At 68.7% G+C, this 54893-nt stretch carries 53 protein-coding genes, 29 tRNA genes and 2 pseudogenes (2 of these 84 only partly in view); 27 read left to right on the forward strand and 57 right to left on the reverse strand.

The window, feature by feature from the left end; translation table 11 throughout:
- The 5 genes from OG470_RS31825 to OG470_RS31845 form a co-directional block, all read right to left on the reverse strand.
- Positions 1–267, reverse strand: the beginning of a protein-coding gene (locus OG470_RS31825) for a sulfite exporter TauE/SafE family protein (protein ID WP_328418295.1). Its footprint begins 510 nt before the window's first position; only the first 267 of its 777 coding nucleotides appear in the window; the start codon lies at positions 265–267; its stop codon lies beyond the left edge, outside the window.
- Entirely contained in the window at positions 264–845 is a 582-nt protein-coding gene (locus OG470_RS31830; protein ID WP_328418297.1) for a rhodanese-like domain-containing protein, read from the reverse strand. The genes OG470_RS31825 and OG470_RS31830 overlap by 4 nt, the downstream gene beginning before the upstream one ends.
- On the reverse strand, positions 842–2248 hold the full coding sequence (locus OG470_RS31835; RefSeq protein WP_442931007.1) for an MBL fold metallo-hydrolase: 1407 nt from the start codon (positions 2246–2248) through the stop codon (positions 842–844). Before OG470_RS31835 ends, OG470_RS31830 begins: the two co-directional genes overlap by 4 nt.
- Positions 2249–2285: 37 nt before the next feature.
- The gene (locus OG470_RS31840; protein ID WP_328418301.1) at positions 2286–2597 is read right to left on the reverse strand and encodes a rhodanese-like domain-containing protein; all 312 of its coding nucleotides are present in this window, start codon (positions 2595–2597) and stop codon (positions 2286–2288) included.
- A 104-nt stretch (positions 2598–2701) separates the two neighbouring features.
- The gene (locus tag OG470_RS31845) at positions 2702–2965 is read right to left on the reverse strand and encodes a metal-sensitive transcriptional regulator (RefSeq protein WP_386984632.1); all 264 of its coding nucleotides are present in this window, start codon (positions 2963–2965) and stop codon (positions 2702–2704) included.
- Positions 2966–3420: 455 nt separating this feature from the next.
- On the opposite strand from OG470_RS31845, the gene OG470_RS31850 reads away from it, so the two are divergent.
- Positions 3421–3825 (forward strand): GNAT family N-acetyltransferase, encoded by a 405-nt coding sequence (locus OG470_RS31850; protein WP_328418305.1) that lies wholly within the window; start codon positions 3421–3423, stop codon positions 3823–3825.
- A 257-nt stretch (positions 3826–4082) separates the two neighbouring features.
- Here the strand turns inward: OG470_RS31850 and OG470_RS31855 are convergent, their stop codons facing one another.
- The gene (locus OG470_RS31855; RefSeq protein ID WP_328418307.1) at positions 4083–4619 is read right to left on the reverse strand and encodes a TetR/AcrR family transcriptional regulator; all 537 of its coding nucleotides are present in this window, start codon (positions 4617–4619) and stop codon (positions 4083–4085) included.
- Positions 4620–4764: 145 nt separating this feature from the next.
- Between OG470_RS31855 and OG470_RS31860 the strand changes: the two genes are divergently transcribed.
- The 4 genes from OG470_RS31860 to OG470_RS31875 all read left to right on the forward strand — a co-directional run bounded on the left by OG470_RS31860 (position 4765) and on the right by OG470_RS31875 (position 13324).
- Complete coding sequence (locus OG470_RS31860; protein ID WP_328418309.1) at positions 4765–6156, forward strand: MFS transporter; 1392 nt, start codon at positions 4765–4767, stop codon at positions 6154–6156.
- A 240-nt stretch (positions 6157–6396) separates the two neighbouring features.
- Positions 6397–9573: an efflux RND transporter permease subunit gene (locus OG470_RS31865; RefSeq protein ID WP_328418311.1), complete on the forward strand. Its 3177-nt coding sequence runs from the start codon at positions 6397–6399 to the stop codon at positions 9571–9573.
- Positions 9574–9616: 43 nt separating this feature from the next.
- On the forward strand, positions 9617–10096 hold the full coding sequence (locus OG470_RS31870) for a hypothetical protein (RefSeq protein WP_328418313.1): 480 nt from the start codon (positions 9617–9619) through the stop codon (positions 10094–10096).
- A gap of 39 nt (positions 10097–10135) precedes the next feature.
- Entirely contained in the window at positions 10136–13324 is a 3189-nt protein-coding gene (locus tag OG470_RS31875) for an efflux RND transporter permease subunit (RefSeq protein WP_328426712.1), read from the forward strand.
- Positions 13325–13328: 4 nt separating this feature from the next.
- On the opposite strand, the gene OG470_RS31880 is transcribed toward OG470_RS31875, so the two are convergent.
- The gene (locus OG470_RS31880; protein WP_328418315.1) at positions 13329–14084 is read right to left on the reverse strand and encodes an AfsR/SARP family transcriptional regulator; all 756 of its coding nucleotides are present in this window, start codon (positions 14082–14084) and stop codon (positions 13329–13331) included.
- Positions 14085–14313: 229 nt separating this feature from the next.
- On the opposite strand from OG470_RS31880, the gene OG470_RS31885 reads away from it, so the two are divergent.
- A complete protein-coding gene (locus tag OG470_RS31885) occupies positions 14314–15093 on the forward strand; it encodes a transposase family protein (RefSeq protein ID WP_328415194.1) in 780 nt (259 codons plus the stop codon).
- Positions 15094–15338: 245 nt separating this feature from the next.
- On the opposite strand, the gene OG470_RS31890 is transcribed toward OG470_RS31885, so the two are convergent.
- Together OG470_RS31890 and OG470_RS31895 are read right to left on the reverse strand one after the other, a co-directional pair.
- On the reverse strand, positions 15339–16433 hold the full coding sequence (locus OG470_RS31890) for a sensor histidine kinase (protein ID WP_328418317.1): 1095 nt from the start codon (positions 16431–16433) through the stop codon (positions 15339–15341).
- A gap of 265 nt (positions 16434–16698) precedes the next feature.
- Positions 16699–17376, reverse strand: a complete 678-nt coding sequence (locus OG470_RS31895) for a response regulator transcription factor (protein ID WP_328418319.1) — start codon at positions 17374–17376, stop codon at positions 16699–16701.
- Between the two features lie 176 nt (positions 17377–17552).
- Here OG470_RS31895 and OG470_RS31900 point away from each other — a divergent pair, with 176 nt between their 5' ends.
- From OG470_RS31900 to OG470_RS31915, 4 genes are all read left to right on the forward strand, one after another.
- Positions 17553–18524, forward strand: coding sequence for an ABC transporter ATP-binding protein (locus OG470_RS31900; RefSeq protein ID WP_328418321.1), 972 nt, complete (start codon positions 17553–17555; stop codon positions 18522–18524).
- The gene (locus tag OG470_RS31905; protein WP_328418323.1) at positions 18521–19363 is read left to right on the forward strand and encodes an ABC transporter permease; all 843 of its coding nucleotides are present in this window, start codon (positions 18521–18523) and stop codon (positions 19361–19363) included. The genes OG470_RS31900 and OG470_RS31905 overlap by 4 nt, the downstream gene beginning before the upstream one ends.
- Positions 19360–19917: a hypothetical protein gene (locus OG470_RS31910; RefSeq protein WP_328418325.1), complete on the forward strand. Its 558-nt coding sequence runs from the start codon at positions 19360–19362 to the stop codon at positions 19915–19917. Before OG470_RS31905 ends, OG470_RS31910 begins: the two co-directional genes overlap by 4 nt.
- Before the next feature lie 286 nt (positions 19918–20203).
- Positions 20204–21259: a CapA family protein gene (locus tag OG470_RS31915; protein ID WP_328418327.1), complete on the forward strand. Its 1056-nt coding sequence runs from the start codon at positions 20204–20206 to the stop codon at positions 21257–21259.
- A 207-nt stretch (positions 21260–21466) separates the two neighbouring features.
- Here OG470_RS31915 and OG470_RS31920 read toward each other — a convergent pair whose 3' ends face one another.
- From OG470_RS31920 to OG470_RS31935, 4 genes are all read right to left on the reverse strand, one after another.
- Positions 21467–22885 carry an FAD-dependent oxidoreductase gene (locus OG470_RS31920; RefSeq protein WP_328418329.1) on the reverse strand — a complete coding sequence of 473 codons (1419 nt, stop codon included), beginning with the start codon at positions 22883–22885 and terminating at the stop codon, positions 21467–21469.
- A 77-nt stretch (positions 22886–22962) separates the two neighbouring features.
- The gene (locus OG470_RS31925) at positions 22963–23457 is read right to left on the reverse strand and encodes a GNAT family N-acetyltransferase (RefSeq protein WP_328418331.1); all 495 of its coding nucleotides are present in this window, start codon (positions 23455–23457) and stop codon (positions 22963–22965) included.
- A complete protein-coding gene (locus OG470_RS31930; protein WP_328426714.1) occupies positions 23457–23774 on the reverse strand; it encodes an ArsR/SmtB family transcription factor in 318 nt (105 codons plus the stop codon). The genes OG470_RS31925 and OG470_RS31930 overlap by 1 nt, the downstream gene beginning before the upstream one ends.
- 22 nt (positions 23775–23796) lie before the next feature.
- A complete protein-coding gene (locus OG470_RS31935) occupies positions 23797–25047 on the reverse strand; it encodes a M28 family metallopeptidase (protein WP_328418333.1) in 1251 nt (416 codons plus the stop codon).
- Between the two features lie 326 nt (positions 25048–25373).
- Here OG470_RS31935 and OG470_RS31940 point away from each other — a divergent pair, with 326 nt between their 5' ends.
- The 7 genes and pseudogenes from OG470_RS31940 to OG470_RS31965 all read left to right on the forward strand — a co-directional run bounded on the left by OG470_RS31940 (position 25374) and on the right by OG470_RS31965 (position 29333).
- Positions 25374–25751 carry an ArsR/SmtB family transcription factor gene (locus tag OG470_RS31940; protein ID WP_328418335.1) on the forward strand — a complete coding sequence of 126 codons (378 nt, stop codon included), beginning with the start codon at positions 25374–25376 and terminating at the stop codon, positions 25749–25751.
- Between the two features lie 126 nt (positions 25752–25877).
- Positions 25878–26579, forward strand: coding sequence for an arsenate reductase/protein-tyrosine-phosphatase family protein (locus OG470_RS31945; protein ID WP_328418337.1), 702 nt, complete (start codon positions 25878–25880; stop codon positions 26577–26579).
- A gap of 106 nt (positions 26580–26685) precedes the next feature.
- A complete protein-coding gene (locus tag OG470_RS31950) occupies positions 26686–26820 on the forward strand; it encodes a hypothetical protein (protein WP_328418339.1) in 135 nt (44 codons plus the stop codon).
- Complete coding sequence (locus tag OG470_RS31955) at positions 26820–27227, forward strand: arsenate reductase ArsC (protein WP_328418341.1); 408 nt, start codon at positions 26820–26822, stop codon at positions 27225–27227. Before OG470_RS31950 ends, OG470_RS31955 begins: the two co-directional genes overlap by 1 nt.
- Positions 27228–27401: 174 nt before the next feature.
- Positions 27402–28478 carry an ACR3 family arsenite efflux transporter gene (arsB, locus tag OG470_RS31960; RefSeq protein ID WP_328418343.1) on the forward strand — a complete coding sequence of 359 codons (1077 nt, stop codon included), beginning with the start codon at positions 27402–27404 and terminating at the stop codon, positions 28476–28478.
- Positions 28479–28563: 85 nt separating this feature from the next.
- Positions 28564–28623 (forward strand): annotated as a pseudogene (locus OG470_RS37410) (hypothetical protein); the annotation flags it as partial.
- Between the two features lie 173 nt (positions 28624–28796).
- A complete protein-coding gene (locus OG470_RS31965) occupies positions 28797–29333 on the forward strand; it encodes a GNAT family N-acetyltransferase (RefSeq protein WP_328418345.1) in 537 nt (178 codons plus the stop codon).
- A 579-nt stretch (positions 29334–29912) separates the two neighbouring features.
- Here the strand turns inward: OG470_RS31965 and OG470_RS31970 are convergent.
- The 25 genes from OG470_RS31970 to OG470_RS32090 form a co-directional block, all read right to left on the reverse strand.
- Positions 29913–29983, reverse strand: a tRNA-Cys gene (locus OG470_RS31970).
- A 5-nt stretch (positions 29984–29988) separates the two neighbouring features.
- Positions 29989–30061, reverse strand: a tRNA-Arg gene (locus tag OG470_RS31975).
- A gap of 87 nt (positions 30062–30148) precedes the next feature.
- A tRNA-His gene (locus OG470_RS31980) sits at positions 30149–30224 on the reverse strand.
- A 7-nt stretch (positions 30225–30231) separates the two neighbouring features.
- The gene (locus tag OG470_RS31985) at positions 30232–30852 is read right to left on the reverse strand and encodes a group I intron-associated PD-(D/E)XK endonuclease (RefSeq protein ID WP_328418347.1); all 621 of its coding nucleotides are present in this window, start codon (positions 30850–30852) and stop codon (positions 30232–30234) included.
- A 68-nt stretch (positions 30853–30920) separates the two neighbouring features.
- Positions 30921–30993, reverse strand: a tRNA-Val gene (locus tag OG470_RS31990).
- Position 30994: 1 nt separating this feature from the next.
- A tRNA-Asn gene (locus tag OG470_RS31995) sits at positions 30995–31068 on the reverse strand.
- Between the two features lies 1 nt (position 31069).
- Positions 31070–31146, reverse strand: a tRNA-Glu gene (locus OG470_RS32000).
- Positions 31147–31157: 11 nt separating this feature from the next.
- A tRNA-Val gene (locus OG470_RS32005) sits at positions 31158–31229 on the reverse strand.
- A 2-nt stretch (positions 31230–31231) separates the two neighbouring features.
- Positions 31232–31307 (reverse strand) — tRNA-Met (locus OG470_RS32010).
- Positions 31308–31309: 2 nt separating this feature from the next.
- Positions 31310–31380 (reverse strand) — tRNA-Lys (locus OG470_RS32015).
- Between the two features lie 11 nt (positions 31381–31391).
- Positions 31392–31465 (reverse strand) — tRNA-Arg (locus tag OG470_RS32020).
- 3 nt (positions 31466–31468) lie between these two features.
- A tRNA-Lys gene (locus OG470_RS32025) sits at positions 31469–31544 on the reverse strand.
- A 1-nt stretch (position 31545) separates the two neighbouring features.
- Positions 31546–31633: transfer RNA gene (locus tag OG470_RS32030), tRNA-OTHER, on the reverse strand.
- A 5-nt stretch (positions 31634–31638) separates the two neighbouring features.
- Positions 31639–31712: transfer RNA gene (locus OG470_RS32035), tRNA-Pro, on the reverse strand.
- A 5-nt stretch (positions 31713–31717) separates the two neighbouring features.
- A tRNA-Pro gene (locus OG470_RS32040) sits at positions 31718–31792 on the reverse strand.
- 4 nt (positions 31793–31796) lie between these two features.
- Positions 31797–31869: transfer RNA gene (locus tag OG470_RS32045), tRNA-Arg, on the reverse strand.
- 61 nt (positions 31870–31930) lie between these two features.
- Positions 31931–32005: transfer RNA gene (locus OG470_RS32050), tRNA-Ile, on the reverse strand.
- A gap of 1 nt (position 32006) precedes the next feature.
- Positions 32007–32097 (reverse strand) — tRNA-Ser (locus tag OG470_RS32055).
- 14 nt (positions 32098–32111) lie between these two features.
- Positions 32112–32185, reverse strand: a tRNA-Asp gene (locus OG470_RS32060).
- Positions 32186–32369: 184 nt separating this feature from the next.
- Positions 32370–32442: transfer RNA gene (locus OG470_RS32065), tRNA-Leu, on the reverse strand.
- A 10-nt stretch (positions 32443–32452) separates the two neighbouring features.
- Positions 32453–32525: transfer RNA gene (locus tag OG470_RS32070), tRNA-Thr, on the reverse strand.
- Between the two features lies 1 nt (position 32526).
- Positions 32527–32602, reverse strand: a tRNA-OTHER gene (locus OG470_RS32075).
- Between the two features lies 1 nt (position 32603).
- A tRNA-Leu gene (locus OG470_RS32080) sits at positions 32604–32680 on the reverse strand.
- 6 nt (positions 32681–32686) lie between these two features.
- Positions 32687–32760: transfer RNA gene (locus tag OG470_RS32085), tRNA-Gln, on the reverse strand.
- A 127-nt stretch (positions 32761–32887) separates the two neighbouring features.
- Positions 32888–33022 carry an HNH endonuclease gene (locus tag OG470_RS32090; protein ID WP_328418349.1) on the reverse strand — a complete coding sequence of 45 codons (135 nt, stop codon included), beginning with the start codon at positions 33020–33022 and terminating at the stop codon, positions 32888–32890.
- A gap of 224 nt (positions 33023–33246) precedes the next feature.
- On the opposite strand from OG470_RS32090, the gene OG470_RS32095 reads away from it, so the two are divergent.
- Positions 33247–33462 (forward strand): Lsr2 family DNA-binding protein, encoded by a 216-nt coding sequence (locus OG470_RS32095; RefSeq protein WP_442931008.1) that lies wholly within the window; start codon positions 33247–33249, stop codon positions 33460–33462.
- A 1-nt stretch (position 33463) separates the two neighbouring features.
- On the opposite strand, the gene OG470_RS32100 is transcribed toward OG470_RS32095, so the two are convergent.
- The 9 genes from OG470_RS32100 to OG470_RS32140 all read right to left on the reverse strand — a co-directional run bounded on the left by OG470_RS32100 (position 33464) and on the right by OG470_RS32140 (position 36905).
- A tRNA-Gln gene (locus OG470_RS32100) sits at positions 33464–33540 on the reverse strand.
- 7 nt (positions 33541–33547) lie between these two features.
- Positions 33548–33620 (reverse strand) — tRNA-Gly (locus OG470_RS32105).
- A 16-nt stretch (positions 33621–33636) separates the two neighbouring features.
- Positions 33637–33709 (reverse strand) — tRNA-Glu (locus OG470_RS32110).
- A gap of 131 nt (positions 33710–33840) precedes the next feature.
- Positions 33841–33913 (reverse strand) — tRNA-Ala (locus OG470_RS32115).
- 1 nt (position 33914) lies between these two features.
- Positions 33915–33989, reverse strand: a tRNA-Pro gene (locus OG470_RS32120).
- A gap of 109 nt (positions 33990–34098) precedes the next feature.
- A tRNA-Trp gene (locus tag OG470_RS32125) sits at positions 34099–34171 on the reverse strand.
- Between the two features lie 73 nt (positions 34172–34244).
- The gene (locus tag OG470_RS32130; RefSeq protein WP_328418350.1) at positions 34245–34376 is read right to left on the reverse strand and encodes a hypothetical protein; all 132 of its coding nucleotides are present in this window, start codon (positions 34374–34376) and stop codon (positions 34245–34247) included.
- A gap of 431 nt (positions 34377–34807) precedes the next feature.
- Positions 34808–35980, reverse strand: coding sequence for a MalY/PatB family protein (locus tag OG470_RS32135; protein WP_328418351.1), 1173 nt, complete (start codon positions 35978–35980; stop codon positions 34808–34810).
- A gap of 178 nt (positions 35981–36158) precedes the next feature.
- Positions 36159–36905, reverse strand: coding sequence for an ABC transporter permease (locus OG470_RS32140; RefSeq protein WP_328418352.1), 747 nt, complete (start codon positions 36903–36905; stop codon positions 36159–36161).
- Between the two features lie 118 nt (positions 36906–37023).
- Between OG470_RS32140 and OG470_RS32145 the strand changes: the two genes are divergently transcribed.
- Positions 37024–37902 (forward strand): IS5 family transposase, encoded by an 879-nt coding sequence (locus tag OG470_RS32145; RefSeq protein WP_442930932.1) that lies wholly within the window; start codon positions 37024–37026, stop codon positions 37900–37902.
- 65 nt (positions 37903–37967) lie between these two features.
- On the opposite strand, the gene OG470_RS32150 is transcribed toward OG470_RS32145, so the two are convergent.
- From OG470_RS32150 to OG470_RS32180, 7 genes are all read right to left on the reverse strand, one after another.
- A protein-coding gene (locus OG470_RS32150; RefSeq protein WP_328426520.1) for an IS5 family transposase occupies positions 37968–38833 on the reverse strand; the annotation gives its coding sequence in 2 pieces (ribosomal slippage) (positions 37968–38500 and positions 38500–38833; 867 coding nt in all).
- An 86-nt stretch (positions 38834–38919) separates the two neighbouring features.
- Positions 38920–39858 carry an ABC transporter ATP-binding protein gene (locus OG470_RS32155; protein WP_328418353.1) on the reverse strand — a complete coding sequence of 313 codons (939 nt, stop codon included), beginning with the start codon at positions 39856–39858 and terminating at the stop codon, positions 38920–38922.
- Positions 39855–40223: a hypothetical protein gene (locus tag OG470_RS32160; protein WP_328418354.1), complete on the reverse strand. Its 369-nt coding sequence runs from the start codon at positions 40221–40223 to the stop codon at positions 39855–39857. Before OG470_RS32160 ends, OG470_RS32155 begins: the two co-directional genes overlap by 4 nt.
- Positions 40223–40828: a helix-turn-helix domain-containing protein gene (locus OG470_RS32165; RefSeq protein ID WP_328426716.1), complete on the reverse strand. Its 606-nt coding sequence runs from the start codon at positions 40826–40828 to the stop codon at positions 40223–40225. Before OG470_RS32165 ends, OG470_RS32160 begins: the two co-directional genes overlap by 1 nt.
- Before the next feature lie 232 nt (positions 40829–41060).
- Positions 41061–41327, reverse strand: coding sequence for a hypothetical protein (locus tag OG470_RS32170; RefSeq protein WP_328418355.1), 267 nt, complete (start codon positions 41325–41327; stop codon positions 41061–41063).
- 544 nt (positions 41328–41871) lie between these two features.
- Positions 41872–42510, reverse strand: coding sequence for a hypothetical protein (locus tag OG470_RS32175; protein WP_328418356.1), 639 nt, complete (start codon positions 42508–42510; stop codon positions 41872–41874).
- A 206-nt stretch (positions 42511–42716) separates the two neighbouring features.
- Positions 42717–43532 (reverse strand): helix-turn-helix domain-containing protein, encoded by an 816-nt coding sequence (locus OG470_RS32180; RefSeq protein WP_328418357.1) that lies wholly within the window; start codon positions 43530–43532, stop codon positions 42717–42719.
- A 112-nt stretch (positions 43533–43644) separates the two neighbouring features.
- Here OG470_RS32180 and OG470_RS32185 point away from each other — a divergent pair, with 112 nt between their 5' ends.
- The 4 genes from OG470_RS32185 to OG470_RS32200 all read left to right on the forward strand — a co-directional run bounded on the left by OG470_RS32185 (position 43645) and on the right by OG470_RS32200 (position 46285).
- On the forward strand, positions 43645–44007 hold the full coding sequence (locus OG470_RS32185; protein ID WP_328418358.1) for a VOC family protein: 363 nt from the start codon (positions 43645–43647) through the stop codon (positions 44005–44007).
- Positions 44008–44054: 47 nt separating this feature from the next.
- The gene (locus OG470_RS32190) at positions 44055–44468 is read left to right on the forward strand and encodes an SRPBCC family protein (protein WP_328418359.1); all 414 of its coding nucleotides are present in this window, start codon (positions 44055–44057) and stop codon (positions 44466–44468) included.
- 77 nt (positions 44469–44545) lie between these two features.
- Positions 44546–45463, forward strand: a complete 918-nt coding sequence (locus tag OG470_RS32195) for a transposase family protein (RefSeq protein ID WP_328415196.1) — start codon at positions 44546–44548, stop codon at positions 45461–45463.
- A 75-nt stretch (positions 45464–45538) separates the two neighbouring features.
- Entirely contained in the window at positions 45539–46285 is a 747-nt protein-coding gene (locus OG470_RS32200; RefSeq protein WP_328426717.1) for a low temperature requirement protein A, read from the forward strand.
- A gap of 213 nt (positions 46286–46498) precedes the next feature.
- On the opposite strand, the gene OG470_RS32205 is transcribed toward OG470_RS32200, so the two are convergent.
- Together OG470_RS32205 and OG470_RS32210 are read right to left on the reverse strand one after the other, a co-directional pair.
- The gene (locus tag OG470_RS32205; protein ID WP_328418360.1) at positions 46499–48382 is read right to left on the reverse strand and encodes a glycoside hydrolase family 15 protein; all 1884 of its coding nucleotides are present in this window, start codon (positions 48380–48382) and stop codon (positions 46499–46501) included.
- Positions 48383–48675: 293 nt separating this feature from the next.
- A complete protein-coding gene (locus tag OG470_RS32210) occupies positions 48676–50184 on the reverse strand; it encodes an ISL3 family transposase (protein WP_442931223.1) in 1509 nt (502 codons plus the stop codon).
- Between the two features lie 120 nt (positions 50185–50304).
- Between OG470_RS32210 and OG470_RS32215 the strand changes: the two are divergent.
- A pseudogene (locus OG470_RS32215) lies at positions 50305–50541 on the forward strand (IS256 family transposase); the annotation flags it as partial.
- A gap of 246 nt (positions 50542–50787) precedes the next feature.
- Here the strand turns inward: OG470_RS32215 and OG470_RS32220 are convergent.
- Entirely contained in the window at positions 50788–51339 is a 552-nt protein-coding gene (locus tag OG470_RS32220) for a hypothetical protein (protein ID WP_328418362.1), read from the reverse strand.
- 142 nt (positions 51340–51481) lie between these two features.
- Here OG470_RS32220 and OG470_RS32225 point away from each other — a divergent pair, with 142 nt between their 5' ends.
- From OG470_RS32225 to OG470_RS32235, 3 genes are all read left to right on the forward strand, one after another.
- Entirely contained in the window at positions 51482–52516 is a 1035-nt protein-coding gene (locus OG470_RS32225; RefSeq protein WP_328418363.1) for a patatin-like phospholipase family protein, read from the forward strand.
- Between the two features lie 67 nt (positions 52517–52583).
- Positions 52584–53660 (forward strand): AI-2E family transporter, encoded by a 1077-nt coding sequence (locus OG470_RS32230; protein ID WP_328418364.1) that lies wholly within the window; start codon positions 52584–52586, stop codon positions 53658–53660.
- 557 nt (positions 53661–54217) lie between these two features.
- Positions 54218–54893: the 5' portion of a low temperature requirement protein A gene (locus OG470_RS32235; RefSeq protein WP_328418365.1), read on the forward strand. 509 nt of this gene lie beyond the right edge of the window; 676 of the gene's 1185 nt are visible here — the first part of the coding sequence; it begins with the start codon at positions 54218–54220; the stop codon falls past the right edge of the window.

Raw genomic sequence — 54893 nt, forward strand, 5'->3', positions numbered from 1 at the left:
GTTGACCGCAGCGCCGGCGAACGCCGCTGCGGCACCGGCGGCACCGACAATCCCAGCGATCCGCCAGCGGATCTGCCCAGCACGGAGCCGGGGCAGCAGTGCGGTGGCCGAGGAGATGCCGACGACCAGCAGCGACGTCGGTACGGCGGCGCTCAGCGGCAGCCCTGCGCCGTAGACCAGAGCGGGGACGGCGAGGATGGAACCGCCGCCCCCGAGCAGGCCGAGCAGAATGCCGATGACCGTGCCGAGCCCGAGGGCAGCGGTCACGACCGCGGGCCGGCCAGGGCCGCGACGACGCCTTCGAGGTCGGTGCGCGGGCCGCGGTTGTAGGGCAGCTTGGACAACAGCATCCCCATCGCGCAGGTGTTGGTCACCGCGGCGACGGTCAGGCCGGCGCCGATGAACGCGGCGACCCATTTTGCCGGGGGGAACACCATGCTGACCAGCACGGCGACGAGCACGATGGACCCGGCGGTCAGGCGTACCTGGCGTTCGAGATCCCAGCGGGCTCTGCCCGTGCGGATCGGCGCGCCGGCGGCCTGCCAAGCGGTGATGCCGCCGTGCAGCACGCGCACGTTCGGCAGGCCGGCGGCGGCGAGCGCTGCTTCGGCGGTGGCGGCGCGTTGCCCGGAGCGGCAGACGAGCACGACCTGTTCGTCGAGGTGCGCGCGCAATTCGTCGCGGTGTTCGCGCAGCAGGTCGAGTGGCACGTTGTAGGAGCCGGGGATGTGCCCGGTCTCGAACTCGCCCGGGGTGCGCACGTCGATCAGGCGTGGGGCGTTGCCGGTGCTGATCTGATGGTGCAGGTCGGTGGCTTGGACGGTGGCGGGGGTGCCGGTGGTCACGCAGTCTCCTTGCTGGTGATGATGGTCAGGCCGGTGTTGGCGGCCTTGGCGTAGGCGTCGTCGATGTGCACCGCAGTGCGGCCGGCGCGTTGCAGCAGGCTGGTCGCGGCGGCGGCACGGTAGCCGGAGCCGCAGTGCACCCACACTGTGCCGGCTGGCAAGTCAGCGAGGCGGTGCGGCAGGTCGGGCAGCGGGATGTGCACGGCGCCGTCGATATGCCCGGTGCGCCACTCGTTGGTCATCCGCACGTCCAGCACCACCTCGGGTGCGGGCAGGCTGTGCGGGACGGCTCCGTCGCGGGCGGCTGCCAGGTCGTCGAACGTGGCGGTGGTGAGTTCGGCCAGGCGAGTGTCGTCGCCGTCCGCCCAGTCGTCGGGGTGGCCGGCGGCTGCGGCGGCCGGCCGGTCGATGCCAATGCGGGCGAGTTCGCGCTGGGCGTCGGCGACCTGCTGCTCGCTCTCGCCGAGCAGGGTGATGGGCGCGCCCCAGGGTGCCATCCAGCCGAGCCAGGTCGACATCGGCCCGTCCAGGCCGAAGCTGAGGGTCCCGGTCAGGTGCCGGTGCGCGAACGCCTTGCGTGAGCGTAGGTCGACCACCCACTCGCCGGCGGCGATGCGATCGGCGAGTTCGGCCGGGTCGGCGCGGCGGGCCGGCGTCAGGTCGATCAGGTCGGCACCGTCGGTGTTACGGGCGCCCATATGCGCGTAGTACGAAGGGTAGGCGTCCAGCCCGGCGAGGGTCTCGGCGACGAACGCCTCGTTTTCCAGGCGCAGCGCCGGGTTCACCTGCCGCTCCCGGCCGATGGTCGAGTCCGGGGCGTCGGACTGGGTGGCGGAGCAGAAGCTGCCGAAGCCGTGTGTCGGCCAGACGTGAGCGCCGTCGGGCAGCAGATCGGCGAGCCGACGCACCGAATCGTGCTGATGCCCGGCCAGCGTGTGTGCGTGCTGCTCACCGAGCAGGTCGGTGCGCCCAGTCGTGCCGAACAGCAGCGAGCCACCGGTGAACACCCCCTGCGGCCCGTTAGGGCCGTGCAGGACGTAGGACACGTGGTGGAACGTGTGCCCGGGGGTGGCGACCACGCCGATCCGCATCTCGTCGGACACGGTGATCTCGTCGCCGTCGGCGACCGGCAACCGCTCGAAACCCACCGTGTCGGCGCCGGCCACCAGGTAGGTGGCACCAGTCAGCCGGGCCAGTGCCAGGCCGCCGGAGACGTAGTCGTTGTGCAGGTGCGTCTCGGCCACGTGTGTGATCTGGACCCCGAGCCGGCCCGCGAGGGCCAGCACCCGGTCGATGTCGCGCTGCGGGTCCACCACGACCGCGACCCGCCCGTCGTGCGCCAGGTAACTGCGGTCACCCAGTGACGAGGTGTCCACGACCTCCACCTCAATGCCAGTCATCATCGTCTCCGATCTTGGATTGTGGTCCTGCTGCGGCCGCTCATCGGGTCGCGCCTTGCTCGATCGGGTGACCGGCGCGCACCCAGGCCTGCGTGCCGCCGGTCAGCGACCACGCGCGGGCACCGGCGGCGTCGAGGACCTGCGCGGCCATCGCGCTGCGCCCACCGGATGCGCACACCGCCACCACGTCCTGCCCGGCGAACCGCCGAGCAGCCCCGGGCAGCTCGTCCAAGGGCAGATTCACCGCGCCCGGCAGGTGGCCTGCCGCGAACTCGGCCGGGCTGCGCACATCCAGCACCACAGCGCCCTCACGTCGGCGCAACTCGTCCAGGTCGATCTCCCGAACCGTCACAGGTTCACTCCTCGCGGTGAATACCCCGGGGGGTATGTGTTGAAGAGAATTGTGTGAAGTGGGCAGGCGACATGACCCCGCCGAAGCGGGGCAGCCCACTCAGGTCAGGACAACGCCATGAACAGCTTCTCCAGCTGCTCCTCGGTCATCGGCGGCTGCTCGCCACGCTCGCGTGCCTGCTGACATTGCCGCATCCCCGTCGAAATGATCTTGAAGCCGGCCTTGTCCAGGGCACGCGACACAGCGGCAAGCTGAGTCAACACCCGCTCACAGTCGTCACCGTTCTCGATCATGGCGATCACCGCGCCCAGCTGTCCGTTAGCGCGCTTCAACCGCGTCACCGCGTCCGACAGCACCTTGGCGTCCATCTCCACGTCGCCCCACCTCCGCGATCCAACATACCCCCTGGGGTATCCATCGGGCTGTGGAACACCTCACGCACCGTTGCCCTCAGCCCACAGATGGGATCGTCACGGCGGAGTCTGGGCGGGTCCAGCCGCAGGAATGGACACGGGTGTGCTCCCCGACGTGTGCCGCAGGGGCGGAAGCGGTCGCCGAGCGGCACCGGCGCAGCTGGATTTTGCGCTCGAACTCGAACCATTCGTCGGGCGAGACGGCGCGGTACTCGCTGGAATCGCGGGCTGATCCGCCGACCCGACACAGGTTCAACACGTCCGCCGGTCCCCCAACGCAACACGCCCCGCACCGAGTCCCAAGCCGGCTGTCACCCGATCTCCCGCATGAACCAGGGCGCCGACTGATACCCGCCGGGGGTATGCTGGCGGCGCTCATGTAGTACGGCTCTGTCAAATGCGAGGAACCCGTGACCTACCTCCTACGAGTAGAAACACCTTCCGTTGAGGTCTATCGACATCTGCGGGTCGCCGCCGGGCTAAGTCCTAAATCCGTTGACGCCGCGGCGAACGGCCTGGCGGGAACCTGGCACGCTGTCGTCGTCTATGACGATGACCATCCAGTGGGCATGGGCCGGATCATCGGCGACGGTGGCACCGCGTTCCAGATCGTTGACATGTGCGTTCTGCCCGAGCATCAGGGGCTCGGAGTCGGCAAGAGGATCATGGCTGCACTGATGGAGCGGCTCGTGGATCGGGCACCTCGCACCGCCTACGTCTCACTCATCGCAGACGGCAAGGCGCGCTACCTCTATGCGCAGTACGGCTTCGCGGAGACCGCGCCGGAGTCGGTGGGCATGGCTCGCCAACTCTGACGACGTTGCGCTGCGGGACGGTCGTCCGCGTCGATCTTCGGGTATTCAGCGGCACGAGAGTGTGTCCGCCAGCAGGACCAGCATCGAGCAAGACCGTCGCGCTCGGCGCGGCACCGGTGGGAAGGCCATCTCACCTACCGGAACGCGCCGCCAAGCCCTCTATTTCCGATGCACCTCGATGCCGAGGCCTCGCTCAGGATGGCGCCACGGACACTTCAGGTGGGTGAAGCAGGGACACCGCCACTGGCGCAGCCCCGCTACGCGTTGGCCCGCGTGTAGGCGGCCAGGACGGTCTCGGAGATGAGGCGTGGTGCGTCCGCCTGCTCTACGAGCCCGTTGGCCACGTCCACCGCCGCACCCTTCAGCAGGTGGTGCAGGACGCTGGTCAGCCAGGTCGCCGGGAGGTCGTCTCGAAAGGCTCCTTCGGCTTGGCCGCGACGGATCAGCTCGTCGACGCGCTGGGCAGGTTCGGCGTGCAGTTGCTGTACCCGTCCGGGAGGGAGCGCCGCCTGCGCCGCTGCAAGGACGGCACTCGCCCGGGCGATCAGTAGCCAGCTCGACTCGATCAGGACGCGCAATGCCCGTCGAGGGTCGCCCGAGAGATCCAGACTCGCCAGGACCGTCTCCCCCTCGGATATGACTCGTACCAGCGCGGCCTCGATGAGGGCGTCCCGAGTCGGGAAGTGCCCGTAGAGGGTGACTCGACCCACTCCCGCGGCCTGGGCGATCTCGCTCACGCTCGCGTCAGCGTTTCGACTGAGGCTGGCGATCGCTGCATCCAGGATCTTCTCCACGTTCTGCCGAGCGTCGGCTCTGCGGGCCTGACTGGTTCCCGAGCGGGACATGCAACTCCCTCAAGTCGAACAGTGCTGTATGAGTTATGGTAGCCGCTACAACTCGAACATCACTGTTCAACTTACCTGAAGGAGGCGGATAGTCATGGCCGAAACCATGGCCCCGACGAGTCCGACCCGTGGTCCCAACCCGCACCGCTGGAAGATCCTGGGACTCGTCGGCGTCGCCCAATTGATGTTGATCCTGGATGTCACAGTCGTCGCGATCGCCCTTCCCCACGTGGGTGCGGACCTCGGCCTCGAGCGGGAGACCCTCACCTGGGTGGTGAGCGGTTACACCCTCGCCTTCGGTGGCCTGCTACTACTCGGGGGCCGCGCCGCCGACCTGTTCGGAGCCCGACGCCTTGTCATCGTGGGGCTCCTGTTGTTCACCGCCGCGTCCCTGCTCGCAGGACTGGCAACCAATGGCCCCATGCTGCTGGGCGGTCGCATCGCCCAGGGCGTTGCTGCGGCGATCCTGTCCCCCGCCGCGCTCTCACTGGTCGTCACGATCTTCGAGGGCGACGAACGCAACAAGGCCCTCGGGATCTGGTCTGCGTTGGGCGGTAGCGGGGCCGCCCTGGGGGTCCTCCTCGGTGGCCTGCTGACCGCTGGACCGGGCTGGCCGTGGGTGTTCTTCATCAACGTCCCGGTAGGACTCGTCCTGCTGCTCATCCTGCGGGTGCAACTCCCGCCGCAGCAGAGCACCGGCGCGCCGGGTCGGCTGGACGTACCGGGAGCGGCGCTGGTGACCGCTGCCACAGGGACCCTGATCTACGCCCTGATTAGGGCTGGAGACCAGGGCTGGGGTACTCCGACGACTGCGGCACTCCTCGCGACGGCTGTGGTTCTCTACGGTGGTTTCGTCGTCCGTCAGCGCCTCGCGGCGAGCCCGCTCATGGATTTGCGACTGCTGTTGCGCCGACCGGTGGCGACCGGGACTCTGCTGATCCTGGTGGCCACCGCCCTGATGATCACTGTCTTCTTCCTCGGGTCGTTCTACCTTCAGGACCACCGCGGGTACGGCGCCCTCCAGACCGGGTTGCTCTTTCTCCCGGTAGCGCTCGCGACCATGCTCGGGGCCAACGCAGCGGGCCGCGTCATTGGTCGTACAGGCCCGCGCACCCTTGCCGTGCTGGGACTTCTCCTCGCCGCAGCAGGCTTCGTGATCCCCGCGCTATGGTGCGGGACCGTGGCGATGGTTTCCGGCGTCAGCCTTGCCGCCGCCGGCACCGGGGCCGTCTTCGTCGTCGCATCCGCGACCGCTCTAGCGCAGATCGATCCACGAGAGGCCGGGCTGGCGTCTGGAATCGTCAGCACGTTCCACGAGTTCGGGGCATCGCTCGGCGCCGCTGTGGTGTCGAGCGTGGCCGCGGCGAGTATCGCCGGGAACAGCACTGACGGGTTCTCCCGTGGTTTCACCACCGGCGCCATCATCGCGGCCGCCGCCGCCGGCCTGGCCTTCATCATCACGCCCAGGCCACGCTCCAGTAACTGATCCCCGAACATGTCGCCGGTGGAGTGGGACTCCACCGGCGACACGTTCGGCCAAGGGCAGGCGTTGGATCGCGCTGACCGACAGCAGCTTCCGGTACGCCTGCTGTGAGCCCGCTGTGAGCAAAGCGTGAGCGGGCGGCCTCAATCTTGGCCCTGGTCGGCAGACCGATGAACTCCAACTGAGAGGTCTCGGGCCATGATGCGGTGGATCGTCGGGTCAAGCGTCAAATATCAACGGCTGGTGCTCGCCATCGCCGTGGCCCTGATGGCCGTCGGCTTCGTTCAGCTTCGCAACACGTCGGTCGAAGCCCTGCCGGAGTTCGGGCCGGTGCGGGTGGACGTGCAGGTCGAGGCCCTCGGGCTCTCCGCCGAGGAGGTGGAGAATCTGATCACCAACCCGATGGAGAACGAATTCTTCAACGGAATCCCGTGGCTGGCCAAGCTCGAGTCCCGCACGCTACCGGGATTGTCGTCGATGGAGATGACGTTCGAGCCCGGCACGGACCCTATCCGGGCCAGGCAGGTCGTGCAGGAGCGCCTGACCATGGTCGCCATGCTGCCGGCCGCCTCGTCCAGGCCGCCGCTGGTGGTGCAGCCCCTCTCGTCGACCGGCCGGCTCATGATGATCGGTCTGTCGTCCCAGGATCGCTCACTGATCGACATGTCGTTGCTGTCGCGCTGGACGATCGTGCCCCGCCTGCTGAGCATCCCCGGCGTGGCCAACGTGGCCATCTGGGGGTTCCGCGACCGGCAGCTGCAGGTGCAGGTCGATCCCTCCAAGCTGATGCAGAGCGGCATCACGCTGGACCAGGTCCTGCGCACGTCGGCGAACGCGCTGTGGGTCTCGCCGCTCACCTTTGTGGAGGCGTCGACACCCGGGCTGGGCGGGTTCATCGACACCCCCAACCAGCGGATCGAAATCCAGCACAACCAGCCGATCAAGACTGCTGCGGATCTCGGCAAGGTCACCGTTCAGGGCGCCGAGGACCGCGGAGTGCTGCTGGGTGATGTCACCCAGATCGTCGAGGACCACCAGCTCCTCATCGGCGATGCGGTCGTCAAGGACACTCCGAGCCTCATGCTCGTGGTGGAGAGGTTCCCGGGCGCCAACGTGGCGGCCGTGACCCGGGACGTGGAGGCTGCACTCGACGAGCTGAGGCCCGCCATGCCGAGCGTCGAGATCGACACGACGGTGTACCGGCCGGCCACCTTCATCGAAAAGATGGTCGACCACCTCACCACGACGCTGATCCTCGGCGCGATCCTCCTGCTGCTGGTGCTCTGCGCCTTCCTGTTCAACTGGCGCACCGCGCTGGTCAGCCTGCTGACCATCGCGTCCTCCGTGGCGGTGACGGTGCTCGTCCTGTCCTGGTTCGGCGTGACCCTCAACATGATGTCCCTGGCAGGGCTGGTGATGGCCCTCGCCATCGTCGTGGACGACGCCGTGGTCTGCGTCGACAACATCCGGCGACGGCTGCGGCAGCACCGCGAGGAGGCGTCCGACGAGCCGGTCTCCGACACCATCCGTACGGCCATCCTCGAGATGCGCGGCCCGCTCTTCGTCGCAGCCCTGATCGCCGCGGTCTCGGTGGTGCCCCTCTTCATCCTCGACGGGGTGCGCGGGGCGTTCCTCACCCCGGTTGCCCAGGGCTTCCTGGCCGCCACGGTGGTCTCACTGGTGGTCGCGCTGACGCTGGCCCCCGTGCTGGCCACGCTCCTGCTCTCCCGGTCGTCGCTGCAGCACGGCCAGTCGCCGCTCGCCCGAGCTTTGGAGCGGGCGTACGGTGCGCTGCTGCCCCGGCTGCTCCGCCGGCCCGTCTGGTCTTATGCCCTGGTCGGACTCCTCGTGGTGGCGGGCCTGGCCGCTCTGCCGTTCCTCGGCTCGCGGCCGCTGTCCCCGACGCTTCAGGAGCGCGACCTGCTGATCACCTGGGAGGCGCCGCCCGGCACGTCCCGGCCGGAGATGAACCGGATCACGGGTGCGCTCAGTGCCGAACTGCGGGCCATCCAGGGAGTACGCAACGTCGGCGCCCACACCGGGCGGGCACTGGCGTCGGACCAGGTCGTCAACATGAACTCGGGCGAGGTGTGGCTCAGTGTCGACCCGGAGGCCGACTACGGCCGGGCCCTGACCGCCGTGCAGCAGGTGGTGGATGGCTATCCCGGGGTGCAGAGCGACGTGATCACCTACTCGGACAAGCGGATCCGGGAGGTGGTGACCCGCGGTGCCACGGAGGACCTCATCGTGCGCATCTACGGCAACGACTACACGGTGCTCAACGAGAAGGCCCAGGAGGTCCTCGGCGTCATCGCCGCCATCGACGGCGTCACCGAGCCACGGGTACGGTCCGCAGAGGTCGCGCCGACGGTGGAGATCGAGGTTTCCGTCGTCAAGGCCGCGAAGTACGGGCTCAAGCCGGGCGACGTGCGCCGGTCGGCCGCCACCCTCGTCTCGTCCACCGTCGCGGGCAACCTCTTCGACGACCAGAAGGTGTTCGAGGTCGTCGTGTGGGGCGTCCCCACGGTGCGCCAGAACCTGTCCACGATCCAGAACCTTCTGATCGACGCGCCGGTCGGAGGCCCGCGTGGCGGCCCGACCCAGGTGCGGCTGGCTGACGTTGCCGACGTCAGAGTCGTGGCGAAGCCGGAGGTCATCACACACGACCAGGTCTCCCGCAGCATGGACGTCGTCGCGACCGTGCGCGGGCGTGGTCTGGGTGCCGTCACCAGCGAGGTCAAGGACCGGCTCGCGCAGGTGACCTTCCCCCGTGAGCACCACCTGGAGGTGCTCGGAGAGGCCCAGGCAAAGGCGAGTTCCGACTTCCGCGTCTGGACCTTCGTGATCGGCGCCGTGATCCTGATCTTCTTCCTGCTGCAGGCCGGCTTCGGTAGCTGGCGGGTGGCGTCGCTGTACTTCCTGCTCCTGCCGACGGCACTGGCGGGCGGGCTGCTGCTGGCGGCCATCGACCGGTCGGCCGTCTCGGTGGTCGCGCTGCTGGGGCTGCTCAGCGTGCTGGCCATGGCCGTTCGGGGCGGCACGCTGCAGATCATGCGGTACCAGCGGCTGGAAGCGGAGGGCCACACGCCAGGTGCCGAACTGGTCGAGCTCGGGTCACGGCAGCAGTTCATCCCGGCCGTGACGGGCATCCTGGCGGCGGGGATGGCTCTGCTTCCCATGGTGATCTACGGCGGCGTCTCCGGCCTCGAGATCGTGAGCCCGCTCGCCCTGATCATCCTCGGTGGCCTGGTCACGACCGCGCTGCTGAACCTGCTCGTCCTGCCCGTGCTGTATCTGCGGTTCGCCGTCCGGTCTCCATCGGTAGCCGGGTCGGAGCCTCGGACCGGATCGATACCCGCGCCCAGGCCAGAACCCGGTGCGGCGGGCAAGGAAACCCCTTCAAGCCCGGCTCCGGCCTGATCGGAACCAGGAGAGTCCCATGCACAGACAAGGAGGCGACCACATGCGACACCGTGGTCGGTGGATGGCAGCGATCCTGATCACGCTGGGCTTGGCGGCCTGCACGACGCCCGCCTCGAACACCTCGGGTGGCCACAAGGAGAGCCCGGCCAGTGTCGAGGCGATGCCGGGCAAGGACGTCAAGAAGGTGACGCTGACCGAGCAGGCGGCGCGCCGCGTGGGCATCGCGACGGTCACGATCGGCGCGGCGCAGACCGCGCCGCCGGTCGGGCCGACCCCGTCGCCGGGCACGCCGACGACCGTGGTGCCGTACTCGGCAGTGCTCTACGACCCGACCGGCCTGGCCTGGGTCTATACGGTTCCCCAGCCGTTGACCTACGTCCGGGAGAAGGTCGTGGTGGCGACCGTGGGCGGGGCGCACGGGACCGACGCGTTCCTTGCGCAGGCACCACCGGCGGGGACCTCGATCGTGACGACAGGCGTGATCGAACTCTGGGGAGCCGAGCTCGGGGTCGGCAAGTAGTCCATCCAGTCGCTACGAGGGTAGGGACCCCACACCATGATGCGTTGGATCATTGGAACGAGTCTGAAGCTCCGGTTCCTCGTGGTTGTCGGGGCCTCCATGTTGATGTTCTTCGGCGTCCTGCAGATTCGCGACATGCCCGTTGACGCGTTCCCCGAGTTCGCGCCGCCCCGGGTGGAGATCCAGACGATCTGCATCGGACTGTCCGCACAGGACGTCGAGGAGCTTGTCTCCGTCCCGCTGGAGCAGGGGCTCACCGGGATCGAGGGCCTGGACGTGATGCGCTCCAAGTCGGTCTCCCAGCTCTCCTCGATTGTCCTGATCTTCAAGCCCGGGACTGACCTGATGGCGGCCCGCCTGCTGATCCAGGAGCGCCTCACCTCCATCACTCCCAGACTGCCGCGCTGGGCCAACGCCCCCTTCATGATCCAACCGCTGTCGTCGACCAGCCGGGTGATGAAGATCGGAATATCCCAGGCGGACAAGTCGGATGCGGCTCACGTCGAGATGGCACTGCAGGCCTATTGGACGGTCCGGCCCCGCCTGATGCGGGTACCCGGGGTGGCGAATGTGGCCATCTGGGGCGATCGGTGGCACGTCAAGCAGGCCCTCGTCGATCCCGAGCTCATGAAGCAGCACAACGTCACCCTGGCCCAGGTCATGGAGGCCGCCGGAGACGCGGTGGACGTGGGTCAGCTGAAGTTCAACGGCGGGTTCGAGATCGGCACCGGCGGGTGGGTCGACACCGCCAACCAACGGCTCCAGGTGCAGCACCAACTGCCCGCCCTGACCGGGCAGCAACTGGCCGAGATCCCCATCGAGGTGCCGAAGGGCGCCAAGCCCGTCTACCTGAAGGACGTCGCCTACATCACCGACGACATCATGCCGCCGTCCCTGCTCACGGGGGACGCGGTCATCAACGGCGGCCCCGGCCTCATGCTCATCGTCGAGAAGCTGCCCTGGGGCAACACCCTTGAGGTGACCCGCGGGGTCGAGGCCGCACTGACGGAGATGGCGCCCGGCATGCAGGGCCTCGACGTCGATACCGAGATCTTCCGGCCGGCGACCTTCATCGAGACCTCGGTCGAGAATCTCGGTCGGGCGATGGCCATCGGATTCATTCTGGTGGTCCTGATCCTGGTGCTCTTCCTCTTCGAGTGGCGGGTCGCGCTGATCAGCGCCATTTCGATCCCGCTCTCCCTCGTCGCGGCGGGACTCGTCCTGCATTGGACCGGGGCCACGATAAATACCATGATCCTGGCCGGGCTCGTGATCGCCCTCGGCGTGCTCGTCGACGACGCCATCATCGACGTTGAGAACATCGTCCGCCGCATCCGCCAGCATCGACGAGCGGGCAGCACGAAGTCGACCGCCGCCATCGTCCTCGACGCGTCGGTGGAGGTCCGTGGTCCCATCGTCCAGGCCACGATGATCATCCTGGTCAGCACGGTCCCGATCTTCCTGCTCACCGGGCTCACCGGCTCGTTCTTCCGGCCCATGGCGTTCGCCTACGGGCTGGCCATCCTGGCCTCGCTGCTGGTGGCCCTGACGGTGATCCCGGCGCTCGCCCTGATGCTGCTGGCCCGGTCACCGATCGAGCGGCGGGAATCGCCGCTGGTGCGCTGGCTCCAACGCGGCTACACCGCGTTGCTGGCACGCATCATCCCGCGTCCCGCCGTCGCCTACGCGACCGTCGTACTCGTCCTGGCGGGAGGCGTCATGGTGGTACCGATGCTGGGACAGAACCTGTTCCCCGCGTTCAAGGAGCGGGACTTCCTGATGCACTGGGTGACCCAGCCCGGCACCTCGCGTGAGGAGAGTGTCCGCATCACGGAACAGGTCAGCAGGGAACTGCGGGCGATCCCCGGGGTCCGGAACTTCGGCGCCCACATCGGGCAGGGCACGTTGGCCGACGAGGTCGTCGGCATGAACTTCACCGAGAACTGGATCAGCATCGACCCGAAGGTCGACTACGACAAGACTCATGACGCCGTGCAGAAGGTGGTCGACGGCTATCCCGGCCTGCAGCGCGATGTGCAGACCTATCTGAAGGAGCGCACGAAGGAGGTGCTCACCGGCTCCAGCGACGCCATCATCGTCCGCATCGTCGGCGACGACCTCGACGTGCTCCGCGACAAGGCCAACGAGGTCAAGGACCTCGTCGCCGGGATCGACGGCATCATCGACGAACACGTGACGCTGCAGACCACAGTTCCCCAGGTCGACGTCCAGGTCGACCTGGCCAAGGCTGCCCAATACGGGATCAAGCCCGGTGACGTACGCCGAACGGCGGCCACGTTCATCGCCAGCGAGGAGGCGGGCGACATCTGGCGAAACGGCAAGAACACCGAGGTGCACGTGTGGAGCGTGCCGAGTGCCCGGTACAGCATCGAGAGCGTCCGCAACCTCCTGATGGACGCGGCGGACGGGAGCAAGGTCCCCGTGGGTGAGCTGGCCGAGGTCAAGATGGTGCCCACGCCCAACCAGATCCTGCGAGAGAATGGATCGCGGTATATCAATGTGGGCGCCAATGTGGCCGCGGGGAAGGCCCTGAGTGACGTCGCGGCCGAGGTTGAGCGCCGCCTGGCGAGGGTGGACTTCCCGCCCGGCTACCACCCACAACTGCTCGGTGAGTACAAGGAGGCGACGAGCGCCCAGGACCGGCTGCGGCTCTTCGCCGGCGTCGCGGTGATCGGGATCCTCTTCCTGCTGACCACCGCCTTCAACAGCTGGCGGCTGTCGTTCCTCGTCCTCCTCACGCTGCCCATGGCTCTGGTGGGCGGGATCCTCGCGGCATACGTCGGTGGCGGCATCCTTTCGCTCGGCTCGCTGGTGGGATTCTTCACCGTGCTGGGCATCGCCGCGCGCAACGGCATTCTCATGATCAACCATTTCCAGCATCTCGAACGGGAGGAAGGGGAAAGCTTCGGCCGAAACCTCGTCCTCCGTGGCGCGAAGGAGCGACTCTCGCCGATCCTCATGACCTCGTTGGCGACCGGGCTCGCCCTGGTTCCCCTGGCCATCGAGGGCAGCCTGCCCGGTCACGAGATAGAACACCCGATGGCGGTGGTGATTCTGGGTGGCCTGTTCACCTCGACTCTGCTGAACCTGCTTGTCCTCCCGTCGCTCTATCTGCGTTTCGGCCGACCCAAGGATTCGTCCACGCGCCGGCCGCTTGCAGGACGGGTGTGGCCCACAGCCCTGCGGTCCGGAAGGTCCCAAGCCTGAGCGGTCACGGCAGGTCAAGTGCAGGATCGCCGCGAAGGATCGCCCTCTCCAGCTTCTGTAGCTGTGGCGAGGTGTCGAGTCCGAGCTCGTCGACCAGCCGACTCCGCGCGAGCCGGTACGCGACCAGCGCGTCGGCGGCGCGGCCAGCGCGGTACAGGGCGAGCATGAGCTGCGCGAGCAGTCGTTGCCGGTACGGATACTGCCCGACGTACTCGGCGAGCTCGTCGAGGACGGCCTCGTGCCCGCCGAGCCGCAACTGCGCGTCCAACCATTCCTCCACAGCCGTCAACCGCGCTTCCTCCAGTCCCCGGCACAGATCTTCGACTCGCGGGGTCGCCACGTCGGCCAGCGGGGGTCCGTGCCACAGATCGAGCGCGCGCCGCAACATCGCCGCCTTCTCCAGGTCGTCCGTCTCAAGACGAGCCCCGGCGAGGAGGGCGCGGAAACGGTGGGCGTCCACGCTCATCGGGTCGGCCCGCAGGACATAGGTCCGGCCGCGCGTGGTGATCCTTACGCCTTCACGGTCCGCACCGGCCATGGCCAGTACGTTGCGCAGTTGCGAGACGCGGACGTGGATGGCATGACGTGCGGTCGGGGGCGGCCATTCAGGCCATGTCAGGTCAACGAGGCGGTCGAGCGGCACGAGCTGATTCACGTTCAGCGCGAGGATCGCCAGCACAAGCCGCTGTTGGCGTGGCCCGAGATCGACTTGTTGATCCCCCGTCCATGCCTCCACCGCACCCAAGAGCCGGAACTCCACGACCCCCTCCCCCCGTGATGCGTCTACACCTCCTCCGCCTCGCTGCGCAGGGCCTCGGATCCAGGCCGTCGATGCTTGTGATGAATGGTGGGCCACGTTCTCTGTATTCCGCCGACACCAACTCACAAGTGGTATGCGCCTGCCGAGGTCTAAATATAATTTGTGACACTAAGGGACGTCTCGTAACCCCGGTGTCTGTCCGTTGAGGACGGTCGGTCAGGATGCCTGGGTGCAGGTGATCACCGCGGCCCGCCCGGAGTGGATCTTTCCGTTCACGGGGCTGCAGCCCGCCCAGTTCCGCAAGCTGGTCCGCGTGGTCGCCGAGCGTGGCGGTGACGGCATCGCCGATGGCCGGCCGGGCCGGCAGTGGGCCTTGGACCTTCCCGATCGGGTGTTGCTGGTGGCCACCTACTGGCGCACGAACCTGACGATGCGCCAGATCGGGCCGCTGTTCGGGGTGTCGCACTCGGCCGCGCACCGGGTCATCGACACTCTCGGCCCGTTGCTGGCCCTCGCGCCGGTGCTGCGGCGGCCGGTCGAGCAGATCGCCATCGTCGACGGCACCCTGATTCCCACCCGCGATCACCGGCTGGCCGCCCGCAGCAAGAACTACCGGTACTCGACGAACCTGCAGGTCGCCATCGACGCCAGCACCCGCCTGGTCATCGCCGTCGGCGACCCACAGCCGGGCAACCGCAACGACACGATCGTCTACCGCACCAGCGGCATCGAGGAGAAACTCGCCGGGCGGCCGGTGATGGCCGACGGCGGCTACCGCGGCAACCCCGAGGTGATCATCCCGTACCGCAAGCCCGCCGACGGCGGTGACCTGCCGGCCTGGAAAGAAGCCCTCAACGTCGAACACCGGAGGGTCCGTGCAGGGGTCGAACACGCCCTGGCCAGGATGAAGTGCTTCAAGATCCTGCGTGACTACCGCCGCGCCGCTCACACATTGGCCGACGCCGCTTCCGGCATCGCCAACCTCCACAACATCATCCTCGCCGGCTGATCGCCGGTCTGGCGCCGGGCAACACCTTCACCCAGTTACGAGACGTCCCTTAGAGGCCGATTCAGTCCGTGTTCACGGGCAAAAGCGAGTAATCGTCAGAAATCCGGGTCACCAGTACCTTTCATTGCCTACCAAGACGCGCATTTCCGCAACAGGCAAGTGCACGTGCCCCGCCTTGCCCTCCTCACAACATGCGTTTGCCCATAAAGGTGGATTCACCGGGCCTTTCCCAGCAAGGCGGTCAATTAGCGCGCAGGTAGGCGGATGACGAACCGTGCACCGCGAGGCGCGTCCTCGACGTCTATCGAGCCTTCGTGTGCATCGATGATCTCTCTCGCGATGGCAAGACCGAGACCGGTGCCGCCCGTGCGCCGGCTCCGATCGTCGTCGAGGCGCGTGAATCGCTCGAAGACGCGCTTCCGGTCCGCGGGCGGAATCCCCGGCCCGTCGTCGTGGACGATCAACGTGACCCGGCGGTCGTCGCTGTCGAGCTCGACGCTGACCGATGACGAGGCATGGTGCTCGGCGTTGTCGAACAGGTTGCGTACAGCCCGGGTCAGGTCGTCGCGACGGCCGTCGACGGCAGCCGCCGAGACCGCGCCGGTGTCGACCCGCAGGTGGCCGCTGCCACGAATCCGGGCCGCCTCGGCCAGGACGATGTCGTCGAGGTCGACGGGACGGGCTGGGGGGCGGGGAACGCCGGCGTCCGCCCGTGCGAGGAACAGCAGATCCCGGACCAGCCGCTCCATGCGACGGTTCGCCACGAGCAGATCAGCGGCGGTTTCGTTCCATTTGGTGCGGTCAGGGTGGGCGAGCGCGACCTCCAGATCGGTACGCGCCGCGGCGAGCGGGGTCTGCAACTCGTGCGAGGCGTCCGCGACGAAGCGGCGTTGACGCTCGGCGGCGGCATCCAACCGGTCGAGCATCATGTTCATCGTGCCCGCGAGCCGACTGATCTCGTCGTCCGTGCTCGGCACGGACACGCGCCGGTCGAGGGAGCGTTCGGAGATGTCGGCGACCTCGGCCCGGATAGCGTCCACCGGCCGCAGGGTGCGACCCGCGACCGTCCAGGTCGTGACGGCGACGAGTGCCAGCAGCAGTGGAGCACCGGTGGCAAGGGCGCCCTGGAGAACGTCGACGACGTCATCGACCGGGGAGAGACTCGCCGCAACGTAGACGGTCACCGGTCCTTCGGGCGTATCCGTGGGCAGTGCGATGACCCGGTAGCCGCCGGCCTCGCCGAACGGAAGGCCGTCCACTGTGCGCACCTCGGACCCCGCCCCCGGAAGGAACCGGGCGAGAGACTGATCGCGCCGAAGTCCGGCGGTGGCGGCCACCACCCGGCCGGCGCCGTCCACGACCTGGGCGATGCTTCCGTCGTCACCCTCGACGGCCAGCTCCGTGGGGAGCGTGCCCTGGCGGGCCAGGGTCGCGATGTCGTGCGCACGTACCCTCGCAATGTCGTCGACGCGTTCGACCAGCGAATGACGCAGAAACATCACCAGGCTCACGGCGGTGACCACGAGGGCGACACCGACGACGATCGTGGCGGCCACGGTGGTGCGGGCACGCACCGTCGTGAGGCGTGCCCGAGGCCGAGGGTTTTCAGCCGCCATCGGGGTCCAGTCGGTAGCCGACGAGACGGACGGTCTGGATCGCGGATCGACCGAACGGCTCGTCGATCTTCCTGCGGAGGTGCCGGACGTAGACCTCGACGATGTTGGGGTCGCCGTCGAACGCGAAGTCCCAGACGTGGTCGAGGATGGTGCCCTTGGAAAGCACTTCGCCCGGACGCCGCATGAGGAACTCGAGAAGGGCGAACTGGCGCGGAGTGAGTGAGACCTCCGTTTCCCCACGCCAGACCCTGTGGGCGGCGGGGTCGAGCCGTAGGTCGCCGACACTCAGCGTGGCCGGGCGCTCCCGCGAACCCCGGCGCAGCAGCGCCCGAATTCTGGCGACCAGGACGACATAGGAGAACGGCTTGGACAGGTAGTCATCGGCTCCGGTATCGAGAGCTTCCGCCTCGTCGAGCTCGCCGTCCTTGGCCGTGAGCATGAGAATCGGGGTCCAGTTGCCGGCCTCACGCAACTCGGCGCACACCTGGAAGCCGTTCTTGCCGGGAAGCATGATGTCGAGAACGATGACATCGAAGTCGCCGTCCGTGGCCCGCCAGAGGCCGTCGATGCCGTCGAGTGCGACTTCAGCAGCGAACCCCTCGGCCTCCAGTCCACGCTTGATTGACCGGGCGAGGTGCTTGTCGTCCTCGACCACGAGGATGCGCACTTCCCAAGTGTGCCACTCGCCGGCTTACTGCCCGCTGAAGCCGCCGACGCAGACCTCCGGCTTCGTCCGGTTCAGCCGGCCTTCAGCGAACCCTCCGTACTGTCGCCATGACGTCCTGGTCGAACGGACCGCGGGTGGCGCGCCGCCACCTCGCACACGGCGAGAGGGGGACGCTCATGGCCAGCGCGCAGCTCGATGCGGTGCGGCTCACCAAGCGGTTCGGGGACCGTACGGCGGTTGACGGGTTGAGCTTCACCGCACGACAAGGCGAGGTCGTGGGACTTCTCGGGCCCAACGGGTCGGGCAAGACGACCACCATCCGATTGCTCACCACGGTGCTCGCGCCGACGAGCGGGGAGTTCTCGGTGGCTGGTGTTCCCTGCACCCGGCCGGGCGAGATTCGACGGCGGATCGGCGTGTTGCCGGAAAGCAGCGGCTATCCCGGACACCAGACGGGCGAGGAGTACCTGCGCTACCACGCGCGGCTGTTCGGCAACGCCCGTCCAGACGCCGCGCGAGTCGCCGAGCGGCTACTGGCGGAGGTAGGCCTGGCCGAGCGTGGCTCGTCGCGGATCTCCACGTACAGCCGCGGCATGCGGCAGCGGCTGGGTATCGCACGGGCGCTGGTCAACGATCCCGCTGTCGTGTTCCTCGACGAGCCGACGCTCGGGCTCGACCCGGCCGGGCAACGTCAGATGCTGGCGATCGTCCGCGAGATCGCGGTGGTCAGGGGAGCGACGGTCATTCTCAGCACCCATACCCTTCCGGACGTCGAGGAGATCTGCACGAGCGTGCTGATCCTTCACAAGGGAAAGGTCCTCGTCTCCGGCACCTCCGGCGAGGTCACCCGCGCTGTCCCCACCCAGCGGTACGCGCAGATGCGCGTACCGATCGAGTTGGTCGGTCGGGCCCGGGACGCCCTCGCGGGGGTTGCCGGCCTGACGTTGGAGCCGGCCGATGAACGTCCCGACATCCTCAAGTTCTCCGTGAACGACCGGTCGGTCGCCACGCAGGCCGGCGCGGATCCGGGGATGAATGGACCGCTACGGGCGGTGCTGAGCGCCGACGTGCCGGTTCTGTCCTTCGAGGTCGAAGGCGCGCGGCTCAGCGACGCGTTTCTAGCAATGACCGGGGAGGGTGTCCGATGACGACGGGTCTGCGGGGGCTGGTCCGGAACGCCGAACCCAGCGCGGGCGGGGTTCGCGGCGATGGCCCGGGTTGGCGGGTCATCGCCGAACAGGAGTGCCGCGATCTGTGGGTGAGCGGGCGCGGCCCGGTGTTGGTCTTCGCGTTCAGCGTCGTCCTGAGCGTCATGACCTACCTTGCCGGTACCAGTCAGGTGCTCAACTTCCTCGAGCAGCGGGAGGCGGTGAACCTCACCCTGCAGGTTGCGGTGGCGGTCGGCGTCCTCGTCACGCTGGTGGTCAGCGCCGACGCGATCAGCGGGGAGCGGGAACGGGGCACGTTGGAGAGCCTGCTGCTCGCACCCGTCTCCCGCCGGGCGATCGTGCTGGGGAAGTTCGCCGCCGCCTTGTCGCTTTGGCTCGCGGCCTTCGTCGTGAGTGTGCCGTATCTGTGGGCGCTCGGACGCGGAGTGTCCATCGTCGGGCAGGCGCTGGTGCTGGGCCTGCTCGTCGGCACGCTGCTGGCCGTCGCGCTCGCCGCGCTCGGTCTGCTGATCAGCGCCGTGTCGAGCTCCAACAAAGTCAGCCTCGCGGTGAGCCTGTTCCTGCTGTTGGCGCTCTTCGCACCGACCCAGTTGCCCGGCGGCGCGCCGAAGGGCTGGTTCGGTGATCTTCTCGTCCGGCTCAATCCGGTCGGCGCGTCGCTGCACTACCTGACGGCTGTGCTCGTCAACGGGCACAGCTGGACGCGGGACCTGTCGTACCTGATCTCTCCGCTACTCATCGCGGTACTGACCGGGGGCGTCCTGATTGCCGCCGGCACCCGGATCGTCAGGCTGTATGGAGGGGTGAGCGGAGCATGAAGACAGGGCTGGCCCTCGCCGGGCTGTTGTTGGCGCTGACGGCTCCCGTCGGCTTGACCGCTTCGGCGGGAGCCGCTCCGCCGCCACTGCCGGGCGTCGTTGAGGTCGTATTGGAGCAGAGCCGACTCATCACGGTCGTTGGTGAGCGGTTGACGCTTGAGTCCCGTGTGGTCAACTCGGGTGAGGCGCCGACCGACCGGCTGGTGGCCCACCTCAACGTCGCGAGCCTGGACGGCGTCTACGTCGACCTCGAGGACTGGTCGGCGGACGTGACCCGGGAGGTTTCGCCGGTGGCGCCGGGCAGCAGCACGTCACTGTCCTGGCAGTACCAGGCCGTCAACACCGGCAGTTTCGACGTCTACGTCGTGCTCATGCCCGGCGGCGACTCCACGGCGGGTACGGGCCCGCTGGTGGTGAGCCAGCCGCTACACGTGAGCGTGGCCGGAAAGCGGACCCTGACCGCAGCGGGCTCGCTGCCGGTTGCCATCGTCGTTCCGGTCGTGCTCGCTCTGCTGGCCGCAGCTGCCAGATATCGCATTCGGCGTATGAGTTGACCGGGAGGAACTCACCCTCGGATTCCGGGTTGCCGAGCCGCAGTTGTCCCGGCGCGAAGTCGACGCCGGTGGGGCGTCCGGCCGCATCCAGGACCCAGCCCAGCCTGCCGGTGCCCGACGCGGGAATCTCCGGTCCGACGCTCGGCAAGCTCACTGCGGTGGGCGGCAGCCTCGTCGTGGTCGGCCTCGTACTGCTTCTCGCGCAACGGCGTCGTCGCTGGGTCAGGCCGAGGGCAATCTGGCTAAGTAGGCCCAGGGTCGGGCGGGTTTCCGTACGCTGCGCTGAGTGAAATGGGCACGTTCCTTCGTCGCGCTGGCGGCGACCCTGACTGTTACGGCGTGCGATGCCGTCCGGACCCCGCCGGCCGCTGCGCCCACCCGCTCCGCCCCTGCGGGCTCCCCGTCGCACCCCGCCGAGATCACCTTGGCCTTCGCGGGCGACGTGCACTTCGCTGACCGTACGGCCGATCTGCTGGGCGACCCGGCGACCGCGTTCGGGTCGATCTCGTCGACGCTGTCGGCCGCAGACCTGGCGATGGTCAACCTGGAGACGGCAGTCACCACACGCGGGACTCCCGAGCCGAAGGAGTTCCATTTCCGGGCGCCGGCAAGCGCGTATGACGCGGTGAAGGCCGCCGGCATCGACGTCGTGTCGATCGCCAACAACCACGCGTTGGACTACGGGCGGACGGGGCTGGCCGACACCGTGGACGCAGCCAGGGCCGTCGGGTTGCCGGCCGTCGGGGCGGGCGCCGACGCGGCGGCGGCGTACGCGCCGTGGATCACCGAGATACGCGGTACCAAAATCGCTGTCCTCGGCTTCAGCCAGGTCTCCGAGCTGTGGTCGGAGTGGAGGGCCACAGACACCCGGGCCGGTATCGCGATGACCCGCGACTTACCGCGCGCCGTCGCGGCGGTGCGCGCCGCCCGGCGCCAGGCCAGCGTGGTCGTCGTCTACGTCCACTGGGGCACGGAGGGCGACGCGTGTCCACCCGCCGAGGCTCGCGAGTTCGCTGGCGAGATGGCCGAGGCCGGTGCCACGATCGTCGTCGGCACCCACGCCCACCTACTGCTCGGCGACGGGTGGCTCGGCAAGACCTTCGTCCAGTACGGACTCGGCAACTTCCTGTGGTGGCGTGACGACGCGTACAGCAACGACACGGGGGTGCTGCGGGTGACCCTCGACGCTTCGGCGATCTCGAAAACGGAACTGGTGCCCGCGACGATCTCCCGCCGCACCGGTCGACCCGAACTCGCCGGCCGCGAGGACACGGCCCGGATCGGCCAGGAGTACGCGGGCCTGCGCGCCTGCACCGGACTCGCCGCGAGCCCCGCCCCGTAGTCGGGCGAAACACGGCCCCGCAACGTGGAACCCAGGGGTGAAATTCAGCCGACTTCGACACGCGCAGCTAAAACGGCCGGAACCACAACTCCGTGCGCGCCACCGAGTGCAGCTACTGCGGCCCCCGGCCGCATGCCCACCTGCCCCAGCCGTGGGCGTGGTGCCCGCCGATTGTGGGGTCGGCGGGCACCGTCGTGGTGGTGGGCATCAGCTGCCGCAGCAGCCGCCGGCCTGACCGCCAGCGGGGGCGGCGTCAAGGGTGACCAGGTTCAACGGTGCGGACAGCAGGCCCCCGGAGATGCCAGTGGCCAGTCCGCGCGCTGCCGGCTCGGCGGTCGGCGCCGGCCCGCAGCAACTGTCGCCGGTGGCGGAGTCCGTGGGGTTGCTGTTGCACACGCCGGTTTCGGGCAGGTCGAGCTGGACGTCGCGGGCGGCGTCCCAGTCGCCGGCGAGGGCGGCGACGACGGAGCGGACCTGCTCGTAGCCGGTGGCCATGAGGAACGTCGGCGCCCGGCCGTAGGACTTCATGCCGACGGCGTAGTAGCCGGCCTCCGGATGGACGAGTTCGTCGACGCCGTGTGCGGGCACGGTGCCGCAGGAGTGCTCGTTCGGGTCGATGAGCGGCGCGAGCGCGCGGGTGGCGCCCATGATCGGGTCCAGGTCCAGGCGCAGCTCGGCGGCGATCGAGTGGTCCGGTCGGAAGCCGGTGGCCGCGACGATCCGGTCCACCGTGACCGACTCCTCGCCGCCGTCGCCGTGCCGCACCACCACACTCACCCGGCCGTCTGTCGGGGTGAGCGCGTGCACGGAGAAGCCGGTGAGCAGCCGGATCCGGCCGGCGTCGACGTGCGCGCGCAGCCGCGAGCCCAGGGCACCGCGGGCGGGCAGCGCGTCGGCGTCCCCGCCGCCGTAGGTCCGCGTCGGCGAGGCGGTCCGGATCGCCCAGGTCACCTCGGTGCCCGGCGTGGATTCGGCCAGCTCGGCCAGGGACAGCAGCGTGTTCGCGGCGGAGTGGCCGGCCCCGACGACGAGGGTGTGCCGGCCGGCGAAGCGGTCCCGGGCCGCGCCTAGAACGTCGGGCAGCGCGTGCTCCAGGAACGGAGCGACAGTGGTCTCGCCCCGGGCGGGCAAGCCGGAGGCGCCCAGGACGTTCGGCGTGCCCCAGGTGCCGGACGCGTCGATGACGGCGCGGGCGAGTAGCTCTTCGCCGTCGGCGAGGCGGATCAGGAACGGCGTGGACTCACGGCCGGCGGTGCGCAGTCGGTCCAGGCCCAGACGGCTGATCGCTTCGACCCGGGCACCGTAGCGCAGGTACGGCTTGAGCTGCGGCAGCTCCGCGAGGGGCTGCAGGTAGTCGCCGGCCAGCTCCGCTCCGGTGGGCAGGGCCTCAAGGTCAGGGGCGGCCCAGCCCGCCTCGTCGAGAATCCGGCGGGCGGCCGGGTCGATGTTGTAGCGCCACGGGGAGAACACCCGCACGTGGCCCCACTGCCGCACGGCGGCACCCGGGGTGTCGCCGGCTTCGAGGACGGTGAAGGCGATGCCCCGCTCGTTCAGGTGCGCGGCGGCGGCCAGGCCTACTGGTCCGGCGCCGATGACCACGACAGGCAGCTCGTTCAGGGTGCTCACCGGTCAAACTCCTCTGTGTTGAGAACTATCGAATCAAGTAGGTGGACGAGGCCCTGCTTGTGAGGGGCCAGGGTTGGTCAGGTGACGACGGGACTGCGCCGCTCGAGCAGGACGACGTCGCGCCAGCGGCCGTGGTGGCGACCAACCCGCTCGCGCACGCCGATGACCCGGAAGCCGGCCCGCTCGTGCAGGGTGAGGCTGGCGGCGTTTTCGGGGAAGACTCCGGACTGGATGGTCCAGATGCCGGCGGCTTCGGTGGAGGTGATCAGCGTGTCCAGCAGCAGCCGGGCGACGCCGCGGCCCTGCGCGACGGGGTCGACGTAGACGGAGTGCTCGACCACGCCGGCGTAGACCGTGCGCCCCGAGGTGGGCACGACAGCGATCCAACCGACCACCGTGTTCCCGTCGATCGCCACGAAGCGGTGTTCGGGCAGCTTTGCCGCGTCGAACGCCGCCCAGGTGGGTGCGATCGTCTCGAAGCTGGCGTTGCCGGCGTCGAGTCCGGCCTGATAGATCGCCAGAACCCGCTCGGCGTCGTCGTCCCGCAGGGGGCGCACCGTGATGTCGGCCATCAGCAGGCTCCATTCGGGTGGGGGGCGGGTCGGCCCATGACCACGTCCGCGGCGGACGGGAAGCAGTCGACGCAGGCGTCGTTGATCCGGTAGTGGCGGGCGGTGCCGACCGGCTCGACGAAGACGAACCGCACCTCGGTGAGGATCTTCAGGTGCTGCGAGACGGTGGACTGCGCCAGGCCGACGGCGTCGACGATTTCTCCCACGCTCATTGGTCGGGCGTGCCGGGCGAGGTATTCGACGATCTGCACTCGGGTCGGGTCGGCCAGGGCCCGGAACCAGGATGCGTACGCCTGCGCGGTGGTCCGGTCGAGCATCTCGGCCGCCACATCTCCCCCTTCATCGTTTATCGCCGATCGGCGATGAAAGTGTAGCGGGTGCGGGCGCAGCGAGGGACACGGTCGCGACAACCAGGCGGGCGATGGCCGTCAGGGTGTGCGGGTCGACGCGATCCGGGGTGTCGGCGGGACTGTGGTAGCCGGCCATTCCCGCACCGATGCCCACAGCCGCAAGCCCGGCGGCGCCGTAACGGCGGTTGTCCGACGCCACGGGCCCGGCAGTTAGCGGAAGGCCGGTGTGTCGGCCGGCTTGGTCGAGCAGGGCGAGCAGCCGGTGGGCGGGGCCCCCGGCCTCTACCGCGGCGGCCTGGTCGAGGCGGCCGGCGCCGTCGACGTTGATGACCAGCGGGTTGCCGCCGCTGGCACGCAGTCGAGAACTGTGGTGGGCGGAGCCCAACGCCCCGATTTCCTCGGCGTCGAGCAGCGCGACGGACAGTCCGAGGTCGTCGGGGAGCACGGCGGACAGGACCCGGGCGGCCTCCAGGACCACGGCGACGCCGCTGGCGTTGTCGGACGCGCCGGGCTGGCGCACGCCGGGGTGGTCGCCCACCCCGTCGTAGTGGGCGGTCAACAGCAGCTCTACCGCACGGGGCGAGGGTCGGTCGAAGGTGGCGTAGATGTTCGTACCGGTGGCGTCGGCGCGACGTAGTGGGGTGTTCGCGCTCATCCAGCCCTCACCGGCGGCGCTCAAGACGACAGAGTGCGTGCGCGGGTCCAGCGTCAGGACCGGCAGGGGGCCCGGGTCCGGGCCCGCGAGGGTTGTGTACTGCCATCCGTCGGCGTCGACCGCGCGGCTCAGGAGCAGACCGGCAGCGCCTCGGGTGTCACGGTAGGCGTCGAACAGAATCATCCCCGCTCGCACCACCAGCCAGCGGCCGGTCGGGTCATCGCTACCGGCCACACCCAGCAGGCCACGCCTGACCTCGATGGTGTCGGTGGAAGCCGGGTGGATCGACACCTCACGACCGAAGGTCAGATCCGCCGACACGTCGCCGACACCCCATGTGACGGTCGGTGCGGCGTAGATGTCCGGCACGGCCCGGACCGGGAAGTCGTCGATTTCGACCCTCGCGCCGAGCGCGGTGAGGTGGTCGGCGAGCCAGGCGCGGGCGGCAGCCCCGCCCGGCGTGCCGACCCGCCGACCGGCGAAGTCGTCCGCAGCCAGGGCGGCGACGGTCGTGGTCATCCGCTCGGCGGACACGGCCACGAGCCGCGCCGCCATGCTGGCGGGCGGGCCGGCTGCCGGCGTCATCCGCAGCACCCCTGTCCGGTGCGCATCGCGTCGGCCTTCGCCGTGGTGCCGCAGCAGGAGTCGGCCGCCTCGGCGGTCTGTTGGGTGCCGCAGCACGGGCCGCCGGTCGTCGCTGTCTCGCCAGCGGGCGGGAGGATCGAGCCGACCCCCTGCACGGGGCTTCCGCAACAGGAACCCGACCCGGTCACGACCAGGGCGGCGCCCGGGTCCCCGGTGAATCCGCCTGCCCTCTGGGTGTCCTCGCTCATCGTGTTCCCTTCCGCCTGTCTTGACGTTTGTCTAAGCAGAGAGTTGCACGTTGATTAGAAGGATGTCAACCTAGAGACATGTCGAAGCAAGGCGCGCCTCTCGCCCTCGTGGATCTGACCGCTGATACGCCGTGCTGCCCTCCACTGGCTCAGCGCCGGGTGCCGGCCGAAACCGCCGCAGTGCTCGCTCCGACGTTCAAGGCCCTGGGCGATCCGGTGCGGCTGCAGCTGATGTCGATGATCGCCTCGGCGGAGGGCGGGGAGGCGTGCGTCTGCGACCTCACTCCCGCCTTCGACCTCACCGGGCCGACCATCTCGCATCACCTCAAGACGCTGCGCGAGGCCGGCCTCGTCGATGCCGAGCGACGCGGGACGTGGGTCTACTACCGCGCTCGCCCGGCCATCCTGCGCCAGCTCGCCGCGCTGCTCACGGTCGAACCGACCCCCACGGCGTAGGCCGCGGCCGGCGCCGCAGCCCCCGGGTGAACATCCACCCAGCCGGGTGCACTCAGCGCGCCCCACACCGACCACCGACTCGTCGCCATTTGACAGTGTCGCAGTTGCTCAGCAATAGTTGACTCAATGAGTATTGAGCTTGCTTCCCTGCAGGGGCGCGCCCGCATCCACGCCGCGCTCGGGGATCCGGCGCGCCTGGCGGTCGTCGACGCGCTCACCCTGGGCGATGCGTCCCCTGGTGAGATCGCCCAGGACCTGGGGATGCCGACGAACCTGGTCGCCCACCACGTCAAGGTCCTCACCGAAGCCGGGCTCGTCGTCCGCAGCCGGTCCGAGGGAGACCGCCGTCGCACCTACCTACGGCTGCGGCCCGAGGCCCTGGCCATGCTGATGCCGGCGCCGTTGACCGAGGTGGGTCGGGTGGTGTTCGTCTGCACCCACAACTCCGCCCGCTCGCAACTCGCCGCCGCCCTCTGGTCCGACCGCACCCACACCTCGGCGGCGTCCGCGGGAACGCAGCCCGCAGAGCGGGTTCATCCGCGGGCTGTCGCCGTGGCCCACCGGCACGGACTGCGGCTGAACCCGACCGGCACCGCGCACGTCGCGGACATCGTGCGCGACGGCGACCTCGTCATTGCCGTCTGCGACAACGCCCACGAGGAACTCACCGGCCCAGCCGCGCCCCGACTTCACTGGTCGGTGCCCGACCCGGTCCGCGTCGACACCGACGCCGCGTTCGAGGCCGCGTTCGCCGACCTCGCCGCCCGCGTCGACCGCGTCGCCCCCAACGTCGCCGCCGCCACGAGTTCGGCCGGCCGCCATGACTGACACCAACCCCTACGTGCGCGATGAACGAGGGCAACCCGGCGCCCAACTGCACCCCGTAAGCACCAAGCCGCAGCAGAGTAGGGCGGACGAGACGTACCGAGGCCTGGTGAATCCGTCGCGTCCCGCCGGCCGTTACCAGCGTCTCGACCGCAACAGCGACCCCGCCCGCGCCCTGCCGGCGATGCCCGACCAGGCACCGGTCAACTGGCCCCGCGATCCACACTGCAAGGAGGGCTTCTGATGTCCGACAAGCCGAGCGTCCTGTTCGTCTGCGTCCACAACGCCGGCCGCTCACAGATGGCCGCCGGCTGGCTGCGCCACCTCGCCGGCGACGCCGTCGAGGTCCGCTCTGCCGGCTCCGCCCCGGCCGAGACGGTCAATCCCGCCGCGGTGCAGGCCATGCGGGAGGTCGGCATCGACATCACCGACCAGACGCCGAAGCTCCTCGAGTACGCCACGGCGCAGTCCTCGGACGTCATCGTGACCATGGGCTGCGGCGACGCCTGCCCGGTCTTTCCCGGTAAGCGCTACGAGGACTGGAAGCTCGACGACCCCGCCGGCAAGGGCGTCGAGGCCGTCCGCCCCATCCGCGACGAGATCCGCACTCGGGTGGAGAAACTCCTCACCGAGTTGCGCCCTGTCGCCTGACCCCGAGACCGCCCCGCGCGCCCGCTACTGGACCCACTACCGACTCCGGCCCGAATCGCTCCGCGCGCTCGGTCAGTGCGCCGCCTTCGCCGACCAGGCGCCCACCGGCGCCGAGGGCAGACGGCCCTGCGGGCCCGAAACACCCGCCCAGGAACCAACAGAGGAACGAACCCCATGACGGCACTGGCCACACCGGCGCGCACCACACCACGGCTCTCCACGCTGGACCGGCTCCTGCCGGTATGGATCGGCGCCGCCATGGCCGCCGGGCTGCTCCTCGGCCGACTGATCCCCGGACTCGACGACGCCCTCGACCGGGTCAAGATCGGCGGGATCTCCGTACCCATCGCCCTCGGCCTGCTGATCATGATGTACCCGGTCCTGGCCAAGGTCCGCTACGACCGCCTCGACACCGTCACCTCCGACCGGCGCCTGCTGATCTCCTCCCTGGTCATCAACTGGCTCATCGGCCCCGCCGTCATGTTCGCCCTGGCCTGGCTGCTCCTACCCGACCAGCCCGCGTACCGCACCGGCCTCATCATCGTCGGCCTCGCCCGCTGCATCGCCATGGTCATCATCTGGAACGACCTCGCCTGCGGCGACCGGGAAGCCGCCGCCGTCCTGGTCGCGCTCAACTCCGTCTTCCAGGTCCTCGCCTTCGGCCTGCTCGGCTGGTTCTACCTCACGGTCCTGCCCGGCTGGCTCGGCCTGGAGCAGGCCGGACTGTCAGTCTCCGGATGGGACATCGCCGGCAGCGTCCTGGTCTTCCTCGGCATCCCCCTGACCGCGGGCTACCTCACCCGCAAACTCGGCGAACGCGCCAAGGGCCGCGACTGGTACGAGGCGAAGTTCCTGCCCCGGATCGGGCCGGTCGCCCTGTACGGGCTGCTGTTCACCATCGTGCTGCTCTTCGCTCTGCAGGGCGACGCGATCACCGCCCAGCCCTGGGACGTCGCCCGCATCGCGCTCCCCCTCCTCGCGTACTTCGCGATCATGTGGTTCGGCTCGTTCGCCATCGGTCGGGCGATCGGCCTGAACTACGAACGCACCACCACGCTCGCCTTCACCGCGGCCGGCAACAACTTCGAACTTGCCATCGCCGTGGCGATCGGCGTGTTCGGCGTCACCAGCGGCCAGGCCCTCGCCGGAGTCGTCGGACCACTGATCGAGGTACCGGTCCTGGTTGCCCTCGTCTACGTCAGCCTCGCCGCCCGCCGCCGGTTCTTCCCCACCGGAGTCACCATCGCCTAGCCGGGCACAAGCAACGGCTCCGGCAGCCAGCGGCGCGAGGCCGACCGTCGGCAGCCGTTCGGGGCCACATACTCCGTTCACCGGCGTGTTCGGCCCGGAAACCGTCGAACGGTACGCCTTCGAGTCCTACAGGTATCTGCACCGCACCGTCCGCTGCCGATCGTCGGAGATCGGGTGCCCGCGCTCAGACTCGCTCACGGGAGCGAATCTCGCTTCAGGCAGGTCACGACGTCCGCACATCAAGCGTCCACGATTCGGCACGATCGACCGCGCGTCCCGCAGCATGACAACGCGTTCGCCCGTGAGAAAGTTGGTGTCATGGCAGCTGAAGCGACTCCGGGCCGCGAAGTTGTCCTCGAGACGGATCGCCTGCTGCTCAGACCTTGGCGGGAAGCCGAGGCTGTCGTCCAGCGCGAGCTGTGGACCGAACGTGACCCACGAGTGCCGCCGCACCGCCGAATCGACGCGGATGGACACCCCACGATCGCGGAACTCGAGGATTCGATCCGCACCAACCAGCCATCGTCGACCGGGTTACTGGCGATCGAGCGGAAGGCCGCTCGTGACGTCATCGGCTACTGCGGGCTGATCGACGGCGGACGAGGATCGGAAGGGGAACCGGAACTGGCGTTCGAGCTGCTACGCCGATTCTGGGGTCAGGGATACGCGACCGAGGCCTCGTTGGCGGTTCTGGACTGGGCGGGATCGTCCGGGTACGAACGTCTGTGGGCCACGGTCTGGGAGTGGAACACCGCTTCTCGCCGTGTACTGGCTAAGGTCGGGTTCACCGAGACCGAGCGGAAGGAAGTGGACGCGGTCTACGGGACCACCCTGTTCACCACGAGACGGCTCTGACACACCCGGCGTTTCGCCTTGAGGGCGGCTCCGAGCAGCGGCGGCAGGCGTCAGCTCCCCATTCCGAGTTCGTGCTGCGGTGTGCCACAAGCGGATCGATCACCGGACATGGTTGCACGCTGCCGAAGTGCCCGGTGATAACGCCATAAGGTCCCCTGCTCGGGCAGATCAACAGTACGGACGATTCGTGCGGGCTGACGGGAGCTTCCAGGCCGGCTCCTGCCCTGCAACGCCTGCCCCTTCTGACCTCACCTAGTAAATCCTCCTCCCAATCGACGGGTGGTCGGTGTGCGGCGCTGCCCCGCGACGGGTTTTGCTGCGACCCCCATGGAAGGGGCGAGTTCGCCACCGCAGTTGTGTACGAGGACCGGTGTGTTGCCGGCGAGCACATAGGACGTGTGGAGGCCAGCGACAGCGCGGTCACGCATCGTCTTGTGACCGGTAACGGCCGGCGATCTTGCTTCGACGCATGTGCCGGACTGGTCGCAAGCCTCGGAGTCGAACCGAGCAGGCCGCCGTTATGAGCAGCAGCTGGACCCACGTCCGCCTGCGCCTTACTCCGCAGTGGATGGCATCTAGAGGCCGTAGCCGGACTCGAACCGGCGTGCGCGGTTTTGCAGACCGCTCCCTCACCCCTCGGGCATACGACCGTGCGCGCCCCCGGACCGATTCGAACGGCCGGCCTGCGGTCCCGGAAACCGCTGCTCTATCCGCTGAGCTACGGGGGCATGGTGCGCGTCCCTGGTGCCGACCCAGGTCTGCTCGAAAGCGCCGGCTTTACAGGCCGGGGGGCGTGCCGCCGCCCACGACGCGCTTGGGGTGACTGGCGGGACTCGAACCCGCGACAACCCGGGACCACAACCCGGTGCTCTACCACTGAGCTACAACCACCATGCTTCTAAATCTCCGTCGACCCAGGAATCAAAAAGTCATCGGCCATCCGAACGAGCGACCGTTGGCCGTTGACCGGTGGGGCGATCCGCAGGTACGCCGACGATTTCCCGACCTCGCTGACCGGCACAAGGTAGACGCCAGGCCGTCCCGGGACTGCGACACCGAAGTAGTCGACCAGCCCGACGTAGGTCGTTCGTTGTTGAGCGTAGTTCTTGGAGGTAGTGGCGAACTCGATGACCGAGCCGTTCCGGACCAGCCGGGCGGTCTTGCACTGGACCGACTTCATCCCGTCGCCGGTCTCGATCACCAGGTCTGCTTTGCCCACCCCGAATGGAACGTAGCAGGGGTAGCCAGCATTAGTGAGGGCGGCCAGCACGCGACTCTCCACGATGGCTGCGACGGCGTTGGAGTCGTTCGCCGTAAGCGCAGTCGGGCGAGACGGGAACGCGATTGGCGGTCTAACAGACGTGGCCGTCTTCGTCGCAGCAGCGACGCGACGACGGGATTGCAGCCCATGCTTCTTGAGCCAGTAACGAACGTTGACCTGAGAGCAGCCGTGGCAGTCGGCGATTTGGCGCTGGCTCAGCCCTTTAGCCAGCGCGGATTCCAATAGCTCTTTGTCCACACGGGCAGTGTAGCTCAACCCGGTGCGCTGCTGTTGCGCTACGGCCACACTCGCGGCCCGAAGGCCAGTACCCGCAGAGGGATTTGAACCCCCGACCTGCGCCGTGTGAAGGCGCTGCTCTGCGCGCTGAGCTATGCGGGCTTGGCTCCCCTGCCTGGACTCGAACCAAGATCAGCCGGTTAACAGCCGGCCGCTCTACCCTTGAACCACAGGGGAATGGCAGCGCGGACGGGACTCGAACCCGCACATGTCCCGGGTGAAAGCCGGGCGACTCTTCCATTCGTCCACCGCGCCAGGTGGGTACGTGCCGCGAGCTGGGATCGAACCAGCGACCTACGCCTTGTCGAGACGTTGCTCTCCCGCTGAGCTACCGCGACGGGAGCGGGACCGGGATTCGAACCCGGGTACCTCTGGGTTATGAGCCCAGCGCGCTTCCATAACTGCGCCATCCCGCAAGTGGGCCGCCAGAGGATCGAACTCTGGACACTCCGATTAAAAGTCGGCAGCTCTACCACTGAGCTAGCGGCCTGCAATTGACGTCCCCCGGGCAGGACTCGAACCTGCGACGACCCGGTTTAGGAAACCAGCGCTCTATCCGCTGAGCTACCGGGGGATTTGGTACGCCGTACTGGGATCGAACCAGTGACATTCCGATTAAGAGTCGGAAGCTCTACCAACTGAGCTAACGGCGCATGGCGGAAGGTAAAGGAGTTGAACCCTCGGGCTTTCACCCGGTGCCGGTTTTCGAGACCGGTCGCGGACCTGTTCCGCACTACCCTCCATGCGTCGGGTTGACAGGATTCGAACCTGCGTCCTCGCGGTCCCGAACCGCGCGCTCCACCAAACTGAGCTACAACCCGTTGAGTCGGGATAGCCGGATTCGAACCGGCGACTTCCGGTCCCCCCAGACCGGAGCGCTACCTGACTGCGCCGTATCCCGAAAGAGCCCCCGACTGGAATCGAACCAGCGACACCGAGAACCGTAATCTCGTGCTCTTTCCACTGAGCTACGGGGGCATGTGTTGCAAACGAGGGAAGCCGGCCGGTACGCCGGGTTCTGCCCCGCCCCGGCGGCCCGTGCCGTCGGCTGGAGTCGAACCAGCGCATCTCCTCGTTATCAGCGAGGTGCCTTAACCAGCTTGGCCACGACGGCTTGGCGGAGGGACCGGGATTCGAACCCGGGCCGGGGTTGCCCCCGGTCTTCCTTAGCAGGGAAGCGCCATAGACCGCTCATGCCACCCCTCCATAATCTTGCTGCGCGGCGCCGACGGGACTCGAACCCGCAACCCCCGCCTCGACAGGGCGGTGCTCTGGCCAATTGAGCTACGACACCTTGGCGCGCGACTTCCAGCCGGCTCGGCTTTCCCACAGGGGAGATCGCATACACGGTCCACCTATCGCGCTTCGGCGGACCTGCGGTCACGAACTGGCCGGCATGGACAGTGGATCGACCCGGTTTCGAACCGGGCACACGAGGCTTGCAAAGCGACACTGGGCACCAGCCCTCGACCCATGCGTACCCGACCGGGGAATCGAACCCCGCACCTCTCGGACCTGAACCGAGCGCCTCTTCCTCTGGGCCAGTCGGGCATGTACTGCGAGCCGCCGGTTGGCCTCGAACCAACCACCTGCGCCTTACGAGGACGCTGCTCTGCCTGATGAGCTACGGCGGCGTGGACCCGGCGGCCGGGCTCGAACCGGCGGCCCTCCGCTACAAGGCGGACGCTCGGTCCATCTGAGCTACGCCGGCGTGGTGCCCTCGGCGCGATTCGAACGCGCACTGTCGGCCTCCTCAAGACCGCGCCTCCTGCCGTTGGGCTACGAGGGCATTGCGCTCCGAGAGGAGGGCTCGAACCTCCAGCCTTCCGATGCAGAATCGGACGTGCTGCCAGATTGCACCATCTCGGAATGGGCCGGCGAGCCGCGGTCTCGCCGGCGGGGAGGGTCGACGCTGCACGGTGCTCGACCAGGTGGAGACCTGCGGCCGGAGCAGCAGGTCCATGCCGGCCTCGGCGAGGGTGAGGTCCGCCTTGCGCTAGTTGCACGAGTAGCACGCGCTGACGGTGTTCTTCCAGGTGTTACGCCCGCCGCGGGAGCGGGGCTGGATGTGGTCGACGGTCGTGGCCGGGGCCAGGCGGTAGCCGCAATGGTGGCCGTCGCGCCGGAGCACGCCGGACTTGGACCAGCTGGGCCGCTCGTCCTCGTGGATCTCGGCGACCTGGCGTATGAGCCTCCTGCCTTTGGGCTACCGAGGCGAGAACCGCAGGTTGCGGCGTCGAGTACCGGATCGACCTGACCGAGAAGAGCCGGAGCAGCTTCGAGGAGCATCTCGCCCCGTTCGTTGATGCCGCCCGCAGGGCCTGGCAGGGGGCAGGCCCTGCGGCCCCTGGGGCGATGAAGTCCCAGAACGCCGAGCGGGACCGTCGACGGATCATCCGGGAGTGGTGGACGAAGAACGAGAAGCTCGTCGGCCAGAAGGCCACCGAGCGCGGACGCATCCCCGCCACCGTGATCGACGCGTACCGGCAGCACGAGACGCTGGTCAGTCCTGCCACGAGCAGGTCATCCGGCGTGATTCCAGCGGCGACGGGCTCCGCGCCTGGGGTGTGAGCTCCGGGAGCAGGAATCGAACCTACGTTTGTACCGGGATTCAAAGTCCCGTCGCCCCTGCCAGCAGAGCAGCCCGGAATGGTTGAGCGGTCGGCGGGCACCGACCCCGCTTCTTCGGTTTGGAAGACCGACGTGTCCGCCGAGTTCACCACGACCGCATGGCATTTTCCTGCGTAGGCCGTACGGGATTCGAACCCGCAACCTTCTGGCTGAGAACCAGGTGAGCTGCCAATTGCTCCAACGGCCCATGGAGCCGACGGGGGCTGGGTTGTGCGCCCGGGCACTTCCCCCGCCAACGTGCTCTCCCCCGACTTGAACGGAGCCCTCGGGGACTTCACTCCTGTGCGCTACCAGTTACGCGAAGAGGGCATTGGTACGTGGAGAAGAGGGGACTCGAACCCCTGGCCTCCGCCCTGCCGAGGCGGCGCTCTCCCATCTGAGCTACCTCCCCATGGTCCGGGACCGGGGTGTCGAACCCCGTGTCTCCTGCTCCCAAAGCAGGCGGGTTGCCGTCTCCCTCGTCCCGGAGGGTCTTGCCCCCGGCCGGCCCGTGTGGGCGCCGGCCGGGGTCTTGCTATGCCATCCACTGTGGAGTTGAGAATTTGCAACGTCGCCGGCCGCGGCCAGGACGAAAAGCAGGGGCGACAGGACTTGAACCTGCAACCTTCGGTTTTGGAGACCGGTGCTCTACCAGTTGAGCTGCGCCCCTTGGAACTTGTACGAGTAACGAAAAAGCCGCCCTATCCCTGTCGGGGTGGGCGGCTTCGCAGCTTGCGCTGACGCTATTCGCGCCGCCACCCCGGCTTCCAGTTCTGCTCGCTCGCGCACAGATCGTGGGCTCGCCCGATCGACGGCAGCACGACACCGCCGCGCGGCATGAACCGCGTGGTTTCGGTGGAGGCGTACTGCAACACGGGGAACTCCTTGGGTTGGTCCGGTTGACCTTGCTCATTAAAGGTAGGCGCGGGGTCCGACATTGGCAATGGATATTTCGAGGCACATTCATGTCCTTCGCCAGTGGCCGCCGTCAGTCGAGGTAGGCGTCCTGCGCCTGCGGCAGCCTTCAGGTCAGGATCGCGGGCGCTGCTCACGACGGCGGCGATGGCTTCGGCCACTAGGCGGCGGAGTCGGGCGCGCGGAGCACGGCTACCTGCTCAACTGCAGCCGCACGACCTGGCCATGTCTCGGGTTTCTCTGCCGCTGCGGAGCAGGCAGAGTTCGGTTCAGGAAGAGCTGATCGGCAGTCTCGATGAGGCCCCGGAGTTCGCGAGCCCGCGCTGCGCTGATCCACCCTGGGCAAGGGTTCTTCCGGGCAATGGCGGTCGGCAGCGACCGAAGTGGCTTCTCAGGCGACTGCGGTGGCCATCCGCCGTACCGCCTCGGTGATCAGCTCCGGTGCGGTGGCCAGATTCAGCCGGACGTGGCCGGCGCCGCCGGTGCCGAAGGCCGAACCGGAGTTGAGCGCCACCCGGCCACGGTCGAGGAACACGGCGGCGGGGTCGTCGCCGAGGCCCAGGGCGCGGCAGTCGAGCCAGGCGAGATAGGTGGCCTGACCGGGGTGGTAACGGATGGCCGGCAGGTGCTCGGCAAGCAGCGCGGCGAGGAGCCGACGGTTGTCGTCCAGGCCGGTCAACAAGGCGTCGAGCCACTCGCCGCCGTCGCGGAAGGCGGCGGTGTGGGCGATCACGCCGAGGTGGCTGGTGCTGACGCTGACCTCGAACGGAACGCGGGCGAGGTCTGCGGCCGCGTCCGGGCCGGCGATGAGGAGCGCACCGCGCAGGCCGGCCAGGTTCCACCCCTTGGAGGCGGACATCAGCGACAGGCCGTTCTCCGCGCCGGGCACCGAGAGGTAGGGCACAAAGCGCACTCCCCCGGCCACCACCGGAGCGTGGATCTCGTCGGCGACCACCCGCACCCCGTGCTGCTCGGCCAGACTGGCGACGGCGGCCAACTCGTCGGCGGTGTGCAGGACGCCGGTCGGGTTGTGCGGGCTGCACAGCAGGTACGCCGCTGGCCGCCCACCGGCCCGAGCCTGCCGGAACGCGTCCTCCAGTGTGCCGAGGTCGATCCGCAGGTCCTCGCCGAGCGGCGCCTCCACGATCCGGCGGTCGGCGTGCGTTACGAACTCGTAGAACGGCGGGTAGACCGGGCAGTTGACGATCACCGCGTCGCCCGGCTCGGTGACCAGCCGCAGCGCCTCGACCACGCCGTGCATCACGTCGGGTATCAGCGCGGTGCGCTCCACGGCCAGCCCGTCCCATCCCCACCGCCGCCGGGCGAACTCCGCCAGCGCCTGCGGGTACGCCGTGCCGGCGGTGTAGCCGGTGTCGCCGCGCGCGACGGCGTCGGTGATCGCCTGCGCGACCGGCTCGGCCAGCGGCACGTCCATCTCCGCCACCCAGAGCGGCAGCACGTCATCCGGGTACTCCCGCCACTTGAGGCTCGTCCGTTGCCGGAGCTGGTCGATCGTGAGCTGGCGAAGGGGATTCACTGCGGCACCACGAAGCACAGCGCTCATCGATGAACCCTAGTCCACTCCCTGCCACCTCGCGATCACGGCCGAGGGACGGTCGGCATGTGAGTCAGGTGCGCAGCCGCGTACAAGTGATCCTGCGCAGCGGTGAGGATTTGGCGGTGCCGTTCGGGATGACGCTCGACAGCGGGGCTGTGCGGTGGCGCGGTCGCGGCCGTGTTGGTCAGGTGATGTCTCGGCGCATGGGGATGAGGACGGCGATGGCGCAGGCACCTATGGCGTACGCGGTGAGGAGGAGTGCGCCGGCTGCTGGCGGTAGGAGTTGGACAGTGGTGTTGCCGAGTTGTGCAGACATGGCGTCGGCGAGGTAGGTGAAGTCGGTGAGGGCGGCGGTGGCGCCGCCGGGCAGGATCGGATAGAGCGTGTTGACGCCGGGAATCAGCATGAGCAGTGTTTCGCCCATGTAGAGGTAGCCGATCACGACGCACAGGGCTGCGACCTGGTTGCGGATAAGGGCGCCTATGCCGACGCCGATGATCAGATACACCACCATGGCGGCGGCGATGCGGGCGAGCAGCGCGAGCAGGGTGTGGGCGGGCAGGCCGAGTGGGACTTGGCGGGCGGCGGCGACGGTGAACACGGCTGCGGCGGCAGTGCCGGAGAGGATGAGGCCGTAGGCGAGCCCGGCGACCGTGTAGGTGGCGAGTTTGGCGGCGAGTACCTGCCAGCGGCGCGGTGCGACCAGGAATGTGACGGCGGCGGTGCGGTGCCGGTATTCGGAGGTGACCGCGAGGGTTCCGGCGGCAGCCGGGACGAATGCGGTGTAGCCGAGGATGCCGAGGATGGAGCGGACGCCGGTTTCGGTGTCCAGTCCGGGCATGGGTGGGTCGAAGTTTTCCGGGCCGATCAGCGCCATGCCGCCGAGCATGCCGCCACCGATCAGGGCGGCGACGACTAAGGCGTGTTTCAAAAGTGGAGTCTGATCGAAGTCACCGCGTGGCGGTGATCGACAGCTGAAGAGGTCTCCGGTAACTGGTTCTGCGACCAAGCAAGAACTTCATACCGGAGACCTCGTGCCCAGCGTAGCGGTGACGAGGCGGCATGACCTGACCGACGGGCAGTGGGCTGTTCTGGCTCCGTTGCTGCCTGCCGCGCCGAGGACGGGTCGTCCGCCGAAGTGGAAGAAACGACAGCTCATTGACGGGATCCGGTGGCGGATCCGGATCGGTGCCCCGTGGCGTGACGTCCCGTCCGAGTACGCGCCCTGGCCCACCGTCTACGGCCTGTTCCGCCGCTGGCAGCGTGACGGAACCTGGGACAAGATCCTGTCCGCGCTGCAAGCCGCTGGCGACGCGACCGGCCGGATCGGTTGGACGGTGAGCGTGGACTCGATGACCAGCCGCGCCCACCAGCACGCCGCCGGAGCCCGCACCGACGGGCATCTGCAGAAGGAGCCGCCCGGCGGGGTGCACGACGAGCCGGCCGATCACGCGCTGGGCCGATCGCGCGGCGGGCTGACCACCAAGACTCATCTGGCCTGCGAGCAGGGACAGAAGGTCCTCTCCCTGATCGTGACCGCCGGGCACCGTGGTGACAGCCCGCAGTTCATCCCCGTCCTGCGCCGCATCCATGTGACCCGCCTCGGCGTGGGTCGACCCCGCACCTGCCCCGACCTGGTCTTGGCCGACAAGGCCTACACCAGCCGCGGCAACCGCAGTCATCTGCGCTCACGCGGGATCCAGGCCTGCATCCCCAGCAAGACCGACCAGGACGCCCATCGCAAGGCCAAAGGCTCCAAGGGTGGCCGCCCACCCGCGTTCGACAAGGACCTCTACCGGCTACGCCACGCCGTGGAGAACGGCATCAACCGGCTCAAACGCCACCGCGGCGTCGCCACCCGCTACGACAAGCTGGCAGTCCGCTTCCAAGCCGTTCTCACCATCACGATCATCACCGAGTGGCTCTGACCGGCTTATGAAACACGCCTTAGGAGTCCGCCCCACATGCGGGTGGCTAGGGCGTGTCCTGCCGATCATGGAAGCCAGATGATGGCGGCGATGAGGACGAGGCTGGCGCGGTAGAGAGATGCGCGTTTGGCGTAGCGGGTGGCCAGGTCACGCCATTGCTTGAACCGGTTGAAGCAGCGTTCCACGACGTTGCGCTTGCGGTAGATCGCCTTGTCGAAGGCTGGTGGCCGCCCGCCGTTGCTGCCCTTGGCGGCGCGGCGGGCGACCTGGTCGGATCGTTCGGGGATGACGTGCCGGATCCCGCGGTGACGCAACGCTCGGCGGGTCGAGTCGTGCGCGTAGCCCTTGTCCGCGATCAGCACCTCGGGACGTTTGCGGGGTCGACCCGGTCCGGGCTCGTTGACGCAGATCGCGTCCAGCAACGCCAACAGTTGAGGGTTGTCGCCGGCCTGGCCGGGAGTGAGCAGGATCGACAGCGGCCTGCCGCGTCCGTCGACGGCGAGGTGAATCTTCGTGCTCAGCCCGCCGCGGGATCGGCCGATGGCCTCGCCATCTTGCGTACCAGGCGTCGCCGCACGTGTTGCGGAGCCCCCTTTTTGCGGGCGCCAGCGGCATGCTGGTGCGCCCGCACGATCGACGAGTCCACGCTGATCGTCCACTGCACCGGTGTCCCGTCGTCATGCACCTGTGCCGCCGCGAGGATCCGATCCCACGTCCCGTCGGCCGTCCAGCGCCGCAGCCGCTCATGGCAGGTCTTCCACGGCCCATACCGTTCGGGCAGGTCACGCCACGGCGCACCGGTCCGCAGCTTCCACAAGATCCCGTTAACGACCTGACGGTGATCGCGCCACCGCCCCCGCGCACCGCCCGGCTCCGGCAGCAGCGGCGCGATCACCGCCCACGCTTCATCGGTCAACTCACCACGACGCACCACCGGCACATCGTCAACGATCAACCACTACAAGATCGGCAGGACACGCCCTAGTAGCCTGCGGAACTCGGCTTTGATCAGGAGAGTCATGGGGTGGCCGCCTTGTCGGTGGTCGGCGTGTCGGTGGTCAGGTGGAGGAAGAGTTGTTCGAGGCTGGTGTTCTCGGTGACCAGTTCGTGTACGCGCAGGCGGTGCGCGGCGGCGAGGTCGGCGACGCCCGGCGCGTTCAACCCGTGTATCCGCAGCCTGCCGGGTCCGACCGTTTCGACCCGTGGCGTGGTGCCGCTGTTGGCACGGCTGGCCTTCAGGGTCGCGGCGAGGGCCTCGGCGTCGGGTGAGGTGACCAGCACGGCTGGCGGGCCGGCGAGTTGGGACCACGGTCCGGCCGCGACGAGTTCGCCGCGGCGGATCACCACCACGCTGTCGACGAGCTGCTGGATCTCGCTGAGCGCGTGGCTGGAGACCAGGACGGTGCGCCCTTCCTCGGCCAGCCGGCGCAGCAGGGCCCGTAGCCAGGACATGCCTTCCGGGTCAAGACCGTTGCTGGGTTCGTCGAGCAGCAAGACTCGGGGGTCGCCGAGCAGCGCGGTGGCCAGGTTGAGCCGTTGCCGCATGCCGGTGGAGAACCCGCGGGTACGCCGGTCGGCGGCCTCGGTCAGGCCGAGCAGGTCCAGCAGCTCGGTGACGCGGTTGTCTGGGTGGCCGCCCATGGCGGCGTAAACGCGTAGGTGGTCGCGGGCGGTGTGGCCGGGGTGGAACGCATTGGCGTCGAACACCGCCCCCACGGTGTTCGAGGGCCGGGCCAGCCGGCGGTAGGGCTGCCCGCCGATGGTGGCGGTACCACTGGTAGGCGTCACGAGGCCGGTCAGCATCCGCATCGTGGTGGTCTTACCGGCGCCGTTCGGGCCGAGGAACCCGGTGACTACACCCGGTGCGACGGTGAAACTGAGGTCGCGGACCGCGGTGACCTCGCCGTACCGCTTCGTCAGGTGCGCCACCTCGATCGTCAGGCGGGCGCCGTTCATCCGCGGGCCGCCATCGCACGCCCGATCGCGTCCGCCAGGTGCGGCGCGGCCGGGCTGGAGAGCACGACCTCGTCGAACGCACCGCCGGCCGTCCGGTCCAGGATCAGGTGCAACCCGGGCTCGCCGCGGCGGGCCGCGACGAGCTGCCGGGGACCGCCGAACAGGCCCCAAATGCCGATCTTGACGACACCGGACACCGCGAGCCCGCGCCGGCCGCCGCGGGCCAGGCGCAGCGGATCGTCGACCGAGGTGGCCTGCCGCACCACGGCGACGGGCAGCACGAGCCGTTCCTGCCCGATCCACAGTCGCTCCCAGCTGGTGAATCCGATGTCGATCACATCGCCGGCAACCATGACCGAAGCCATCAGTCGTCCCCCTTCGTCGTCCCCGAGTTGTCCACGGTCTCGGCTGTTGGCGTGTTGTCGCTCGTGGCGGCCGGCTGGTCGGCTGGCATCAGGATCGTCGCCAGCAACCGCGGTATTCGCCCTCCACCGGGCTCGTTGGCCAGCAGCGGGCCGACCAGCGCGTTGAGGTCGGCGGCGAACTGGCCCAGCTCGGCGTCGGTCAGCTGCAGCACGAGCTGGTGGTAGCCGACGCCGTCGGCGGCGAAATCGATCCGCTCCCGGGCCAGGTAGCGGGAGAACTCCGACAGCAGGCTCGACACGAACGCCGTGAAGTAGCGAGCGTGGTCCTCGGCCGTGGCTGTGGCCAGTGCCGCCGGGTCCAGCGTGGCACCGTGCGCCGGTAGCGCGTAGACCCGTTCGACGGCGCCGCGTACCTTGCGCTCCTCGACCACGTCCAGCAGCCCGGCCTTGACCAGCGTCGCCAGGTGCCGGTACAGCGTCGCCTGCGCAATGTCCGGCAACAGTTCAACGAGGTCACGCGTGGTCAGCTGGGCAGCTGCGACCGCGCGCAGGATCCGGATCCGGACCGGGTGCAGCGCCAGCTCGGCCCACCGCTCACTTGGCATCTCCACGCCGCAACGTTATCACTATCGAGAATGATAACGGTAGACCTAGCAACCGCCGACCTTCGTGGGCCTTCCGGGAGTTCGAGGCCGCGTCTCCGACCCCTTTGGACACCGCGCTTCGCCGCACGTACGGGCACGCGTCCGGCACAAGCGGGAGCAGGTGATCTCCTCAGCCCGGCCAGAGAGCGGATGCTGTCACCGCTCGGCAACACGGAACAAAAGCTCAGGAGGGCTAGCCGAGGTGGCGGTCCCACGATCCTCCAACGCGAGCCCGACTCGCGCTGTGGCCGGGGGCAAGGTCGAGGACCTCGATCAGCGTCGGATCTTCCTCGATCGAGTGGTAAAGGTGCCCGATCTTGCCGCTACTGCCAGCATCGGTGGTGCCGATGAGCTGCCAGATCCCGTCGTCAGCGTCGTTCGCTACGAACAGGACAGGCTCGCGACGCTCAAAGACTTCCAAGGTCTGGATGCAGTGGGTGCCCAGCAGCCAGTGCCGCATCCACCGCGCCCGACGGTCGCGCTCCATTACCTGGTCGGCAACCCACCAGACAAAAGGTAGATCTTCGTGCGCACGAGCCTGGTCCGCCGTCAGACTTGGGCCACCCTGTGGTACCTGCTCGAACGGCTCGTCGGTCAGGGAGAAGGCGTGGCCGTCCTCGTGCTGGAAATCACGGCGTGAAACGTGCCCCCGCCGGGATTACCGACACCAATCCCGATCGTTAGCGCAGCGACGCGTGGGTCCGCGCCGGTCGTCCAACCAAATGCGTACGAGGCGAGTTCACCCTGGGGACCAACGAACTCGCCGAAGGCGCGGCGGTCCATGCCCGCGACCTCGGCGCTCGGCAGCTCGACGAGCGCGCCCTCCACAACCTCAACATCCACTGGGCCAACCTAACCGAACGCGAGAAGGGCCGGCTTATGCCGTACCGCTTCGCAGATCACCGCAGGCCACCTGAGCCGGCGGCGGGTCGGAGGGCTCCCGGCCGGGGCGACGCCCCGGCCTCCGTGGGAGGCCGGGGCGGTCGAGGTAGGGCCTTGTAGCGTCAGCCGACGGTGGTTGCCCGGGTCGACTCGGGGGCGGCGAACGCCTCGCTGCGCGGGGTCCGGAAGGCGTGCACCAGGCCGGCGAACGAAAGCAGCAGGAGCAGCGCGGCGCCGAGGTACATGACGGTGGCAGCCTGTCCGGCCTTCACCCCCATTTCGCTGAAGCCGTACGAGGTGAGCAGTAGACCGCGCAGCGTCTCACCCTTGAACACGGTCTCGCGCTGGCCGCTGACCTCGGCGAGCTGCTTCTGCAGGTCGGCCAGGGCCGGGTCGTTGGTCTGCTGAGCCGTGGCGACCTGCTCGCGTAGCTGGCTCTGCGGCTCGCCCAGGTCGGCGTAGGTCTTACCGCCAGCCATGTTCTTCAGGTGCAACCCGATGTACTCGTTGGCGTAGCACTCGGCCTGCTTGCCGGTGGTGAGCTTTTTCCCCGCGTTCTCGACCAGGCACTCGGCCTTCTTCTCTTCCTCGTCGAGCTGGGCGGCCGGCGTGAACGTGATGTTCTGCGCGCCTAGCTGGTCGCGTACATAGTTGCTGGCGAAGGTGGCGTTCGACGTCAGGACGATGCCGACGACGAGCAGCAGGACTGCGAGGCCCAGCCCACCGATGCTGAACAGAAGGTCGAGGGTCCTGCGCTTCATGGGAGTCTCCGAGGGATGTTGACGGCTGATTCGGTAACCATCACGTTGTCAGCTTCCCCGCCCCACCCGGCAGGGCCGTCCCCCCTTAACCGGCGGGACCTTCGGCCCCCCCGGCGGCCCGGGTCCACCGGCGCAGGAGCGGTGTCGACAAGGGACTCGGCCTCCCGGAAGGTGATGGCAGAAGGGCCCTCAGGTGGCAGATGGCGTCAGGTTGGCTCGGCCAGGAGGCGACGCAGCGCGGTCGGCGTGTGGCCCAGGTGTTCGCGGACGGTGCGGCACAGGTGTGCCTGGTCGGCGAAGCCGAGGTCCGCGGCGAGCGTGGCGAGGCTGGACTCCCCGCCCTCCAGCCGGTCCAGCGCTCGGCCGAGGCGGACCCGATTTCGGTAGCGGGTCAGCGACACCCCCAGCTCCCGAGTGAACGCCCGACTCAACCGGTACGGCGAGACCCCCAGCAACTCGGCGAGCGGGAACAGTCCGTTCGCGGCCGGGTCGCCCTCGCCGATGACGGCGCGCGCCGCCGCCACGAGCGCGTGATCGGCCTTGGCGGGACTCGCACCCATGGGCGTCGGGCCGGTGACGACCTGCTCGACGACGCGGCTGAGCAGGTCCATCAGTCGCTCCGTGAGCGCGTAGTCAAGGTCCCCGGCGCCGGCGGCGGTGAGGACCCGACGGTGGGTGAGGTCAAGCCGAGGGTCGACATAAACGACCGGCCTGGTTACCCGCGCCGCGTCACCTGCCAGGGCACGCCACAGCGCCGGTGTCAGCCTCACCGACGTACACACGTCTCCCCCCGCGGGATGGGCGAAATGCTCCTCGTCCCCTGGCAGGCCAACGTATGCGAGGGTCGGATCAACCTCCGCGGGGACACCGGCGATCCTCCTGCGGAATCGGCCACGGCGAACCAGCACCACCCGGTAGCCGTCCTGCGACTCGACCTCCGACCACCCCTTGTGGTCGTCGCGACAGGTCACCGCCGTCACCGTGAAGTCGGGCCGGGCAGCGAGAACACGGAACGAGCGCACGCCTCGAAGCTACGCCCGAGGTCCGACAACCAACGCAAGGATCTTCAAGACGGCACGCGCCGCGGCGGGCAGGCTGCTCCATGAGTCCATACGAGTTCAAGGAGTAGTCGACATGCCCGCATTGGCTGAGTTCACCACGGTCATCCTTGACTGTGCCGACCCAGGCCCGCTCGCCGATTTCTACCGAGCGGTGACCGGCTGGGAGGTCACCTACCGCGACGAGGACTGCGTCCAGCTGGGCAACGGCGGCCAGATCCAGCTCGGTCTCCAGCGAGTCGACGGCTACCGGCCCTCGGGCTGGCCCGACGTGGCCAAGCACGCCCACCTCGACTTCAAGGTCATCGACGTGGGGCACGCGGTCAAGGAGCTGCTCGCGATCGGTGCGACCATGCCCAAGTTCCAGCCTGGCGGGGACGAGTGGGTGGTGCTCGCCGATCCACAAGGGCATCTCTTCTGCCTCATCGGCAGCAACTGACCGTCCCTGGCTGCCGCTACAGCTCTAGCAGAATCGGAGACCGAGCAATGGCTTCCATCCGCAAGGAAATCATCATCGAGTCCAGCGCCGACGAGGTTTGGAACGTGATCCGCGATTTCAGTGCCGGACCGTCGCGCATGGCGCCCGGCTTCGTCGTCGACACCCGCATCGAGGCAGCCAGTCGGGTCGTCACCTTCGCTGATGGCACGGTGGCCCGCGAGCGTCTCGTCTCGATCGATGACGTGGCTCGTCGGACCGTCTACTCGGTCGTCGGTGACACGATCCGCCCGACCCACGACAACGCCTCCATGCAGGTCTTCGACCAGGGCGAAGCCCACAGCCGGCTTGTCTGGATTCACGACGTCCTGCCCGACGACCTCGCCACATCACTCGACGCCGCCATGGAGCAAGGCATGACCGTCATCAAGCAGACGCTGGAGTCTGAAGCCGCGCACGCCTAACGACCTCGTGCATGGTTGTGGGTGCTGGGTGGGATGATCTTCGGATGGTTCGGTCCACTGTGGTGTCTCATCGTCGTGTGACGGGCTTGTCCGTGGAGGTCCTCGCCGAGCTGGTGGCCGAGTTGGGTCCGGTGTGGCAGGACCGGCAGCAGGCCCGGTTGACTGCCCGGACCCGGCGGCGGGCGGTGGGTGCCGGTGCCCGCTACCGGCTGGTCTTCGTTGACCGGCTGCTGGCCACCCTGGTCTGCCTGCGCCACGGCGTGACCCACGATGTGCTGGCGGCGTGGTTCGGGGTGGACCGCTCCACGATCAGCCGTGCGGTGGGCGAGATCCGACCGCTGCTGGCCGAGCGGGGCTGCCGGGTGCCAGGCGGCGTGCGACTGCGCACCCTGGCCGACGTGGTCGCCTACCTGGATCATGTGCGGGCGGCGGCGTTGATGGACGCCACCGAGATCCGCGTCCGCCGTCCCAATGCCGGCCGGGCCGGACGACAGCGGTTCGTGTCCGGGAAGTCGCGCACCAACGCGATCAAGGCCCTGGTCCTCAGCGACACACACGGGCGGTTGTTGTTCTGCGGCGCCACCGCGCGCGGCAGCACCGCCGACATCACTCAAGCTCGCCAGGCCGGTCTGACGCACTGGCTGGACCACACCGTCGGGGTGCGCATCCTCGCCGACGCCGGCTATCAGGGCCTGGGCGCCCAGACAGGCGGCCAGGTGATCACCCCGACACTGCGGCACCACAAGAAAGCCCTGGAACGCCTGCCTGGCATCGCCGAACTACGCCAAGCCCAGCGCCGCGAACACGCCCGCCGCCGGGTGCGCGTCGAGCACGCCATCGCCCACCTGAAGAACTGGCGCAGCCTGACCCGCCACCTCGGCCGCCGCGACAGCCTCGACACCACCATCCGCGCCGTCGCCGGCCTGCTGTCCGACCACCAACACACCGACCGCGGCAAACCCATCGCCGCCATCACCGCCGGCCCCGCCGTGTGAACCCTTACCCGAGGCCGAGGGCACTCCCACACTGCGGACAACCATGCACGAAGTCGTTAGGAGCAGCGGTCGTGTATCACAGCGTGCAAGCGGGCACCTTCCTCGCTACCCGGCTGGGCGCGTGGAGCGCTGTGGATCACGGCGGCGGCCGTGGAGTACGCGGGGATCGCACTCGGCTTCCCCACGCCGCGGCTGGGCCGCAGCGGCGAGCGCCGACTCGAGGTCGTGGTCTCCGAAGAACACGTGGCCGAGCGGTTGCGGCAGTTCTTCATCGTCGCGCTCGGCGAGCCGATCGTGGTGACCGGACTGGCATTCGCAAACGGCGCGTTCGGCGCTGACCGCAGCGCCGCGACCCTCCTCGCGTTCGTCACCACGGCACTGCTGTGGCGCATCTACATCCACCGCGCCGGAGCACTGATAGCGGAGACCATCGCAGCGGCCCCCAACCGACTCCGCGTTGGTGTCCTGACGCTCTACTCCCACGTGATCATGATCGCCGGCATCGTCACCATCGCCGTCGGCGACGAACTCGTCATCACCCACCCGCTCGGACACCCGGACCCGGCCTGGATCGCCGTCATCCTCGGCGGACCCGCCCTGTTCCTCGCCGGACGAGCCATCTTCGACTACGCGGTGTTCGGCCGCGTGTCCGCCCCCCGCGTGATCGGCGCACTCGCCCTGGTCGCCCTCACCCCAGCGATGAAGCCGGTGCCGCCGCTCGCGGTAGCCACCACCGCCGCCCTCATCCTGGCCGGCGTCGCCGTAGCCGACGCGGTCCGCACTCGAAGACTCCCAGCCGAGCCGCCGTCACCATCCCGTTAGACGATCGCGGGCGGGCGGACGATCTAGCGGCCAACTGTGCCCGGTGCGACCGCAACGGCTCGGGGCCGTCAGAACGGAAGGGGGCACTGCGGCTGGGCAGCGGTTCCTGCTGCGCGACCGGGATAGGAGGTTCACCGAGGTCTTCGACACGGTGTTCACCGCCGAGGGCATCGAGGTGATCGGGACTCCGCCGCAGGCACCCCGGGCGAATCTTCACCGGCGTGGTGGATCTCGCTCGACGAGGGTTTCGAGCGGCGCGCGACACGGTGCCGGTGCAGCGTCCATGAGTTGATCGAGGGTCATCGCGGCGTTGATCAGCGCAAGGTGACTGAAGGCTTGGGGAAAGTTGCCGAGCTGCTCGCCGGTCGCTCCGATCTCCTCCGCGAAAAGACCGAGGCGGGTGCTGTAGGTGAGCATCTTCTCGAAGATGATCAGCGCGTCGTTGACACGTCCCGAGCGAGCCAGCGATTCGACGTACCAGAAGGTGCACATGCTGAAGGTGCCTTCGTTGCCGGCCAGGCCGTCGGGCGATGCGGTCGGGTTGTACCGGTAAACGAGGCTGCCGGAAACGAGCTCGTCGTCCATCGCCCGCAGCGTGGACCGCCACATCGGGTCGTCGGCCGCGATGAACCCCACGCCCGGCATGACGAGCAGCGCCGCATCCAGGACGTCGCTGCCGTAGTGCTGCACAAACGCCCCGCGTGTGCGGTGGTATCCCCGGTTCATGATCTGGCGGTACATCCGGCCGCGCTCGGTGGTCCAGCGGTCGATGTCGGCGGGTACCCCATACCGCTGAGCGAGGCGGATGGCTCGGTCGGCAGCCACCCAGGACATGAGGCGGCCGAAGGTGAAGTCCTGGCAGCCGCCCCGGGTCTCCCAGATCCCTTCATCGGGTCTGTCCCAGTGCTCGCAGAGCCAGTCGATGAGCTTCACGGTGTTGAGCCACGCCTCATAGGAGCTGCGCAGTCCAGAGGCGTCCGCGAAGTGGATGGCGCTCAGCGCTTCGCCGTAAATGTCGAGCTGGAGCTGGTCGGCAGCGGCGTTGCCGATCCGCACCGGGCGGGAGCGTCGGTAACCCTCGAGGTGATCGAGCGACTCCTCGTCGAGGTCTGTCGAGCCGTCGACGCGGTACATGGGATGCAGCGGCGTCGCCCGGCCCGCCGCCTCGCAGATCCGATCGTTGAGCCACTGGAGGTAGCGGCGCGCTTCCTCGGTGAAGCCGAGCCCGAGCAGGGCGTAAACCGAAGCCGAGGCGTCACGGATCCAGGCGTACCGGTAGTCCCAGTTCCGCGTCCCGCCGACCTGCTCCGGCAGGCCGGCGGTGGGAGCGGCGATAACAGCACCGGTCGGCGCGTACGTCAGGAGCTTCAGCGTTATGGCGGAGCGCTCCACCGCTTCCCGCCACCGTCCGCGATAGCAGGAGCCGCGGAGCCAGCCTCGCCAAAACTCCCGGGTCTGCTCGTACATCGACCGTATTTCCTCAGGCCCGATGAGGCGGGGTGGCCCGGTCGACCCGGTTTCGACGAGGACTCCGCCGTTGGTACCCTCACGGAGGGTTGCGAAGGCCCGCACCCCGTCGCCGTCGAGTTCGATCTCGATTTCGTCCGGGGGTTGGTCGGCGTATCGGGCCCGATGCACCGCCATGCTGAGCGTCGGGCTGCGGAAGACGGCGCCGTCGGGGTGGAGGTCGACCTCGTGCCGGTCACGCCCATAGTTGAAGCGCGGCTGGCAATTCATCTGGAACCGCAGGGTGCCGCGGACCACGCTGACCATCCGGACGAGGCGATGGCGATCGGTCGCGATATCGCCGGCAACCGGCATGAAGTCGGTGACCTCACCCACGCCGGCGGGAGTCGTGAAACGGGTGATCAGGATGGGTGTCCCCGGCAGGTACAACTGCTTGCTGACGTAGTTGACGCCATCGGGCGCGATACGGAAATGCCCGCCCCTTTTGTGGTCGAGCAGTCCGGCGAACACGCTGGGCGAGTCGAACCGCGGCGCGCAGAACCAGTCAAGGGTGCCGTCGTCCGCGATCAGCGCCGCGGTCTGCAGGTCGCCGATCAAGCCGTGTGACTCAACCAACGGATACGACTCCACTCGCCGACCTCCTCCCAGGACTCCTGCAACTGCTCCTCACCGTAAGTGCTGGCGGAGCTCAGCGACGCACATTGGTCACGACCAGCGCCAGGATCACGGTGCATGTCGTCACGAACAGGCCTCCCAACGACGCCCAAGCTGATCGCTGTTGATGTGTTCCGTCCTGAGACGCTCACGGCCGCACTCGCCGCTCGCGCTCCTCACCCCTCCCTGGTCAAGGATGCCTAGCCCGAGTTTCCAGGGACTGTAAAACGAACGGCTCTGGCGCAGAAACGGTGGTCGACGTGAGTGACCTACGCGAGCAGGATTCGCTGTCGTAGGAGTTCGAAGCCGGCGCGGCCGTACATCTGCCGTTTCAGGAGCTTGACCTTGGTGTTGGCGCCTTCCATGGGACCGTTGCTGTAGGGCAGGGTCAGCCCGGCCACGACGGCCGGCAGGTCCATCCGAAGGCCGTGGACGAAGCCGTGCAGGGCAGGCAGGGCGTCGGCGTCGACAGCGGTCATCCACGCGTCGAGGTCCTCGCCGCGACGGCCGGCGAGCAGATCGGCGAACTCGCCGACCCGCTGGGCCAGCGTGGCCAGGTGTGGGCAGGCGCCGAGCAGATCTTGCAGGTGGCTGTGGTGGTGCGCGGCGAGATTCTCGGGCTTGGTCATGAGCCAGCAGACCAGGCGGCGCGGTGACGGCGGGGCACATTCCGCGTCGGCGCGGCCCTGGTTGAGGTAGCGCACCAGAAGGTTGGCGCTGCCGGCATAGCCCTGTGCGCGGATCTCGGCCAGTAGCCGGGTCACCGGAACCTGAGGGTCTTGGGCACGTCGGCGGCGCACGTGAGCCCGGAACGGGTCGACCAGGGTTTCGCGGTAGCGCGGCGGCCGCTGCAGGTCCTCGGCGGTGGTCGCGCGGGCGTACCGCTTCACCGTATTCAGCGCCCAGCCCAGCCGACGGGCGCAATCCAGTAGCCCGATGCCCTGGTTGAGAAGGGTATGCACGGCCGTGTGCCGTTCGCGGGTGCGCTCATCCAGAGGCCGGTCCGGGCGGGCTGGACTGTCATGCCAGCAGCGGCTGTGCGCGATCACGGTCTTCTCGACCGCCTTGGCCAAGTTGTGCCACAGATGCCACCGGTCGCTGACCTGCACCGCATGCGGTGCGCCGGCGCGGATCGCCTCGGCATACGCGGCGGAGCCGTCGCGGCAGACCACCTCCACCTCCGGGTGCTCCCGCAGCCACGCGGCCAGGGTGGCTGCCTTGCGGTCCGGCAACACGTCGACGCGGCGGTGGGTGACCGCGTCGATCAGCAAGGTCGCATACCGTCGGCCACGTCGCAACGCGAAGTCATCCACGCTCAGCACCGCTGGCGCCGGCCCCGCTGGGGTGGGCATGGCCATCAAGACCCGCAGCACCGTGGACCGCGAGATCCGAATACCCAGCCGGGCCAGCACGGCTGCTCCGGCACGACCGGCCACGACCACCGCCAGGTCACCGATCAACCCGCCCAACTGGCAGGTCCGCCTCGCCCACCGACACGCCAGCGCGGGAACCTGTTCCCGGAACGCGCGCCGTGGACAGGACGCATTCGGGCAGCGCAGCCGCCGGACTTGCAAGTCGATGATCACGGCTCGACCGCCGACGGGCAGGTCAGCTAGCCGGCGCTGGTGATAGGCGTGCACCCGCTCGCTCGGCTGACCGCACTGCGGGCACGCCACCACCGTCCCCGGTGTCCGGGCGCGCACCCGCAGGACCAGCCCCTGCTCCACCACCTCGTCGATGACCAGCGAAGACAACTGAGGGAACAATGCCTTGATCAGGTTGCAGTCACACCGGCGTCAGCCTTCCGCACCACGACAGGCTACTGAGGACGGACCCACCACCGTTTCTGCGCCAGAGCCAAACGAACGGTGTAACTCCTGATCAAGGAGCAGCACCTGATGACGGATATCTTGATCACCGAGGTCGATACTGACCAGGTGGCGAAGCGTGGGCCGGCGCGGCCGGCGGGAGACGGGGTCGACGATCAGCTCGTCGCCCAGGTGGTGGAGAAGGCCCGGGCGGCGGGCCTGCAGCTCACCGGGGAGGGTGGGCTGCTGCAGCAGCTGACCAAGCGGGTCCTGGAAGCCGCTCTGGACGGTGAGATCACCGATCACCTGGGCTATGACAAGGGTGAGTTCCCGAACTCTGCTTCGGACTGGGAGCGGTAGGCGGCCACCACGTCGGCGAGAGGCCAGGTGTCGCGGTTGGTGAACAGGATCCGCTTGTCTCCATCAAACCCGGGGCTTGACACAGGTCCACCCGTTTCTGCTTCGCTTTGCCCCGTTGGGCGATCGGCGCCCGATCATTGGTCGAGTCGATATAGGTGGCGAAGTTGGTCATGTCCAGGGCCACGCTGGCCAGGTCCAGGCCGTACCGGTCGATCATCCCGCCGTAGATCTGGGTCTCGATCGTGCGCAGGTCGTCCACGGTCGGTTCATCGCGTCCCAGAACCGGCGGTGGTCCAACGCCTGCTCGTCCACCTTCACCCAGCGCGGTGCGGCGGTGGTGGCCCACCAGTCAGCGAAGGCCCGCTTCGAGCACGGATCAACGACGCGGTTCAGCGTGGCCAACGCCAGGTAGGTGCCCACCGACGCGCCCGCGTTGGCATACCGGGGCACGACATCGTCGATCAGGCCGACCACGTCGAGATCGTCCAGAACAGACCACACCGCGGCCACGTCCCCGAACCGCTTGTGCTGGCTGCGTACCGGCTGCCCGCCCTGATCGCCGGACAGCTTGGCCATCACTTCCTCGCTGGTGCCCAGATACCGCTGCGAAACGATGCGCGGCTTGCCGTCGACACGGGCGGACTCCACCAGGTAGTAGTAGGTCTGCTTCCCGCGACGCTTACCCACGATCGACGGCATATATGGGTAATACAGCCCCGATGCTGAAAGCCCAGCACCGAGGCACTTTCCAGGCATGGCGATCATGAAAGGGTGGAAACTCGGGCTGGCTGGCGGAGGCTCACATCTCGAGACTGATCTGTCGTGGAAGTCCCGAGACCGGATGTCTGGGCCTCCATTTCGTGATTGAGTGTCAGCAGCGACGGGTGTGTCTTTGAGCCTGCCCGAAATGCCAAGCGGACTGCGGCTCGACCTCCTCGACATCGAAGCCTCGTGCCCAACCTGGGTCGGAGCAGTGGACGGTGGTGACGTGCGGATCGCGGTGGCACTCGGCGCAGGCGGGGCGCGCGGCTATGCGCACATCGGGGTGATCCAGGTCCTTGAGGAGCGTGGGTTCGACATCGTTGCGATCGCTGGCTCTTCCATGGGCGCCCTCGTCGGGGGGCTGTACGCAGCCGGCAAGCTCGACGCCTACGCCGAGTGGGTGCACACCATCGGCCAACGCGACGTGCTGCACCTGCTCGATCCGGCCGTCGGCGCGCCCGGCGCGTTCCGGGCCGAGAAGCTCATGGCCCGGGTCAGGGAACTGCTCGACGGCGCACGGATCGAACAGCTGCCCGTGCCCTTCACTGCGGTAGCGACCGACCTGCGGGCCGGCCGAGCCGTGTGGTTTCAGCACGGCCCGGTGGACGTCGCGGTGCGCGCCTCCATCGCTTTGCCACCCGCCATCACGCCGGTCATGATCAACGGCCGGCTCCTCGCCGACGGTGGCCTGATGGAGCCGCTGCCGATGGCACCGACCACCTTCATGCCGGCCGATGCGATCGTCGCCGTGTCCCTCAAGGCTGCCGGCGCCGACACCCTCACTAGGGCAGCCGTCCGGGAATCGGCCGACCCGCCGGGACAAGGGGGGCGGGACCACCCGCGGGGCCCCGCCGGATCCGTTGACCGGGTGATCTCCCGCGGCGGCGTGACTGGTGACGGCAGTGCGGCGGCGGACGCCTCCGCGGAAACCAACACCACCGGCGATGGGCCACTTGGCCAACTCCCCGCCGACCTGCGCGTATCCGACGTCATGAGCCTGTCATTGGAGGCCGTACGGGATCTTCTCATCCGCTACCAGCTGGCCGGCTACCCACCGGACCTGTTGATCGAGATACCGACCAACGCTGTCCGCACGTACGACTACCACCGCGCGATCGAGATGGTCGAAGTCGGCCGGCGGGCAGCGCTCGACGCCCTCGCGTCAAGCCCGTTCGCCTGACGGCGCCCCCAGAGATCGAGACCACTCCGTCTGGTTTCGTTTGTTTCGCAGCGGGTAACCGCGCCCGGTGAGCGACGCCGACGACCGGTCTATGGCCCGCCGGGCGCTGATCGTCATCGCGCTGGTCCTCGCCACTGTGGTCGGGTTGGCGTTGGTCTGGGAGACCCGGCGGGTGCTGATCTGGGTGGTGCTCGCCGCGTTCTTCGCGGTGGCCCTGAATCCGCTGGTGGATCGGGTGCAGCGGCGGCTCATTCGGCGTCGGGCGGCGGCCACGCTGGTCGTGTTCCTGGCCAGCTTCGTGGCTCTCGCCGCGCTCGGCGTGCTCATCGTGGTGCCCCTGCTGGACGAGCTGGCCCGCTTCGCCGACCGGGCGCCGGACCTGGTGCGCGAGGCGCGGGCCGGGCGTGGGCCGGTCGGTGAGCTGCTGGAGCGGTTCCACCTGCGGCAGCACGCCGACCAGTTCCAGCGCTTCGGCGGCCAACTCGGCCAGTCGACGGTCGGGCTGGTCCGTGGGACGGTTCAGGGCGTCGCCGGAGTGTTGACGGTGGTGGTGCTGGCGTACCTGATGGTGGTGCAAGCCCCGCGGATCACCGCCGGGACGCTGGCCCTGGCCGGTGGCGCCCGGGAGGAGCGGCTGCGCCGCATCGGCCGGGAGTCGGCGCGCACCATCACCGGCTACCTGAGCGGCAACCTGGTGATCAGCCTGATCTGCGGCCTGCTGACCTTCGTGGTGCTCGCGCTCACCGGCGTGCCGTTCGCCGCCGTGATCGCGCTGTTAGTCGCCATCGCCGACCTGATCCCGCTGGTGGGGGCGACCCTCGGCGCGATCGTCGCGGGCGGCGCCGGCTTCCTGCACTCCCCCACCGCCGGGGTGGTCGTACTGGTCTTCTTCGTGGTCTACCAGCAGGTCGAGAACCACCTGCTGCAACCGGTCATCATGTCCCACGCGGTCCGACTGAACCCGCTGACCGTGCTGGTCAGCGTGCTGATCGCCGCCGAGCTGGGCGGCCTCGTCGGAGCCCTGCTGGCCATCCCGGCCGCCGGCATCGCGCAGATCCTGCTGCGGGAGTTCGTCCCCGCCGGCCGGCAGGCCGCCTCCGTGCCAGCGGATTCCGGCCCCGGAGACCGCACGGGGGGGACTTGAACGTCTGAGCGGCCTCGGTCAGGGTGGCCCGGACCAGCCGGCGGGCGACCACCCGGGGGACGACGGGACGGCCGGCAGCCAGCACTCCGGTCACCGGGACCGGCCACCGGGCGGCGGATGACCGGGCTGACCGGCGGCGTGCCGCCACCTCAAGCGCGCGCCCGCCCGGTCCAGGTGGAGCGCCCCACTGGACGTACGACCTGGACCGGGCGGGCGTGGTCTGGCTGCCTTCGGTGTACGGCGGGTGGCCCGGGAATCTGCGGGCTTCCCGGAGCCGCCCGGGTTCAAGGGCGGGTAGCCCTTGCCGCCGGAGGCGGGATCCGGGTCGTAGGGCCGGAGGCCCTACCCGCCGGAGGCACCGCCCTTGCTGGCTGGACCCGGTACCCGCTGCGCGGCCCGGCTGCCGTAGCGGCCGCGTCCCGCCGAGTGGATGGGCAGGAAGGGCTGGCCCCATGCAGTAGTCGTTGTGCCCGGCGTCTATGTCGGCAACGTTCGAGGCCCAACGGCATGGTACGACTACCGTGAAGGCGGGCAGAAAAGGCAGAAACGGGCGACCGATGACCACGGGTAGGGCGAGCAAGCTGCTACGAAGACCCGAGCAGGGGCGGGCGGGATTCCTGGAACTGTTCTTGGACCTGGTCTTCGTCCTGGCGTTCTTCCGGCTCTCGCAGCAACTGCTGGAGCATCTGAGCTGGACTGGCGCGTTCCAGACACTGGTGTTGCTGTCCGCCGTGTTGTTTGTCTGGATCGCTGCGACGAGGTTTACGGACACGTTCGACCCGCGACATCCGCTGATCCAGCTGCTGGTCATGTCGATCATGTTCGGCACCCTCGTGCTGGCGGCTGCGGCGCCCGAGGCGTTCGGCCGGCGGGGCCTGGTCTTCGCAGGTGTGTACGTCGTCGTCCGGCTTGGTATCTTCGCTGTCGCGATCCTTCTGTTACGGGGCCACGAGGGGCAGCGCAACGCGGTGCGGCTACTGTTCTGGGTCAGCATGACCACGGTGCTCTGGATCGCGGGGGCTTTCCTGCCCGGCTGGGTGCGGGGAGCGCTGTGGATCACGGCGGCGGCCGTGGAGTACGTGGGGATCGCACTCGGCTTCCCCACGCCGCGGCTGGGCCGCAGCGGCGAGCGCCGACTCGAGGTCGTGGTCTCCGAAGAACACGTGGCCGAGCGGTTGCGGCAGTTCTTCATCGTCGCGCTCGGCGAGCCGATCGTGGTGACCGGACTGGCAT

The organism is Micromonospora sp. NBC_00389 (genome assembly GCF_036059255.1).
Taxonomy (GTDB): domain Bacteria; phylum Actinomycetota; class Actinomycetes; order Mycobacteriales; family Micromonosporaceae; genus Micromonospora.

Coding starts and splice junctions, on each gene's coding strand:
- OG470_RS31875 (WP_328426712.1), top strand. CDS start 10,136: ATGCGTTGGATCATTGGAACGAGTCTGAAGCTCCGGTTCCTCGTGGTT.
- OG470_RS32155 (WP_328418353.1), bottom strand. CDS start 39,858: ATGAACGGCGCCCGCCTGACGATCGAGGTGGCGCACCTGACGAAGCGG.
- OG470_RS31925 (WP_328418331.1), bottom strand. CDS start 23,457: ATGGCCGACATCACGGTGCGCCCCCTGCGGGACGACGACGCCGAGCGG.
- OG470_RS32190 (WP_328418359.1), top strand. CDS start 44,055: ATGGCTTCCATCCGCAAGGAAATCATCATCGAGTCCAGCGCCGACGAG.
- OG470_RS31845 (WP_386984632.1), bottom strand. CDS start 2,965: ATGGACGCCAAGGTGCTGTCGGACGCGGTGACGCGGTTGAAGCGCGCT.
- OG470_RS31870 (WP_328418313.1), top strand. CDS start 9,617: ATGCGACACCGTGGTCGGTGGATGGCAGCGATCCTGATCACGCTGGGC.
- OG470_RS32175 (WP_328418356.1), bottom strand. CDS start 42,510: ATGAAGCGCAGGACCCTCGACCTTCTGTTCAGCATCGGTGGGCTGGGC.
- OG470_RS31965 (WP_328418345.1), top strand. CDS start 28,797: ATGGCAGCTGAAGCGACTCCGGGCCGCGAAGTTGTCCTCGAGACGGAT.
- OG470_RS31945 (WP_328418337.1), top strand. CDS start 25,878: ATGAGTATTGAGCTTGCTTCCCTGCAGGGGCGCGCCCGCATCCACGCC.
- OG470_RS32220 (WP_328418362.1), bottom strand. CDS start 51,339: ATGATCGCCATGCCTGGAAAGTGCCTCGGTGCTGGGCTTTCAGCATCG.
- OG470_RS32165 (WP_328426716.1), bottom strand. CDS start 40,828: ATGCCAAGTGAGCGGTGGGCCGAGCTGGCGCTGCACCCGGTCCGGATC.
- OG470_RS32225 (WP_328418363.1), top strand. CDS start 51,482: ATGCCAAGCGGACTGCGGCTCGACCTCCTCGACATCGAAGCCTCGTGC.
- OG470_RS31905 (WP_328418323.1), top strand. CDS start 18,521: ATGACGACGGGTCTGCGGGGGCTGGTCCGGAACGCCGAACCCAGCGCG.
- OG470_RS31940 (WP_328418335.1), top strand. CDS start 25,374: ATGTCGAAGCAAGGCGCGCCTCTCGCCCTCGTGGATCTGACCGCTGAT.
- OG470_RS31955 (WP_328418341.1), top strand. CDS start 26,820: ATGTCCGACAAGCCGAGCGTCCTGTTCGTCTGCGTCCACAACGCCGGC.
- OG470_RS32160 (WP_328418354.1), bottom strand. CDS start 40,223: ATGGCTTCGGTCATGGTTGCCGGCGATGTGATCGACATCGGATTCACC.
- OG470_RS31930 (WP_328426714.1), bottom strand. CDS start 23,774: ATGCTCGACCGGACCACCGCGCAGGCGTACGCATCCTGGTTCCGGGCC.
- OG470_RS31860 (WP_328418309.1), top strand. CDS start 4,765: ATGGCCGAAACCATGGCCCCGACGAGTCCGACCCGTGGTCCCAACCCG.
- OG470_RS31910 (WP_328418325.1), top strand. CDS start 19,360: ATGAAGACAGGGCTGGCCCTCGCCGGGCTGTTGTTGGCGCTGACGGCT.
- OG470_RS32095 (WP_442931008.1), top strand. CDS start 33,247: ATGAAGTCCCAGAACGCCGAGCGGGACCGTCGACGGATCATCCGGGAG.
- arsB (WP_328418343.1), top strand. CDS start 27,402: ATGACGGCACTGGCCACACCGGCGCGCACCACACCACGGCTCTCCACG.
- OG470_RS31835 (WP_442931007.1), bottom strand. CDS start 2,248: ATGATGACTGGCATTGAGGTGGAGGTCGTGGACACCTCGTCACTGGGT.
- OG470_RS32135 (WP_328418351.1), bottom strand. CDS start 35,980: ATGAGCGCTGTGCTTCGTGGTGCCGCAGTGAATCCCCTTCGCCAGCTC.
- OG470_RS32185 (WP_328418358.1), top strand. CDS start 43,645: ATGCCCGCATTGGCTGAGTTCACCACGGTCATCCTTGACTGTGCCGAC.
- OG470_RS31935 (WP_328418333.1), bottom strand. CDS start 25,047: ATGACGCCGGCAGCCGGCCCGCCCGCCAGCATGGCGGCGCGGCTCGTG.
- OG470_RS32170 (WP_328418355.1), bottom strand. CDS start 41,327: ATGCGGCACTGGCTGCTGGGCACCCACTGCATCCAGACCTTGGAAGTC.
- OG470_RS31900 (WP_328418321.1), top strand. CDS start 17,553: ATGGCCAGCGCGCAGCTCGATGCGGTGCGGCTCACCAAGCGGTTCGGG.